The 57,671-nt window shown below is 40.2% G+C and carries 47 protein-coding genes (2 of these 47 cut by a window edge); 28 read left to right on the top strand and 19 right to left on the bottom strand.

Features of this window, described 5'->3' with window-relative positions:
* The 3 genes in view from LMH66_RS07115 to LMH66_RS07105 are tightly spaced (at most 10 nt apart) and all read right to left on the bottom strand, a layout consistent with a single transcriptional unit that may run on beyond the window.
* On the bottom strand, positions 1-684 hold the start of the coding sequence (locus LMH66_RS07115) for an efflux RND transporter permease subunit (RefSeq protein ID WP_229369065.1). It extends 2,427 nt beyond the left edge of the window; the window shows 684 of its 3,111 coding nt (coding positions 1-684); its start codon is at positions 682-684; its stop codon lies beyond the left edge, outside the window.
* Positions 681-3,956 carry an efflux RND transporter permease subunit gene (locus tag LMH66_RS07110; protein WP_229369064.1) on the bottom strand — a complete coding sequence of 1,092 codons (3,276 nt, stop codon included), beginning with the start codon at positions 3,954-3,956 and terminating at the stop codon, positions 681-683. The genes LMH66_RS07115 and LMH66_RS07110 overlap by 4 nt, the downstream gene beginning before the upstream one ends.
* Positions 3,957-3,966: 10 nt before the next feature.
* Positions 3,967-5,058 carry an efflux RND transporter periplasmic adaptor subunit gene (locus tag LMH66_RS07105; protein ID WP_420709407.1) on the bottom strand — a complete coding sequence of 364 codons (1,092 nt, stop codon included), beginning with the start codon at positions 5,056-5,058 and terminating at the stop codon, positions 3,967-3,969.
* Positions 5,059-5,518: 460 nt separating this feature from the next.
* Here LMH66_RS07105 and LMH66_RS07100 point away from each other — a divergent pair, with 460 nt between their 5' ends.
* Complete coding sequence (locus LMH66_RS07100; RefSeq protein WP_102528520.1) at positions 5,519-5,962, top strand: GNAT family N-acetyltransferase; 444 nt, start codon at positions 5,519-5,521, stop codon at positions 5,960-5,962.
* A gap of 1,766 nt (positions 5,963-7,728) precedes the next feature.
* Here the strand turns inward: LMH66_RS07100 and LMH66_RS07095 are convergent.
* The gene (locus LMH66_RS07095; protein ID WP_102528519.1) at positions 7,729-9,015 is read right to left on the bottom strand and encodes a citrate synthase; all 1,287 of its coding nucleotides are present in this window, start codon (positions 9,013-9,015) and stop codon (positions 7,729-7,731) included.
* Positions 9,016-9,431: 416 nt separating this feature from the next.
* On the opposite strand from LMH66_RS07095, the gene sdhC reads away from it, so the two are divergent.
* From sdhC to LMH66_RS07050, 9 genes are all read left to right on the top strand, one after another.
* A complete protein-coding gene (gene sdhC / locus LMH66_RS07090) occupies positions 9,432-9,827 on the top strand; it encodes a succinate dehydrogenase, cytochrome b556 subunit (protein WP_102528518.1) in 396 nt (131 codons plus the stop codon).
* The gene (gene sdhD / locus LMH66_RS07085) at positions 9,821-10,168 is read left to right on the top strand and encodes a succinate dehydrogenase, hydrophobic membrane anchor protein (RefSeq protein WP_229369063.1); all 348 of its coding nucleotides are present in this window, start codon (positions 9,821-9,823) and stop codon (positions 10,166-10,168) included. Before sdhC ends, sdhD begins: the two co-directional genes overlap by 7 nt.
* On the top strand, positions 10,169-11,935 hold the full coding sequence (gene sdhA, locus LMH66_RS07080; protein WP_229369062.1) for a succinate dehydrogenase flavoprotein subunit: 1,767 nt from the start codon (positions 10,169-10,171) through the stop codon (positions 11,933-11,935).
* Between the two features lie 11 nt (positions 11,936-11,946).
* Positions 11,947-12,654, top strand: a complete 708-nt coding sequence (locus LMH66_RS07075) for a succinate dehydrogenase iron-sulfur subunit (RefSeq protein ID WP_102528515.1) — start codon at positions 11,947-11,949, stop codon at positions 12,652-12,654.
* A gap of 208 nt (positions 12,655-12,862) precedes the next feature.
* The gene (sucA, locus tag LMH66_RS07070) at positions 12,863-15,685 is read left to right on the top strand and encodes a 2-oxoglutarate dehydrogenase E1 component (protein WP_102528514.1); all 2,823 of its coding nucleotides are present in this window, start codon (positions 12,863-12,865) and stop codon (positions 15,683-15,685) included.
* A gap of 27 nt (positions 15,686-15,712) precedes the next feature.
* Positions 15,713-16,900, top strand: coding sequence for a 2-oxoglutarate dehydrogenase complex dihydrolipoyllysine-residue succinyltransferase (gene odhB, locus LMH66_RS07065; protein ID WP_229369061.1), 1,188 nt, complete (start codon positions 15,713-15,715; stop codon positions 16,898-16,900).
* A gap of 78 nt (positions 16,901-16,978) precedes the next feature.
* On the top strand, positions 16,979-18,145 hold the full coding sequence (gene sucC / locus LMH66_RS07060; RefSeq protein ID WP_102528512.1) for an ADP-forming succinate--CoA ligase subunit beta: 1,167 nt from the start codon (positions 16,979-16,981) through the stop codon (positions 18,143-18,145).
* Entirely contained in the window at positions 18,145-19,017 is an 873-nt protein-coding gene (sucD, locus tag LMH66_RS07055) for a succinate--CoA ligase subunit alpha (protein ID WP_102528511.1), read from the top strand. Before sucC ends, sucD begins: the two co-directional genes overlap by 1 nt.
* A gap of 258 nt (positions 19,018-19,275) precedes the next feature.
* The gene (locus LMH66_RS07050) at positions 19,276-19,776 is read left to right on the top strand and encodes a GNAT family N-acetyltransferase (RefSeq protein WP_229369106.1); all 501 of its coding nucleotides are present in this window, start codon (positions 19,276-19,278) and stop codon (positions 19,774-19,776) included.
* A 79-nt stretch (positions 19,777-19,855) separates the two neighbouring features.
* Here LMH66_RS07050 and fur read toward each other — a convergent pair whose 3' ends face one another.
* Positions 19,856-20,287 carry a ferric iron uptake transcriptional regulator gene (gene fur, locus LMH66_RS07045; RefSeq protein WP_102528510.1) on the bottom strand — a complete coding sequence of 144 codons (432 nt, stop codon included), beginning with the start codon at positions 20,285-20,287 and terminating at the stop codon, positions 19,856-19,858.
* Positions 20,288-20,617: 330 nt separating this feature from the next.
* Here fur and cobB point away from each other — a divergent pair, with 330 nt between their 5' ends.
* Entirely contained in the window at positions 20,618-21,376 is a 759-nt protein-coding gene (gene cobB, locus LMH66_RS07040; protein ID WP_229369060.1) for a Sir2 family NAD+-dependent deacetylase, read from the top strand.
* Between the two features lie 74 nt (positions 21,377-21,450).
* Positions 21,451-21,912 (top strand): AAA family ATPase, encoded by a 462-nt coding sequence (locus LMH66_RS07035; RefSeq protein ID WP_229369059.1) that lies wholly within the window; start codon positions 21,451-21,453, stop codon positions 21,910-21,912.
* Between the two features lie 113 nt (positions 21,913-22,025).
* Here LMH66_RS07035 and LMH66_RS07030 read toward each other — a convergent pair whose 3' ends face one another.
* From LMH66_RS07030 to ggt, 6 genes are all read right to left on the bottom strand, one after another.
* Positions 22,026-24,074, bottom strand: coding sequence for a bifunctional 2',3'-cyclic-nucleotide 2'-phosphodiesterase/3'-nucleotidase (locus tag LMH66_RS07030; protein WP_229369058.1), 2,049 nt, complete (start codon positions 24,072-24,074; stop codon positions 22,026-22,028).
* A gap of 360 nt (positions 24,075-24,434) precedes the next feature.
* Complete coding sequence (locus tag LMH66_RS07025) at positions 24,435-26,618, bottom strand: M3 family metallopeptidase (protein WP_229369057.1); 2,184 nt, start codon at positions 26,616-26,618, stop codon at positions 24,435-24,437.
* A 263-nt stretch (positions 26,619-26,881) separates the two neighbouring features.
* Entirely contained in the window at positions 26,882-27,277 is a 396-nt protein-coding gene (locus LMH66_RS07020) for a phosphate ABC transporter substrate-binding protein (protein WP_229369056.1), read from the bottom strand.
* Positions 27,278-27,288: 11 nt separating this feature from the next.
* Positions 27,289-28,464, bottom strand: a complete 1,176-nt coding sequence (locus tag LMH66_RS07015) for a hypothetical protein (RefSeq protein WP_229369055.1) — start codon at positions 28,462-28,464, stop codon at positions 27,289-27,291.
* 70 nt (positions 28,465-28,534) lie between these two features.
* Positions 28,535-30,151 carry a methyl-accepting chemotaxis protein gene (locus LMH66_RS07010; RefSeq protein WP_229369054.1) on the bottom strand — a complete coding sequence of 539 codons (1,617 nt, stop codon included), beginning with the start codon at positions 30,149-30,151 and terminating at the stop codon, positions 28,535-28,537.
* 746 nt (positions 30,152-30,897) lie between these two features.
* A complete protein-coding gene (gene ggt, locus LMH66_RS07005) occupies positions 30,898-32,652 on the bottom strand; it encodes a gamma-glutamyltransferase (protein WP_229369053.1) in 1,755 nt (584 codons plus the stop codon).
* An 89-nt stretch (positions 32,653-32,741) separates the two neighbouring features.
* On the opposite strand from ggt, the gene LMH66_RS07000 reads away from it, so the two are divergent.
* Entirely contained in the window at positions 32,742-33,917 is a 1,176-nt protein-coding gene (locus LMH66_RS07000; RefSeq protein ID WP_229369052.1) for a GNAT family N-acetyltransferase, read from the top strand.
* A 331-nt stretch (positions 33,918-34,248) separates the two neighbouring features.
* Positions 34,249-35,337: a GGDEF domain-containing protein gene (locus LMH66_RS20470; protein ID WP_324295162.1), complete on the top strand. Its 1,089-nt coding sequence runs from the start codon at positions 34,249-34,251 to the stop codon at positions 35,335-35,337.
* A gap of 4 nt (positions 35,338-35,341) precedes the next feature.
* Here LMH66_RS20470 and LMH66_RS06990 read toward each other — a convergent pair whose 3' ends face one another.
* The 4 genes from LMH66_RS06990 to sbcB form a co-directional block, all read right to left on the bottom strand.
* The gene (locus LMH66_RS06990) at positions 35,342-35,632 is read right to left on the bottom strand and encodes a putative quinol monooxygenase (protein WP_229369050.1); all 291 of its coding nucleotides are present in this window, start codon (positions 35,630-35,632) and stop codon (positions 35,342-35,344) included.
* A gap of 76 nt (positions 35,633-35,708) precedes the next feature.
* Positions 35,709-36,332 carry a LysE family translocator gene (locus LMH66_RS06985; RefSeq protein WP_229369049.1) on the bottom strand — a complete coding sequence of 208 codons (624 nt, stop codon included), beginning with the start codon at positions 36,330-36,332 and terminating at the stop codon, positions 35,709-35,711.
* Between the two features lie 216 nt (positions 36,333-36,548).
* The gene (gene cdd / locus LMH66_RS06980; RefSeq protein ID WP_229369048.1) at positions 36,549-37,439 is read right to left on the bottom strand and encodes a cytidine deaminase; all 891 of its coding nucleotides are present in this window, start codon (positions 37,437-37,439) and stop codon (positions 36,549-36,551) included.
* Positions 37,440-37,493: 54 nt separating this feature from the next.
* The gene (gene sbcB / locus LMH66_RS06975) at positions 37,494-38,906 is read right to left on the bottom strand and encodes an exodeoxyribonuclease I (protein WP_229369047.1); all 1,413 of its coding nucleotides are present in this window, start codon (positions 38,904-38,906) and stop codon (positions 37,494-37,496) included.
* Between the two features lie 150 nt (positions 38,907-39,056).
* Here sbcB and LMH66_RS06970 point away from each other — a divergent pair, with 150 nt between their 5' ends.
* From LMH66_RS06970 to LMH66_RS06960, 3 genes are all read left to right on the top strand, one after another.
* On the top strand, positions 39,057-39,902 hold the full coding sequence (locus tag LMH66_RS06970; RefSeq protein WP_229369046.1) for a hypothetical protein: 846 nt from the start codon (positions 39,057-39,059) through the stop codon (positions 39,900-39,902).
* Between the two features lie 100 nt (positions 39,903-40,002).
* A complete protein-coding gene (rlmA, locus tag LMH66_RS06965; RefSeq protein WP_229369045.1) occupies positions 40,003-40,851 on the top strand; it encodes a 23S rRNA (guanine(745)-N(1))-methyltransferase in 849 nt (282 codons plus the stop codon).
* A gap of 278 nt (positions 40,852-41,129) precedes the next feature.
* The gene (locus LMH66_RS06960) at positions 41,130-41,336 is read left to right on the top strand and encodes a cold-shock protein (protein WP_012155714.1); all 207 of its coding nucleotides are present in this window, start codon (positions 41,130-41,132) and stop codon (positions 41,334-41,336) included.
* Between the two features lie 781 nt (positions 41,337-42,117).
* On the opposite strand, the gene LMH66_RS06955 is transcribed toward LMH66_RS06960, so the two are convergent.
* From LMH66_RS06955 to LMH66_RS06940, 4 genes are all read right to left on the bottom strand, one after another.
* Positions 42,118-43,020, bottom strand: coding sequence for an ABC transporter ATP-binding protein (locus tag LMH66_RS06955; protein WP_229369044.1), 903 nt, complete (start codon positions 43,018-43,020; stop codon positions 42,118-42,120).
* Positions 43,017-43,850: an ABC transporter permease gene (locus LMH66_RS06950; RefSeq protein WP_229369043.1), complete on the bottom strand. Its 834-nt coding sequence runs from the start codon at positions 43,848-43,850 to the stop codon at positions 43,017-43,019. Before LMH66_RS06950 ends, LMH66_RS06955 begins: the two co-directional genes overlap by 4 nt.
* Before the next feature lie 109 nt (positions 43,851-43,959).
* The gene (locus LMH66_RS06945; RefSeq protein ID WP_229369042.1) at positions 43,960-44,628 is read right to left on the bottom strand and encodes a YceH family protein; all 669 of its coding nucleotides are present in this window, start codon (positions 44,626-44,628) and stop codon (positions 43,960-43,962) included.
* Positions 44,629-44,706: 78 nt separating this feature from the next.
* Positions 44,707-45,540 carry a S1 RNA-binding domain-containing protein gene (locus LMH66_RS06940; RefSeq protein WP_229369041.1) on the bottom strand — a complete coding sequence of 278 codons (834 nt, stop codon included), beginning with the start codon at positions 45,538-45,540 and terminating at the stop codon, positions 44,707-44,709.
* A gap of 551 nt (positions 45,541-46,091) precedes the next feature.
* Between LMH66_RS06940 and speE the strand changes: the two genes are divergently transcribed.
* The 11 genes from speE to LMH66_RS06885 all read left to right on the top strand — a co-directional run.
* Entirely contained in the window at positions 46,092-46,970 is an 879-nt protein-coding gene (speE, locus tag LMH66_RS06935) for a polyamine aminopropyltransferase (protein ID WP_229369040.1), read from the top strand.
* Positions 46,971-46,996: 26 nt separating this feature from the next.
* Entirely contained in the window at positions 46,997-48,910 is a 1,914-nt protein-coding gene (gene speA / locus LMH66_RS06930) for a biosynthetic arginine decarboxylase (RefSeq protein WP_102527965.1), read from the top strand.
* A 52-nt stretch (positions 48,911-48,962) separates the two neighbouring features.
* Positions 48,963-49,892 carry an S-adenosylmethionine decarboxylase proenzyme gene (locus LMH66_RS06925; RefSeq protein WP_229369039.1) on the top strand — a complete coding sequence of 310 codons (930 nt, stop codon included), beginning with the start codon at positions 48,963-48,965 and terminating at the stop codon, positions 49,890-49,892.
* Positions 49,893-49,923: 31 nt separating this feature from the next.
* Positions 49,924-50,856 carry an agmatinase gene (gene speB / locus LMH66_RS06920; protein ID WP_102527963.1) on the top strand — a complete coding sequence of 311 codons (933 nt, stop codon included), beginning with the start codon at positions 49,924-49,926 and terminating at the stop codon, positions 50,854-50,856.
* 155 nt (positions 50,857-51,011) lie between these two features.
* Positions 51,012-51,650, top strand: a complete 639-nt coding sequence (gene pdxH / locus LMH66_RS06915) for a pyridoxamine 5'-phosphate oxidase (protein ID WP_102527962.1) — start codon at positions 51,012-51,014, stop codon at positions 51,648-51,650.
* Positions 51,651-51,694: 44 nt separating this feature from the next.
* Positions 51,695-52,144 (top strand): YaiI/YqxD family protein, encoded by a 450-nt coding sequence (locus LMH66_RS06910; protein WP_102527961.1) that lies wholly within the window; start codon positions 51,695-51,697, stop codon positions 52,142-52,144.
* A 135-nt stretch (positions 52,145-52,279) separates the two neighbouring features.
* Positions 52,280-52,870, top strand: a complete 591-nt coding sequence (locus LMH66_RS06905) for a YceI family protein (RefSeq protein WP_198589560.1) — start codon at positions 52,280-52,282, stop codon at positions 52,868-52,870.
* Positions 52,871-52,943: 73 nt separating this feature from the next.
* Complete coding sequence (locus LMH66_RS06900; protein ID WP_229369038.1) at positions 52,944-53,294, top strand: DUF3802 family protein; 351 nt, start codon at positions 52,944-52,946, stop codon at positions 53,292-53,294.
* A 44-nt stretch (positions 53,295-53,338) separates the two neighbouring features.
* Positions 53,339-54,217 (top strand): RimK/LysX family protein, encoded by an 879-nt coding sequence (locus tag LMH66_RS06895; protein WP_102527958.1) that lies wholly within the window; start codon positions 53,339-53,341, stop codon positions 54,215-54,217.
* Between the two features lie 232 nt (positions 54,218-54,449).
* Positions 54,450-57,356, top strand: a complete 2,907-nt coding sequence (locus tag LMH66_RS06890; RefSeq protein ID WP_229369037.1) for an ExeM/NucH family extracellular endonuclease — start codon at positions 54,450-54,452, stop codon at positions 57,354-57,356.
* Between the two features lie 139 nt (positions 57,357-57,495).
* Positions 57,496-57,671, top strand: partial view of an RluA family pseudouridine synthase gene (locus tag LMH66_RS06885; RefSeq protein ID WP_229369036.1) — the start only. It continues 577 nt past the right edge of the window; only the first 176 of its 753 coding nucleotides appear in the window; its start codon is at positions 57,496-57,498; its stop codon lies beyond the right edge, outside the window.

Genomic DNA, 57,671 nt, shown 5'->3' with positions numbered 1-57,671 from the left:
CGTTCCCGCACTAATAACAAAGTTTTCAAGTTGCAGACGTTGTCTCAGTTCTGATGGGTTAATCCCAGATGCGGCTAACTTATCAGCATCAAGACGAATTTCAATCTGCTTTTGGTCAACGCCATATAAGGTGACCTTCGACACGCCTTCGATTCGCTCAAGAGGTTTACGTAATTGTTTATCCAGCAAATCAAATGCATTGGATAATTCACGCTCACTTGAAATACGAATGGTAAGCACTGGCATATCAGCAGTTGAAAACTGCTGAATAAAGACGCGCTCGACATCTTTAGGCAGTAAATGCCTTACTGAATCAATTTTCTCACGGGCTTCAAGGCTTTTTGTCGCGACATCTTCACCCCATTTCATATTCAGCTGAATGTTGGCGCCATCTTGAGAAGAGTTTGAGCGGACTTCTTCAATACCGCTCATGGTGGCTAAAGACTCTTCGAGCACGCGAGTGATATCACGCTCCACCTCAGCAGGTGTTGAGCCTTTATATGGCACATTGACTTGTATTTGTGGAATGTCGATACCAGGGAACATTTCCAGTGGCAGCAAGCGACTTGATGCCATTCCAAATAATAAAATAGCAAGAAAGAACATGCTGGTGGTCACAGGTCTTTTAATCGCGAGCCTTGTGATACTGAAACCTTGTTGCTCTGTGTTAGTCTCTTGACTCATGACTGACCCTCCGTAGTAAGTGTAGAGGTCGCATCAGAGTTCGACTGTTCCGAAGCCTTTTGTTGATAATCTTTTTTATCAAAAATGCCATACAGGGCAGGGATAACAAGCAAGGTCAGCATGGTTGACATACTTAAGCCAAATATCACAGTAATTGCCATTGGCGCTCGAATTTCACTACCATCACCGACACCAATTGCCATCGGTAATAAACCGAGTGTGGTGGTTAAGGTCGTCATCATGATTGGACGAAGACGTGATTTGGCAGCTGTGCTAATGGCTTGATCTTTCTCGATGCCTTCTTTACGTAACTGGTTAATTCTATCGACTAATACAATGGCGTTATTGACCACAATACCGGCTAACATAATTAATCCGATAAACACCACCACGCTAATATGGGTGCCAGTGATAAACAAACCAATCACACTTCCGCCAACTGCCATAGGCACTGCCACTAGGATTAATAGTGGATGCAACAAGGATTCAAATTGACTCGCCATCACCAAGTACACGAGGAACACCGCTAAAATAAGGGCGATTTTTAATGACTCAAAAGAGTGTTCCATTTCTTCGTTTTGGCCACCAAAGCGCGCTTGGATAGAAGAGGGGAACTGCTGTTGATTAAGGATTTGCTGCGCTTCCTTTACCGCTTCACTTAAATCACCATAACTTAAGTTTGCCGACACAATAGCCACACGTTGTTGGCTGACACGGTTAATCGCCGATGGACCAACTTGTAGCGATACGTCAGCAACGGCGCTCAGTGGTATAGCATGTTCACTATTGGGGTTGATAATTAATGCATTAACATCCTCAATGTTGTTACGTTCTGCTAATTCGCTGCGCACTAAAATATCCACTTTGCGATCGCGCACAGTATATTGACTGGCAATCGTGCCGCCAACGCGGTGGGCGATACGGCTCGCAACTGTTGGCGCATCTAAATCAAGTGCAGCTAGCCGTGCGTGATCAAAACGAATACTGATCTCAGGTTGACCATCACGAAGTGAAGTATTGATATCGCTAAATCGGTTTGATTGCGACAACGCTGAGACGAGTTGATCGCCACTGTGTTTTAGCTGAGCTAAATCATAACCAGACAGCTCGATTTCTAATGGCGTTTTAAAGCTAAATAACTCAGGATGCTCAATTTTTGCATCCAATGCCGGAATACGTCTTGCTGTTTCACGTAAAGTGGCCGCGACGCTGTCAAAAGCGTGCGTGTTTTCTAGTACCACTTGAAGACGTCCCCAGTTTTCACCACCGCGGGCAGTATCTGAAGTCATCAAGCCACCACTCCCCGCTTGGCTAAAGGTGTGCTTAACATCTTCGTTGTCACTGATTGAATAGGCGAGTTGCTCTAGTACTGCATCAGTTTTTTGTACTGCTGTGCCTGGTGGTAATAGGATTTCGACGTAAAACTCACCTTGATTCATCGGTGGGATAAGCTCTACGCCTAATCTCGGGAATAAACTTCCTGCGCCAAGAGTTAACATAACTGCGATGATGACTGTGACGACTTTATGAGACATGGCATGCTTTAAAACACCATGATAAATTCTTTCAATAAAGCGATAGAAAAAATTAAACCCTGCACTTAATGGACGCATTACCAGACTGAATAACCACGAGAAGAATCGCGTGAAGATAATGACCAAGTTCAGTAGGGCATTGGGTAAATAGCTCAGTAGTACTTTAAATGGAAAGCCAAGTATCATCGCTGCGTAATAGGCAATCTTACCTTTTGTTGTCGTGGGTTTTGCTTTTGGCGCTTCAGTGACTTCTTCAGGTAATTGAGTAAAGCCTTGGCGTGATGCCAGCATTGGAATGGCGGTTAACGCTACAAACAGTGAAGCTAAAAGAGCAAAAGTTACAGTTAAGGCTTGGTCTGAGAAAAGTGCCCCTGCAATACCGTCGACAAACACAAGGGGAACAAACACGGCCAGCGTGGTTAACGTTGAAGCAAAAATCGCTCCTGCCACTTCTTTACTGCCTTTTACAGCTGCATCTAGCCTTGCTAAGCCTTGGGCTTTGTAACGGTCAATGTTTTCTAATACCACAATCGCATTGTCGACTAATAAGCCAATAGCTAAGGCAATACCACCCAGTGACATAATGTTTAAACTGATTTCAGCAAAATACATCATGTTAAATGTGGCGATGACAGAGAAGGGGATCGAGATTGAAATGATTAAGGTGGCAATAATGTCACGCAAGAATAAATAAATTACCAACATGGCAAGCAAACTACCAAATAATGCTGCTGCGGTAACTTCACTCACCGCACTTTGAATGAACTCAGATTGGTCATAAATGACTTTTAACTGGTTTTCTTCAGATTCAGCATTGATGTTATTCAGCTCTGCTTGTATTTTCTGCGCCACAGAAACCGTATTGGCATCGCCTTCTTTATAGATAGCCAATTCGATAGATTCTACATCACCAATACGAGTGACATCACTGCGCTCTTTATAGCCATCGACAATGTCTGCCACTTCTCGTAAACGGATCAAGGTTTGGCCGTTACGATAAACTATGACATCTCGTAGTTCTTCAAGAGAGTTAAACTGGTTTAAGGTTCTAACTAGGTATTCTTTATCACCTTGAATCACTTTGCCAGCTGATAAATTAATGTTTTCTTCATTAATACGACGTTTGATGTCATCGGCATTAAGATTTAATTGCTGCAGTTTTTGTTGGTTTAACAAAATATGCACTTCTTGTTCTAACCCGCCCGATAACCTGACCGCAGCGACGCCAGAAAGCGCTTCAAGACGACGTTTAAGTTCCTCTTCTGCGAAGGTCCTCATGCTTTTTAACTGGGTTTCGCTTGCATCAGGTACAGACAAAGCTAAACGCATTATCGGATCTAAATTAGGGTTAAAGCGAAGTAGTAATGGTTTATTGATGTCTAATGGCAGCTCAATAGTGTCGATTTTTTCGCGCACTTCAAGGCTTGCCATATCCATATTGGTGCCCCATTCAAACTCAAGCACAACATCTGACATGCCTGAGCGTGAAATAGAACTGATTTTACGTAAGCCTTTAACCACACCGACTGCTTCTTCAATCGGTTTCGAGATGAGTTGCTCTACTTCTACAGGCGCAGCGCCATCATAAGCGGTGCGCACTGTGACGCTTGGGTAGCTTAAATCAGGTAATAATTTCACTGCTAAGCGTGTAAACCCGACCATGCCAAATAGCATTATGGCGAGCATAAACATCCACACGGTAACTGGACGTTTAACCGAGGTATTAATCAATGACATAATGGCTTCCTTACTTAGCGTTTAGACTGTTTTTGGCATAAGAAAGCGGGGTAATAATTTCAACTAATGATTGATCTTTGAGGTTCTGTTGGCCATGGATAACAATCTGTTCTCCTTGGTTAACCCCTGATATTATTTCGACCTTATCTTTTTCACGATACCCTAGGCGTACTTCGCGGCGGGTTGCTGTGTTATCTTCAATAACATACAAGGCTTGGGTATCATCTTGATTAATAATGGCATTGAAAGGCACTGTTACCACATCTTCATGAGTGTCGTATTTTAGCTCTACGCGAGTGAACATGCCTGCTTTAAGGTTTGCTTTAGTATTATCAATGGCGATAGTGACTTTAAATGTGCCACTTTGTGCATCGACAATCGGGCTAATACGCAGCACATTTGCAATAATTTCATTGGCTGTTGATTGCTTGCCACTGTTTGAATATTGATTGCTGATTTTAGCTTGTTGACCTAAACGCAGGCAGGTTAATTGCTGCTCTGGTAAGTGAACAATGCCGTGAAGTTCGTCTTGATTGACGATATAAAATAGTTCTTCAAACTCTTTAGCCATATTGCCTTTCTTCACATGTCGCATGGCTACGATGCCATCAATGGGTGACACGATTTGGCTTTCTATGACATGTAGCTCTGCTAAATCACGCTGCGCGATAGCCGCTTGTAGGTTGAACTCTAATTTGGCCATTACATCTTGGCTGACAAATTCTTTGTTTTTCATTTGCTTTAAACGATTCAATTCTTGTTCAATGATCTGAACTTCTGCTTGCGAACGTTTGTAATCGTAGTGCTGACGTTTAGCATCTATGGTTGCTAAAGCCTGTCCTTTAGTGACGCGATCACCTTCTTCAACGTTAATTTCTTCAATTAAGCCCGCAATTCGAGTAACGACATGGGCTTCTTCTGGCGCTTCCAGTGTTGCAGTTGTGCTATAAAATGAAGACACATTTCCCTGGGTGACTTGTGAAACTTCTACCGGGACGGCGTATTTTTCTTCTTCTTTGGTTTCTTCTTCTTGACCGGTGCAACCACTTAAACCTGAAGTCAGTGCTGCAATACAAAGTAGTGGGATTGTCATTTTTTTCATGCTGATTAACCTATCCATGGGGTACCTGCCAGTTCAATATTTTTGAATTAATGACGCTTGAGAAAGTTAAGTCTGAAAGGTTAACTTGTAAACGTCACGTTATCATTTGTAACTAATGTTTAATTTCAACTAACAAAGCACTAACTATGCCAGTTTTTAAAGTTGTTTAAAATCAGATGCTTAGCGTGCGCAGGTTACTTATTTAGGTATGGTTAATATTATTATGTAGTGAAAATGTTTAATTTTTGGTGTGAATGACAAATTTAACTCTGATCGAAATTTATTCAGTTTGGGCTGACGTTGTGTAACTTTTCAGGTAAGTTAACTATCTAAAGGAAATCAAACAGATGTTAAGACTTACTGTCATTTGTTTGGCAAAGCTTGAGTCATAGCTTGTGTTAAATCATTAGTGGCAATATAAAGCCAACATTAATATGGCTGTAGATATAAGGAGACTGTTTTGAAGATCATTCAAGCAACGATTGAGCAATTAAATTTGGTTACAACCTTATTCGATGAGTATCGTCAATTTTATGGGCAAGCTGCAAACATAGAGCAATGTAAAAAGTTTATTAAAGAACGTTTAATCGAGAGTGACTCAGTGATTTTTATTGCAACCAATGAAGAAGGTGAAGGTTTAGGGTTTGTTCAGCTTTACCCAACGTTTTCGTCAGTTGCGATGAAGAGAATGTGGATTTTAAACGACATGTTTGTTGCGACAGCCGCAAGACAACAAGGTGTGGCTAATAAATTACTCAAGCAAGTGGATTTATTTGCGCAATATACTGATGCTAGTACCGTTAAATTGGCTACTGCTGTAGATAATGATGTGGCTAAGGCTTTATATGAGTCACTTGGCTACACCAAAACCACCGCTTTTGATCACTATACAAAAGCATTTTAATTGGCGTTATCAGGCTAACGTATATAAATTAGAACTTACGTGCTGAAAATCTTTATTCCGGTTAAGGCAGGCATTAGCTTTGCAATGCTTGGCTTAACGAAATGCTTTATGGGAAGTTAGTTAAATAATCAATGCGATAATAGTTAAGCTATGCCTGTAACATCTGCTGTTTATATCAAAGCTATTAAGTAAACTTGAGTTTCGCTTAAAATGTAATCCGCTTTTAATCTAATTGTACTTACCAATACTTAATCAGTAATAGTGAATATAACCTGGTCTGCTGATTAATCATTTAAACTAAAACTAATCCGATTTTAAGTAGAAGCCAAGCTGAGTTAAAGACACTCTAATGAGACTTCCGTATTTGGGAGTCTTTGCTTTTTTGAGCTGGGTTTATAGATAAAATCGCGATAGACGGCTAATTCGGTCAGTTATTTTGTCAGTTTGTTGATGATTAAATTCACCATCTTACTGGTTAGCTATGGAACTAGTGCTATTACGTATAGAGTTTATGGCTCATTTTTAAAGCAAAATACCAATTTAAAGGCTGTTACAGAGACTATTTTCACTTTTTTAAAAAATAATTGAATTTTTAATCATTTATTTTTGTGCGCTAATACTGAGCGTTCTGCACTTAAATTGCACAAAAGCCGTTAAAATCTCAACTTAAATTTTTAATCGCTTATTTCAATGACGACATTTTTCTATTTCTAATTGGGTATAAAAAATGCAGACTTTTAATTTACTGCCATGACTAAGAGCATTTTTATAATTATGATTACATTCTTATAACCAAATAGAATAAACATTACGTTTATAACGTCGTTTTTATGGTCGAATTACCAAGATGGTGCAGTTATGGCTACGTTTTTTTATCTTTTTGGTGAATATTCATTCATTATTTAATTTGTTGTTTGTTATAAAGGTTGTGAATTGGTCAGTTAGGTTTGTTGGTTTGGTATGTCCTTTATTAGTATTGGTAATATGGCTATTGGCGTTTGGTGATGCATGATTTTATTATTGGTAATGTGAGTTTTGCTGTCTTTACTTAGCGTATTCATACCGCTCTTAACTAGAGACTCATGATGTGTAGTTATGGGAGTGACCTTAAGAACAAACCAAGTATTTATCACTTTAGCTATTCGTTAACTCTTTTTTCTAGCTCTTGTTCTAGCTCTTGTTCTAGCTATTTTAATGGCTTTTTAATAGACAGGGCTCACGCACTTAACGTTTTGTATTGAGGCGATATGCGGCGTTATAACTACATCGGAAAAGGTTAACGGGTTGTTTTAAGCTTTTAAACTGCAATTGAAAACTAATTAATCCAAGGCTAAGCACTATTAATCTCATAGATATATTTGGGTGTAAGTAGTTAATAAGTAGAGGGTTAGGCTTTTTAAGGTTTTGTGGGTTTTGTGGGTTTTGTTGGTTTGATTGCAGTGGAGCTGTATTAGCTGTGCTGAAATAGATCTACAAAAATAGAGCTGTTGAAATAGATAAACTAATTTAGTGGTGTGATTCTTATAAGTGTGATGGTTATAAGTGTGATGGTTATAAGTGAGAGTAAGTTAAAAACGAGTAACCTTTTTTAAGAATATAGAGGCTTGCCTTTGATCAATTCATTGTACGGCCTAGTTTTACTATAAATGATGTTGGTTCGAACTGCTGTATGCAACAGCTTCATGCAGATGTTTATAATAAATGTTCGCAAAAAATATGCATAAAAAAAGCGCCCATTAAGGCGCTTTTTATTAAACGATAAAGATTTATCGTTTATCTAAGCTGACAAAATCACGGTCTTCAGAACCAGTGTATAACTGGCGTGGACGGCTAATTTTGTGACCTGGTTGGTCTAACATTTCTTTCCAATGTGCAATCCAACCAACAGTACGTGAAAGTGCGAATAACACTGTAAACATACTCGTAGGAATACCGATTGCTTTCATGATGATCCCTGAGTAGAAATCAACATTTGGATAGAGTTTCTTAGATACGAAATATTCGTCTTCTAATGCAATACGTTCAAGTTCCATTGCTACGTCTAGTAGAGGATCTTGAACATTAAGTTCAGCTAAAACTTCATGACAAGTTTCACGCATTACTTTTGCACGAGGGTCGAAATTCTTGTAAACACGATGTCCGAAGCCCATTAGGCGGAACGGATCAGCTTTGTCTTTCGCACGAGCAATAAACTCAGGAATGCGGTCAACACTGCCAATTTCTTCAAGCATGTTCAAACAAGCTTCATTAGCACCACCATGAGCTGGACCCCATAGTGAAGCGATACCCGCTGCAATACATGCAAATGGGTTAGCACCTGATGAACCGGCTAAACGAACTGTTGAAGTTGATGCATTTTGTTCATGATCTGCGTGTAATACAAAGATTCTATCCATTGCTTTTTCAACAACTGGATTAACTTTGTACTCTTCACAAGGAACAGCAAACATCATCGACAAGAAGTTACCTGCGTAACTTAGTTCGTTGCGTGGATAGACGAAAGGTTGGCCAATTGAATACTTGTAGCACATTGCTGCAATCGTTGGCATTTTAGAAACGAGGCGGAAAGCCGCAATTTCACGATGTTTTTCATCATTTACATCAAGAGAATCTTGGTAGAACGCAGATAATGCACCAGTAACGCCACAAAGCATTGCCATTGGGTGTGCATCACGACGGAAGCCTCTAAAGAAAGAAGCTAATTGTTCATTAACCATTGTGTGGTTTTTTACCATTGATACAAACTCTTCGTACTGAGTTTTGCTTGGTAATTCACCGTATAGCAACAAGTAACAAACGTCTAAATAGTTAGATTCAGTAGCTAACTCATAAATTGGATAGCCACGGTGTGTAAGCACACCTTTTTCACCATCAATGAAAGTAATCGCAGACTCGCAAGAGGCTGTCGCAAGAAAACCAGGATCAAAAGTGAAATGACCTGTCTTTCCTAATTTACTGATATCGATTACGTCAAAACCAGCAGTTCCCTGCTTGATTGGCAATTCGATTGAATCGTTCCCCGGTAACTCTAATTTGGCTATATTGTCAGCCATACCCCGTTCTCCTTACTTCATTCTTTTCTGTGAGTGCGGCATGTTAAGCGGACATTACTTTACAGTGAATCGTGATCACATTTCAATTTAAATAAGCGTTTAAATTTATTAGACCATGGTATAAACCTTGCTAGACGCCTTGCCAGCGTTGGCCTAGAAAGAAAAAAAATGCAAAAAAACAAATTTTGCATAGTGTGACGTTTGTATTTGACAATGGGCTTGAGTATACTTGGCCTCGCCCACAAAGGGCGACAAACATCACATTTTTGAAATCCTTTTGTACCTAGCTAAATTAGTGATTTCTCAAATAGTTAAGTGTTTGATAGTAGTCTGTTAACTTTCAACAATTTGTTTACATAAGTAGTTTCATGTATCAAATGGAAGCAAAGCAAGATGAATAATAAAAATAATGCTCAATGGAGCTGAGTGAGCAGAACGTGAAAAAGCAAAGACCTGTCCATATAGACCTACAGACCATTCGCTTTCCTGCAACAGCGATTGCGTCAATTCTTCACCGCGTATCCGGTGTCATTATGCTGTTTGCTGTCGGTATTCTTATTTGGATGCTAAATGAATCTTTAGCATCGCCTGAGAGTTTCGCTGGCCTACAATCTCTTTTTGATAACTTGCTGGTTAAGTTTGTTATCTGGGGAATTCTTACTGCGTTGGGTTATCACTTAATCGTTGGCTTACGTCATCTGATTATGGATACCGGCCGTTGGGAAGAATTAGCCTCAGGCTTAGCATCAGCAAAAATCGCCTTTGTTCTATCAGCGGCGTTTTCAATCATTGTGGGGATTTGGGTATGGTAACCAATGCAGCAAGCCTTGGACGCAGCGGTGTTCATGACTTTATTTTAATCCGTGCGAGTGCCGTGATTTTAACCTGTTATTCCATTTTTATGGTTGGTTTTATTGCATGTAGCGCCCCTTTAACTTACGAAATTTGGCATGGTCTTTTTAGTACCTTACCAATGAAAGTATTCACTTTATTGGCACTTGTTGCTGTATTAATTCACTCGTGGATTGGTATTTGGCAAGTTCTGACTGATTACGTGAAAAACGTTTCAGTACGTGGACTACTTCAGTTCGTATTTGTCGTAGCAGCTTTTTGTTATCTTGCTGCAGGCATCATCATAGTGTGGGGTGTTTAAGTGGCTATTCCAGTACGCGAATTTGACGCAGTAGTGATCGGCGCTGGTGGCGCTGGCATGCGAGCGGCTTTACAAATTTCAAAAGAAGGTAAGAGCTGTGCGCTTTTATCTAAAGTGTTCCCAACACGTTCTCATACCGTATCTGCGCAGGGTGGTATCACCGTTGCACTAGGTAATGCGCATGAAGATCACTGGGAACAGCACATGTACGATACTGTTAAAGGTTCTGATTTTATCGGTGACCAAGAAGCTATCGAATTCATGTGTAAGACAGGTCCAGAAGCGGTTATCGAACTAGAGCAAATGGGTTTACCTTTCTCTCGCTTTGAAAACGGCACTATCTATCAACGTCCGTTTGGTGGCCAATCAAAGAACTTTGGTGGCGAACAAGCGGCACGTACTGCAGCTGCAGCTGACCGTACAGGTCATGCTTTGCTTCATTGCTTATACCAACAAAATGTAAAACACAAAACTGAAGTGTTTTCTGAGTGGTATGCATTAGATTTAGTTAAAAACGATGACGGCGCAATTGTGGGTTGTACTGCAATTGAAATCGAAACTGGTGAAATTGTTTACTTCAAATCGAAGGCAACAATTTTAGCAACAGGTGGTGCAGGGCGTATTTACGCTTCTACTACTAATGCTCACATTAACACTGGTGACGGTGTTGGTATGGCAATGCGCGCTGGTGTTCAGATGCAAGACATGGAAATGTGGCAGTTCCACCCTACGGGTATTGCTGGTGCTGGTGTACTTGTAACTGAAGGTTGTCGTGGTGAAGGTGGTTATCTTTTAAATAAAGATGGCGAACGTTTCATGGAACGTTATGCACCTAACGCAAAAGATTTAGCCTCTCGTGACGTTGTTGCGCGTTCAATGATGACAGAAATTCGTGAAGGTCGTGGATTAGATGGTCCACTAGGCCCGCATTGTTTACTTAAGCTTGATCACTTAGGTAAAGAAACATTAGAAGCACGTCTTCCTGGTGTTTGTGAACTTTCTCGTACGTTTGCGCATATTGATCCAGCAGATGGTCCAATCCCTGTATTGCCAACATGTCATTACATGATGGGTGGTCTACCCGCTAAAGTTAGTGGTCAAGTTGTTCGTCAAAACAACGATGGCACTGAACAAGATATCGTGGGTTTATTCGCTGTAGGTGAAATTGCTTGTGTATCAGTACACGGTGCAAACCGCCTTGGTGGTAACTCGTTACTTGATTTAGTGGTATTTGGTCGTGCAGCAGGTCAACATTTAGGTAAAGCCCTAGATGAGACAGCTGACCCTAAAGAGCCTTCTGACGCGCAAATTTCTGCATCTCTTGATCGTCTTAATCGCTGGGAAAGCAATAAAGATGGTGAAGATCCTGCCGTTATTCGCAAAGACTTACAGTTATGTATGCAACTTAACTTCTCTGTATTTAGAAGTGGCGATGCAATGGCTGAAGGCCTTAAAGAGCTTAAGAAGATCCGTGAACGTTTAGCGAATGCTAAGTTGTCAGATAACTCTTCAGAATTTAATACTCAACGTATTGAATGTTTAGAGCTAGATAACTTAATGGCAACCGCAATTGCGACAGCTTACGCTGCTAACTTCCGTACAGAAAGCCGTGGTGCGCATTCACGTGAAGATTTCTTAGACCGTGATGATGAAAATTGGTTATGTCACAGTGTCTTTGACCCTGAAACTGAACAAATGACTAAGCGAGAAGTGAACATGGAGCCTAAGCTTCGTGCCGCATTCCCGCCTATCAAGCGTACCTACTAGGAGTCGTTGAGATGAAATTGGAATTTGCAGTTTATCGCTACAATCCTGATGTAGATGCTAAGCCTTATATGAAGGATTACAGCTTAGAAGTGGAAGAAGGTACCGATATGATGGTACTGGATGCACTGATGAAGCTGAAAGAGTTAGACACGTCGTTATCTTTTAGACGCTCATGCCGTGAAGGTGTTTGTGGTAGTGATGGCGTTAACATGAATGGTAAGAACGGTCTTGCGTGTATCACGCCTGTTTCTACCTTCAAAGGTAAGAAAATTGAAATTCGTCCTTTACCAGGCATGCCTGTGGTACGAGATTTAATCGTCGACCTAACTCAGTTCTATACTCAGTATGAAAAAATTAAGCCGTTTCTTATCAATGATGAGAAAACTCCGGCTCGTGAACATTTACAGTCACCAGAAGAGCGTGCTCATCTAGATGGTTTGTATGAATGTATCATGTGTGCTTGTTGTTCTACTGCTTGTCCATCATTCTGGTGGAACCCTGATAAATTTATCGGGCCAAGTGGTTTACTCCATGCATATCGCTTCTTAATCGATAGCCGCGACACTGCGACTGAAGAACGTTTATCTGGTCTAGACGATGCTTACAGTGTATTCCGTTGTCACGGTATTATGAACTGTGTTGATGTTTGTCCTAAAGGGCTAAACCCAACTAAAGCTATTGGCCATATTAAGTCAATGCTTCTGAAGCGAGCAGTATAAATGCACAGTGTAGAGCTTAGATTATCGCTTAAATAGCTCTTGATGAGAGCCATCTTCATCATTGAGGATGGCTTTTTGTGTGTATTAGGAAGACCTTTGTATTTAACTCTATAAAATTATATAGTTAGATACGATTCGATTGCGGTGCACTAGGTATCGTAATTATGATTATGGCGAAGCACGTGTATCAAGTTTGTAAGGAAAAGTAATGCACCAAGGCATCATGAAAGCTTGGCTCGAATCGTCACATTTGAGTGGCTCAAATTCGACTTACGTAGAAGAGATGTACGAAGCCTATCAAGAAGATCCAAGTTCAGTTTCTGCTGATTGGCAAGTCGTTTTTGATAATCTCCCTGCGGTAAACGGTACTTCTCAAGATATACCTGAAGCTGCACACTCTAAAGTACGTGATTATTTCCGCAGTTTAGCATTAGAAAGTCGTGCCAAAGGCGCCAGCCGTGTAACCGACCCTGAATTAGATGCTAAGCAAGTTAAAGTTCTCCAACTTATTAATGCTCACCGTTTCCGTGGACATCAAAATGCTAACCTAGATCCATTAGGTTTATGGCAGCGTGAAGCAGTACAGGAATTAAACCCTGCATTTCACGGTCTTGATGCTGAAGACATGCTACGTGAATTCAATACGGGTTCATTTGCATACGGCAGTGACACATTAAAATTAGCAGACATTGTTCATGCCCTTAAGAGCACATATTGTGGTTCTATCGGTGCTGAATACATGCACATTACCGATACGGATGAAAAGCGTTGGATTCAACAACGTCTTGAACCATCTTTAGGTAAAGCAAATTATGACAACTCCACTAAGAAACGTATCTTAGAAGGCCTAAACGCTGCTGAAGGTATGGAAAAATACCTTGGCGCGAAATTCCCAGGCGCAAAACGTTTCTCACTTGAAGGTGGTGATGCTTTAGTCCCAATGATGCGTGAGATTTTATATCGCGCAGGTGAAGCGGGCACCAAAGAAATCGTCGTAGGTATGGCTCACCGTGGTCGTCTAAACGTGTTAGTAAACGTTTTAGGTAAGCGTCCTGCTGAGTTATTTGACGAATTCGCAGGTAAGCATGATGAAATTCAAGGTTCAGGTGATGTTAAATATCACCAAGGTTTCTCATCAGATTTTGAAACGCCAGGTGGCAATGTTCATTTAGCGTTAGCATTTAACCCTTCACATCTTGAAATCGTTAACCCAGTGGTTATTGGTTCAGTTCGTGCTCGACAAGATCGTCGCGGCTGTACAGACGGTTTACAAGTGATGCCAATCACCATTCATGGTGACTCGGCAATTACAGGTCAAGGTATCGTTCAAGAGACATTCAACATGTCTCAAGCTCGTGGTTTTAAAGTTGGCGGTAGTATTCGTATCGTTATCAACAACCAAGTTGGTTTCACAACTTCAAACCATGAAGATGTACGTTCAACTGAATACTGTACCGACATTGCGAAGATGGTTCAGGCACCTATTTTCCACGTAAATGCTGACGACCCAGAGGCTGTCGCCTTTATTTCGCAGTTAGCTGTGGATTACCGTAACGAATTCAAACGTGATGTGGTGATTGATTTAGTTTGTTATCGCCGTCATGGCCATAACGAAGCTGATGAGCCGAGTGCTACACAGCCGTTGATGTACGCAAAAATCAAAAAACATCCAACGCCACGTAAGATTTATGCGGATCGCTTAATCGAAGAAAGCAGTATTTCTGCTGATGACGTGACAGGTTTAGTCAACACTTACCGTGACTCGTTAGATGCGGGTGATTGTGTGGTTAAAGAATGGCGCCCAATGACACTGCATACAGTGGACTGGACGCCTTATTTAAACCGTGAGTGGGATGAAAGCTATCAAGCATCGATGAAACTTGAGCGTTTAAATAATTTAGCGCAGAAAATTGTCGATATCCCTGAAAGCCATAAGCTTCAGTCGCGTGTTGCCAAGATATATAAAGACCGTGTCTCAATGGCGAATGGTGAAAAACCATTGGATTGGGGTTTTGCTGAAACCTTAGCTTATGCGTCTATCTTAGAAGATAACAAACGTGTTCGTATTACTGGTCAAGACTCAGGTCGCGGTACTTTCTTCCATCGTCATGCTGTATTGCATAATCAAAACGACGGTACCACTTATTTGCCATTACGTAATGTGGCTGATGAGCAAGGTGAGATTGATATTATTGACTCAGTATTATCAGAAGCATCAGTATTAGCATTCGAATACGGTTACGCAACTGCAGAACCTGGCGGATTGACCATCTGGGAAGCGCAGTTTGGTGACTTCGTTAACTGTGCTCAAGTGGTAATCGACCAATTCTTATCATCAGGTGAACAGAAGTGGGGCCGTTTATGTGGTCTAACTATGCTGCTACCTCATGGTTATGAAGGCCAAGGCCCAGAGCATTCATCTGCTCGTCTAGAACGTTTCCTACAACTATGTGCTAACCATAATATGCAGGTGTGTGTTCCTTCAACACCGGCTCAGGTTTATCACATGTTGCGTCGTCAAGTTGTACGTCCTATGCGTCGTCCTCTTGTGGTGATGTCACCTAAATCATTACTGCGTCATCCGTTAGCTGTGTCATCACTTGATGAACTTGCAAATGGTGGTTTCCAGAGTGTAATTGGTGAACTTGATGCATTAGACGCGAGCAAGGTTGATCGCGTTGTCTTCTGTAGCGGTAAAGTTTATTTCGAGTTGCTCGACAAACGTCGCAAACAAGAAATCGAAAATGTTGCTATTTTACGTGTGGAACAACTGTACCCGTTCCCACAAGAAGAAATGCAAGCAGCACTTGCTGAATATCAGCATGTTAAAGATTTTGTATGGTGTCAGGAAGAACCGCAAAACCAGGGTGCTTGGTATTGTAGCCAACATCATTTCTGGGCAGCGATTCCTGCAGGCGCACAATTAACTTACGCTGGTCGTGAAGCATCTGCTGCACCAGCTTGTGGTTATCCGGCTCTGCATGCTCGCCAGCAAGAAGAATTAATCAATAGCGCATTAAAACTGTCGTAATAAAATTTATAAAAAGGAAAGCTTTCCATGAGTATCGAAATTAAGGTACCCGTTTTGCCAGAATCAGTTGCTGATGCGACTATCGCGACATGGCATGTGCAACCTGGAGAACAGGTTTCTCGTGACCAGAATCTAGTTGATATTGAAACTGATAAAGTGGTTCTAGAAGTTGTTGCGCCAGAAGATGGTTCTCTAAGTGAAATACTATTCCCAGACGGTGAAACCGTTCTTGGTGAACAAGTTATTGCTAACTTTGTTGCTGGTGCAGTTTCAGGCCAAGAAGTAACGAAAGCTGAAGCTGAAGCTGCTGCTCCTGCTGCAGAATCTGATGAGTCAAATGATGCACTAAGCCCTTCAGTACGCCGTCTAATTGCAGAGCATAATATTGATGCAAGCAAGGTAAAAGGCAGCGGTGTTGGTGGGCGTATCACTAAAGAAGATGTTGAAGCATTCGTTAAGTCAGCTCCAGCAGCGAAACCTGCAGCAGCGCCTGCGCCTGTAGCACCTTTAGAAGGTCGCAGCCAAAAACGTGTTCCTATGACGCGTTTACGTAAGACGATTGCTAATCGCTTACTTGAAGCTAAAAACTCAACGGCAATGTTAACGACGTTCAACGAAGTCAACATGCAACCAATCATGGACATCCGTAAGCAGTATCAAGAAATCTTTGAAAAGCGTCACGGTATCCGTTTAGGTTTCATGTCTTTCTACGTGAAAGCGGTAACTGAAGCGCTTAAGCGTTTCCCTGAAGTTAACGCGTCAATTGACGGTGATGAAATTGTTTATCACAACTACTTCGACGTCAGTATTGCGGTATCAACACCACGTGGTCTGGTTACCCCAGTATTACGTGATACAGATACAATGAGTCTTGCTGAAATCGAAAAGAATGTTCGCGAATTAGCCCTTAAAGGCCGTGATGGTAAATTATCAGTTGAAGATATGACTGGTGGTAACTTCACAGTGACTAACGGTGGCGTATTCGGTTCATTGATGTCGACTCCGATTTTAAACCTTCCACAAAGCGCAATCTTAGGCATGCATGCTATCAAAGATCGCCCAATGGCTGTGAATGGTGAGGTTGTTATTCAACCTATGATGTACCTAGCATTATCTTACGACCATCGTATTGTTGATGGCCGTGAGTCAGTTGGATTCTTGGTTGCTATTAAAGACTTCCTTGAAGACCCAACACGTCTATTGCTTGACCTGTAAGAGTCAACTAGACAGTACCCTCGTAGCTGGCTCATAAGAGCCAGTAGGATTTTTTAAGAAGTATATGGATAGATCATCATGAATTTGCATGAGTATCAGGCAAAATCCTTATTTGCCGAATATGGTTTACCAGTTTCAGAAGGCTTCGCTTGCGATACAGCCCAAGAAGCGGTAGAAGCTGCTGGTCACATTGGCGGTAATATGTGGGTTGTTAAGTGTCAAGTACACGCAGGCGGCCGTGGTAAAGCAGGTGGCGTTAAAGTTACCGGCGATAAAGAAGAAATCAGAGCATTTGCTGAAAACTGGTTAGGTAAGAACTTAGTGACTTACCAAACTGACGAAAAAGGCCAGCCGGTTGCTAAAATTTTAGTTGAAAGCTGTACTGATATCGCAAACGAATTATACCTTGGTGCAGTTGTTGACCGTGCAACACGTCGTGTTGTATTTATGGCATCAACTGAAGGTGGCGTTGAGATTGAAACTGTTGCTGAAGAAACTCCTGAGTTGATTCACAAAGCAATCATCGATCCATTAGCAGGTCCACAGCCTTACCAAGCACGTGATCTTGGCTTCAAGTTAGGTTTAAACCCAACTCAAATGAAGCAGTTCACTAAAGTGTTCATGGGTCTTGCTAAGATGTTCGAAGACCATGATTTCGCTTTACTTGAAATCAATCCGCTTGTTATCACTGACGAAGGCAACATTCACTGTCTTGATGGCAAAATTGGTATCGATGGTAATGCTTTATTCCGTCAACCTAAAATCCGTGAATTCCACGATCCATCACAAGATGATGCTCGTGAAGCACATGCAGCTAAGTTTGAACTTAACTACGTTGCACTAGACGGAAATGTTGGTTGTATGGTTAACGGTGCAGGCCTAGCAATGGGTACTATGGACATCGTAAACTTACACGGTGGCAAGCCAGCTAACTTCCTAGACGTAGGCGGTGGAGCAACTAAAGAACGTGTTGCTGAAGCATTCAAAATCATTCTTTCTGATTCAAATGTTAAAGCCGTTCTTGTTAACATCTTTGGCGGTATAGTTCGTTGTGACATGATCGCAGAAGGTATTATCGGCGCTGTGAAAGAAGTTGGCGTTGAAGTACCCGTTGTTGTTCGTCTTGAAGGTACTAACGCTGAATTAGGTCGTGAAGTTCTTGCAGGTTCTGATCTTGATATCATCGCAGCTGTATCATTAACTGATGCTGCTGAGAAAGTTGTTGCTGCTGCGGAGGGCAAATAATGTCCGTATTAATTAACAAAGATACTAAAGTTATCTGTCAAGGTTTCACTGGCGGCCAAGGTACTTTCCACTCTGAGCAAGCAATTGCTTACGGTACTAAAATGGTTGGCGGTGTTTCTCCAGGTAAAGGCGGTCAAGTTCATTTAGGCCTTCCTGTCTTTAACACTGTTAAAGATGCTGTTGCTGAAACAGGCGCTACTGCTTCTGTTATCTATGTACCAGCCCCTTTCTGTAAAGATGCTATCTTTGAAGCAATCGACGGTGGCATTGAGCTAATCGTTTGTATTACTGAAGGCATCCCTACGTTAGATATGCTTCAAGTTAAAGTTAAGCTTGAAGAAACTGGCGTTCGCATGATCGGTCCTAACTGTCCAGGTGTTATCACTCCGGGTGAATGTAAGATTGGTATTATGCCTGGTCACATCCACAAGCCTGGTAAAGTGGGTATTGTTTCTCGTTCTGGTACATTAACGTACGAAGCGGTTAAGCAAACTACTGATGAAGGTTTCGGCCAATCTACTTGTGTAGGTATCGGTGGTGACCCAATTCCTGGTACTAACTTCATCGACGTATTGGAAATGTTCCAAAACGATCCACAAACTGAAGCAATCGTAATGATTGGTGAAATTGGTGGTACTGCTGAAGAAGAAGCTGCTGAATACATCAAAGCTAACGTAACTAAGCCTGTTGTATCTTACATTGCTGGTGTTACTGCACCAGAAGGTAAGCGTATGGGCCATGCTGGCGCAATTATCGCTGGCGGTAAAGGTACTGCTGAAGATAAGTTTGCTGCATTAGAAGCTGCTGGCGTAAGCACCGTTCGCTCTTTAGCTGACATTGGTAAAGCTTTACGTACTAAAACTGGCTGGTAATTCAAGCTGGAAATAACTGTTTGCTAATAACAGTTAATTGATTAAAAGGCGCCTTGGGGCGCCTTTTTTGTTGCCTATAGATTAGCATTAAACAATATTCGTTTGATCCAATCTAGCCTAGGTATTCTCGATATGTTTTAATCAAAGTAATGTAAACATTATCACTTGTAAGTCTCTATTTATATATCGATTTTTATTGGCTAACCTCATTGATTAAGGATTATCATGATACAAATTACACCGCCAAAATTAGCTGAGATTATTACTGAAACCGACCGATTAATATTACGTCCGTTCAATGAAGGCGATTTTGAATCAATTTATTTAATGAATAGTATTCCTGAAGTACTGACTTACATTCCACAAGATCCGTTAACTGATATCAGTCAGGCAGAAGAGGTATACCACAATATCATTATGTCGGCATATCAAGAACATGGCTTTGGGCGCTGGGCTGTACACCACAAACAAGATGATAAAGTGATAGGTTTTTGTGGGCCTAAATATATTCCTGAGTATGACAAGGTTGAGCTTGGCTATCGATATTTCCCTGAGTATTGGGGTAAAGGGATTGGCTTTGAAGCCGCAGAAGCGACGGTTAAGACTTTAAAACCGCAATATAATATCGATCTTGTTATAGCGTTGATTTTACATGGCAATATAGGCTCTGAAGCGATAGCTAAAAAGTTAGGCATGCATATTCATGAAGAAAATGAATATCAAGGCGCCAAAGTGCATCTGTATCAAATGGATTTATAATTTAATTTTAAAGCCTTATACAAAAAAACCAGCAAATTTGCTGGTTTTTTAATGACTAAATAATCAGTTCTACGAAAGGTTATTCGTCTGCGTGATCACATTCATCATTAGTGCAGTGGCCGTATAAATATAAGCTATGGTGAGTCAGCTTAATATTATGACGCATTGCTATTTCATCTTGACGGCGCTCGATAACATCGTCTGAAAATTCAATTACCTTATCACAGGTTAAACACACTAAGTGGTCATGATGTTTTTGAGTCGACATTTCAAATACTGCTTTACCACTTTCAAAGTGGTGACGGTTTAGAATGCCAGCGTCGTCAAATTGGTTTAATACACGGTAGACAGTGGCTAAGCCAATTTCTTCGCCAATATCGAGTAACTTTTTGTATAAATCTTCAGCACTGATATGTTGGTTTTCAGGGGCTTGCATCAATTCTAGAATTTTGACTCGTGGCAGGGTAATTTTTAATCCTGCTTTTTTGAGTGCTTGATTTCCATCTGTCATTGCTAATCTCTTGATTGCAGAACCTTAGCGGTTCTTCCGTGGATAGTTGAGATCATTATATGTGGTGTAATACCAAACTGGAACCTTTCATCGAAGTTAATCGGTATATAACTATGAATTTTCTTCCATCTTTTGCTCAAATCGAACAGTTAAGTTAATAAATGGACAATAGTCTTACTTATACTAAGGGATTATTGAGTGTATTGCGTATTTATATCAGTATAAGCGTTAACGTCATTCAGATCGTATTTCAAAGCTAAAGACGAAACCTGTTGCTTGATGATATGGTATTAGCATCTGGCTTCATATAATAAAAATAAGGAAATCAATATGTATCAGCAGATTGTGGTCTTAACTGGCGCAGGTATTTCAGCTGAGTCTGGTATTAAGACCTTTCGTGACCAAGATGGTCTGTGGGAACAACACCATATTGAAGATGTAGCAACACCAGAAGGGTATGCTCGTGATATTGACCTTGTCGAAAGGTTTTACAATAGCCGCTGGGAGAATCTTCATAGTGGTGAAGTTAAACCTAATCCTGCACACGATGCTTTAGCCAAATTAGAAGCGGAATTCCCAGGTAAGTTACTGGTGATAACTCAAAATGTCGATGACTTGCATGAGCGTTCTGGCTCGAAACGTTTATTGCATATGCATGGGGAATTGTCTAAAGGACGCTGTCCTCAATCACTGCAGACTTTTGTGTTACGTGAGCCTTTTAGTGAAGATAACTGCTGTACCTGTTGTATTCCAGCTAAACGCTTACGACCGCATATTGTCTGGTTTGGTGAAATGCCTTTTGGCATGGATAGGATCCACGATGCTTTAGATACCTGTGATTTGTTTATTGCTATTGGTACCTCTGGCACGGTTTATCCTGCTGCTGGGTTTGTTGATAGTGCTAATCATCATGGTGCGCAAACAGTTGAAGTCAATTTAGTCGAAGCAGACAGACATAGCCAGTTTCAATATCATTTAACCGGTAAAGCGGGTGATATTGTGCCGCAGTTAGTTGATACTATTTTAGAGGGCGAGACAGTCGGTAATCAGTCTTTTAATCAGCAACTAGCCAGTGCTCTATCTGCTTGATGATAGTACTAGCTGAGCCTTGTTTTTAACCAACTAGCCCTTAATACTGCTAACAATTTACAACGAGAAACGATATGAGTGACCAACAAGGCAACCTGGCAATTATCATGCGTGGCTTGCCAGGAAGCGGTAAGTCTTATTGGGTGAATACTTATCTTAAAGGATTGGGTCTTGAGCAAGCTAATCATATTAAGCAGTACGGTTATTTCTCAACCGATAGTTTTTTTGTAAAAGAGGGGCATTACAAATTTAACCCTAAGCTTCTAAGTCAGTATCATCAAGCAAATTTAACCGCATTTATAAATGCGATGGCGAATAATGAACCCACAGTGATCTGTGACAATACCAATGTGGCTAAATGGGAGTTCATGGCTTACGAAGCTGCTGCAAAGTCGTTAGGCTATCAGGTAAGGGTGATGTTGATTGGGAGCCCAAAGGATCCTCAACATCAACAATTATGTGCCCAAAGGAATAGTCACAAAGTGCCACTAAATCATATAAAAACCATGGCTAGATTGTTTGAGTTGGATGATTAACTGTTCTAACTGACTAGAATGTTAATTAAAAAAGGCGCCTAAGGCGCCTCTTTACTGTTTTTCATCAACAACTCAATGCATTGCGCATTATTAGACCTGATGTAAAAATTGAATTACTGCTGTAAGTCAATATTGTAGATTGCAAAACCAAACTCATCGATTAAGTCTGTTCGTTTTGTCATTGGTCGAACTTGATAATCTTCAACAAACTTATCTGCCGTAGCACTATTTTGAGTTTCAAAACGAATATCAAGTTTTGTCTGTGTATCAATAGTAACGAACTCCCAGTTATTATCTGCACTTGGGTCGACTTTTCCATTGGCTTCTGACTCATCAGCGATGTATCTAGCTAATGCTTCACGGTTAGTATCAGGTAGCTCCATGACGACAAAATCAGCGCCTGTTCCTGCAAATTTACTGCCAAACGCACGGAAATTGTTAGTAGCAATAATAAACTCTTTAGCAGCTAACTCATCACGAGTGAAAACAACCCCGTCAGCATCGGTATAACTTAAGTCAACAATACGGTTTGCATCTGCATTAACAACAGCACAATCTCCATCAAACTTGGTCGGTTGAGTCACATCAATTTTGTACTTAACACCGTCGATGACATCAAAGTTATAGGTTCTGTGCGTGTCCCAGTTAATTAAGCTTTGAGCAGCAGTCGAAGTAGGATCAATTTGGTTAAATTGATTAGCGCTACACTCAAGCCAGTCTTTCACTTGTGCGCCAGTTACTTTTACTGCAACCATGGTATTTGGATAAAGGTAGAGATCTGCAGCGTTTTTATACATTAATTTACCTTCTGGCACTTCTACATAACTAAAGGTATCTGCAGGAGTACTGTGACGCCCTCCAGATTTAAAAGGCGCAGCAGCAGATAAGACGGGTAGATTTTTAAGATAGTCAATATTCGCAGCAGCTGTTTTGAGTGCTGCAATTTGTGCGTTTGATACAATCTGCACGGTTGGATCGTCTTGGACTAAAGATAAAAAGCTATACATGTCGGTAGATGAATGGCCGATTGGCGCACTAACGTAATCGAGGGTGCCCAGATGTTCGCTTTTAACCGCCTGATGGATATGAGCGTCAGCTTTAACCGCTTGCGCAGGTCCTTCGCTGCCGCGAGTAGTGATAGGTCTAGCTTGCGATTGACTATCGACAACTTTCCACATATCTGATTGGTAACTCAGTGTTAAATCAATAACTCCTAAGTTATCGCCCCAGCGGCCTGGCATGACTGCCGCAACGCCGTTGATGGTGCCTTTATCTATATCTACATTGGCAACACCGGCAAATTGTGCGCTTGGGAATACTGAATGGCTGTGGCCGAACATAATGGCGTCAATGCCCTCTACAGTCGTTAATGCCCATGTCGCATTCTCTGCACTCATATCACTTGGGTTTTCTGATGAACCGATACCAGAGTGCGGGATGGCAATAATGATATCTGCGCCAGCTGCTTTCATTTCAGGTACGTAGCGATTAGCTGATTCAACAATGCCACGGGCAATCACTTTACCTTCAAGGTTTTGTTTATCCCAAATTTTAATTTGTGGTGGAACAAAGCCGATGTAACCAATCTTGATCGTGTGCTGTTGGCCATTTTTATCGAGCACATTTTGTTGTTTTATAATATATGGATCAAATAATGGCTGATTGGCTTTCACATTTCTAAAGCAATCATCGACTTCACAGTAAACATTGGCGCTAATATAAGGAAAGTTGGCTTTTTGAGTCGCTAAATCTAAAAAATGTAATCCATAGTTAAATTCATGATTACCGATATTTCCGACATCATAATTTAGGGTATTCATCGCTTTATAAGCGGGGTGAGTATCGGCTAGTTGATTGGTTGCATAGTAATTATCGGCAATATAATCTCCCATTGGGCTGCCTTGAAGCAAATCACCATTATCGACGAGTACGCTATTTTTAACCTCAGCTCTGGCTTCATGGATTAAGGTTGCAGTTCGGGCTAGCCCAATCGTATCGTCAGTTTGGCCACGGTAATAGTTGTAATCCATGATATTAGCGTGAAGGTCGCTAGTCTCAAGCACCCGAAGTTCTACTTCAACTGCAGTTTGATTATTGTTTGGTGTATTACAGCCTATGATGAAGCCTGCAGATATCAAGATTAATAAAGCATGTTTGTTCATAAAGTCTCTCTTTGTTGACCCCAGAGCTTGGTTTTTATCTGCTCTATATTTTGAGAAGCCATTATTGATGTAATTGAATATGTTGCGGTGGATTATATATAAACTCTATTGCTGTGTTGCTGTTATGTTCAGCTAAAGCTAAAAAAAGTCCGTTATTTTGTAAAAATAATGAGATGCAGCAATAAATGCTATTAATGTAAACAATGGATGCGATTTGTCGAAGCATCAGAATTAGATAGCTCCTCATAAATGAATGTATATCAAGGAACGGATTTCATTTCTTAATCATCAAACTTATCGCTATTCTATTTTTAACCAATAAAAAAGGCGCCGAAGCGCCTTTAAATTAATGAAGGTAAATTACTTATCTTCTAGTAAACCACGGCTTCTTAGCAGTGGCTCGATACCCGCATCTTTACCACGGAATTGGCGATAAAGATCCATAGGGTCGGCGCTACCACCTTGAGATAAAATATTGTCTCTAAATGCTTGCGCAGTGGCTGGGTCAAATATGCCATTTTCTTTGAATGCTTCAAATGCATCAGCACCTAAGATATCAGACCACAAGTAGCTGTAATAACCCGCAGAATAACCACCCGCAAAAATATGCGAGAAATAAGTACTGCGATAACGAGGGGCGATTTCTTTAATTAAGCCCATGTTAGCAAGTGACTCAGCTTCAAATTTAGCGGCATCATGCACTGTGTTGTCATTGAGCGTATGCCAGTCTAAATCTAATTTGGTTGCCGCCATGTACTCAACCGTGGCAAAGCCTTGGTTGAACTTACTTGCTGCTTGAATCTTTTCTACCAACTCTTGTGGAATCACTTCGCCAGTTTTGTAGTGCTTAGCGAACTGAGCTAATACTTCAGGCTGCGTCATCCAGTTTTCCATCACTTGTGATGGGAACTCAACATAATCGCGTGGTACAGCCGTACCGGCTTGCGATGCATATTCTACGTCAGACAAAATGCCGTGAAGGGCATGACCAAACTCATGGAATAGGGTACTAGCTTCGTCGAATGTAAGTAATGAAGGCTCATCACCAGTTGGTTGAGGGTAGTTTAAAACGTTAACAATAATAGGCTTAGAATCAATGCCATTCATATTGTATTGCTTACGATATGAATTCATCCATGCGCCGCCACGTTTACTGTCACGAACGTAATAATCACCCATAAATACAGCTAAGAAAGAACCATCTTTGTCGTAAACTTCCCATGTTCTAACATCTGGGTGATATTTAGGTAAATCAGTACGTTCTTTTACTGTGATACCGAATAAACGGTTAGCAGTATAGAATACGCCATCTAAGGTCGCTTCTAATGAAAAGTAAGGTCGTGTTTGTTGTTCATTAAAGCTGTATTTAGCGACACGAATTTGGTCAGAGTAATACCACCAATCCCATGCTTCAAGCTTAAAGTCACCACCTTGACTATCAATTAATGCTTGCATGTCTTTCACTTCAGCATTGGCTTGCGCCAGTGCAGCTGGCCATACTTTATCAAGCAGACCATACACGTTTTCAGGTGTTTTTGCTGTGCGCTCTTCAAGCACAAAGTGAGCATGGGTTTTGTAACCCATTAATGCTGCTTTTTCAGCGCGAAGCGCCGCAATTTTAGCTAAGCCTTTTTTGTTATCATTAGCGTTATCATTATTAGCTCTTTCAATGTAACCCTTAAAAATAGCTTCACGTAAATCACGGTTTTCAGCGTAAGTTAAAAATGGCGTAATAGAAGGGCGCTGTGTGGTAAATACCCACTTGCCATCATGGCCACGTTTTGTCGCTGTGGCCGCTGCAGTATCAATCACATCTTGTGGCAAGCCTGCCAAACCAGCTTCATTGTCGATAACTAATTCAAAGGCATTAGTTTCAGCTAATAAATTATCGCCAAACTCAAGGTTTAGTTTTCCAATTTGTTCATTAAGCGCACGTAAGGTGTCTTTATCTTCTGCTGATAAGTTTGCACCGCCGCGAGTAAAGCGCTTGTAAGTATCTTCTAATAATTTAGCTTTAGCAGTGTTGAGGTTTAATGCATCTTTTTGTAGATAAACCGCCTTTACACGCTTGAACAAGTCGTCATTAAGTGAAATGTCATCTCTTGCAGATGACAACATCGGTGACACTTGTTTTGAAATTTCTTGGATCGCAGGATTAGTGTGCGCACCTGTTAGGTTGTAGAACACACTGGCAACTTTAGTTAGCAACGCTCCTGAAAATTCCATCGCTTCGATAGTGTTTTCAAAAGTTGGAGCTTCTGGGTTGGCAACAATAGCGGCTATTTCAGCTTGTTGGGCTGCAATACCCGCCTTGAATCCTGGTAAATAGTGTTCATCTTTAATTTTATCGAAATCAGGGATTTCCATAAACGTGCCATAAGGCTTAAAGAAAGGGTTATTGGCATTTTGCTCAATAATATTGTTTGCAATAACGTTAGGTGCTTGAGTTGTTGTGGTCGTTTGAGCGTTATCGTTCGCACATGCACTTAACATTAACGTCAGTGCCATGGCTGAAACAAGCGGCTTGAGGGTTAATCCCTTCATATTTTATTCCCTGTTTGCATAAGAATGGTTTAAAAATGAGCTTTTGAGCGATTTTTTGGCTTTAAGCTTCTATATTTTCATTTTGAGCTTTTTATATATCATTTTTAGAGGGGTATTTGTGATTATTTTACTGATTTAAAGTCAAAAACTTGTTTTAGTTTGTAACAAAAAATAAAGGGACCTGATTTGTCATCAGATCCCTTTAAGCTATTTCAATGGAAGGGGGGAGAACTGAAATAGCTTATAAAGCTATAGCCTTAACATTAAGGCTTTAAAATCACTTTAACACTTGCATCTACATCAGCTTCATCGATATAACCAATTGCATTTGGATTCGAAGCAACAGCTGATTTCATCGCCGCAGCGTTTGAAACTGTAGCTGGTGGATTACCTTTACCAGTAAATACCTGTTTTGACCAAAACGCTTTAAGTTGAGAGTCTGACTTACCGGTAACGCTGCTATGAAACTCAGAGCGAGTTGCGTTACCTTCATCAAGTTCGTAAACAACAGCAGATTTTGAACCTTTACCAAGGAACAATTTTTTAGCATCAGAAGCAGAAATATCAGCAGCACCTGGCGCACCAATAACAACAACCGCAGCTTGCGCAGACATAATTGAACATACGCTAAGCGCTAAAATTGAGATTAACTTTTTCATTTTATCGCTCCTTAAAATACTGCGTCGAATTTAACTGTGTATACCATACTGTCATCGTACATAAACTTGCCCGTAAGCGGGTTGAAGTTGTTGTTTGATAAGCCGCCATGGGTATCACCGAAATCAGTAGCGTAAGTAACATCAAATTTCACTGCTACATTTTCAATAGCATCCCAACGTAGACCTAAGCTATATGCCATACGCTCTTCATTTAGTGCATAAGCTAATGGAGGTGTGCTGCTGCGCTCACTTTCGTCAGTTGTTTTAACATAAGCAACTGTTGCGTAAGGGGTAAACTCGTTAATTCTGTAACCAAGAGTTAGATATGCAGATTCTGAATCAGGTAAAACACCATCAATTTCAACGGTTGTCCATTCAGCTACAGCAATCCAGTTACCATTGTCATAACTACCACCTAAACCGACAAATGCTGCATGCTCATTATCGACAGTAATTAGCCCCGCACCTGCAAGACCATCAAGCTCTGCTTGTCCATATACAGCGCGGAAAGTCCAAGTTAAGTCAGTCCATGAAGCATTTAACCCCATTAAATTAGACAGGTCCATATCAAGACCTTCATCCTGCTCATCAATGACAGATTCACCACCAAATGCTTGTATTGTTAGCGTCGAGTCTTCTAATTCGTAATCATATGCAATATCACCACCTGTGTAAGATGAAAACGGCACTTGTGAATAAACTTCTGAAGGCGGACGAGCGAATGGTTGTGCGTAACCCACATCTAAGTAATCTGAGTACATAAATAGTGGAACACGTAATTTACCACCACGGATTTTTACGCCGTTATCAAAACTGTGTGCAAGATAAGCCCATTCAGCTTCCACTTCCCAGTCATTGCTGCCACGCATCATAAGTTGCATAACTGCAGTTGTTTGGTTTGAAATATTAAATGTACCTTGCAAACCCATTTTTGAATCTTCAGTGAAGTCTGCGCTAGTCGTCGCACCATTGTATCCAGCACTGTTATCAGAACTAACATACGCAGCACTGATAAAGCCGTTAAAGCTAAAGCGTTCAGCTAAACTTTCTGTTTGACTTTTTTGAAGCGATTGAACTTGCTGCTCTAATTTAGCGATTTTTTCATCACTTGTTTCTTCAGCTGCGACGTATGCAGGTAGCATAGCGACTGAAATAGCTAAAGGTAGCGCTTTCAAGTTGAATTTCATGGTGTAACTCCTGTTCATCTCATCATTGTTTAAGTTGATATTCGTTGTATCGACTTAATATTTTTAATTTTTAGACTTTAAATTGACCGGTTATTTTTTGAAGTTGTTGACTCACTCCTTCGATGTCATAACTGATCCCGCCCATTTCATCCGTGGTCATTTTTACTTTAGCGGCATTGGTTTCAATATCGGCAATGTACTGCTGAATAAGCTCTGAAGTGTTGTGTTGCTCTTCAGTTGCAGCGGCAATCTGATCATTAACGACCGTAATTGCACTGACCTTGCTGGTGATATTGATTAATGCATCCCCTGCTAATGAAGTGGTTTTAACACCTTCTTCAGCGGTTTCTATTCCACGTTGCATTGCATCAACCGCTTGGGTAGACGTAGAGCGAAGCTCTTGCAATACTTGCTGAATTTCTTGCGTTGAGGCTTGTGTACGAGAAGCAAGTGTTCTTACTTCGTCGGCCACAACCGCAAAGCCTCGTCCTTGTTCACCTGCACGAGCCGCCTCAATAGCTGCGTTCAATGCGAGTAAATTGGTTTGATCTGCAATACCACGAATGGTATCGAGTATGTCGTTTACGTTACTGGTAAAGGCTTCAAGTTGATTGACAACTACGGCCGTTCTTTGCACTTCTTCTGCTAGCTTTTTGATGGTCGTAATGGCTTGAGCAACGGTTTCTTGGCCTTGCTGTGCTTCATTGTTAGCATTATCAGCTTCTGATGCCGCATTTGCGGCATATTCAGCAATGTGTGCCACACTGACAAACATTTCACGCATGGCGTGCGAAATCTGTTCAACTGACTCATTTTGTTGTTGAACAGTGACTTCACTGTTTTTACAGCTATCCAGTAGGGTATGTGATACTGAACTTAAGCTATCAGTGGTATTTTTTGTATCAGCAATCGAAACCTGAAGTTTTGATACGAATTGATTAAACCAATGTACTAAGGTGGCAATTTCGTCTTTACCTTGATAATCGATACGAGATCGTAAATCGCCTTCGCCTTCAGAAATGTTTTGTAAAGAGTCAGTGACATTTTGAATGGTGACAATGATTGAACGGTTAACCAGAAAGCCGACCACAATGAGAAATGCCGCAGCTGCAATCCCAATAGTGAGCATAAAGTTAGCTGCACTATCTGAGCTTTCAAGAGTTGTTTGGATACTTGATTCGAATTCTTGTGAGTATTGCACTTGTTTTTCATCAAAAATTTCAATGAGTTGCTCATAACGTTTTGCGTTATCAGCCGCTTGGCGCTTTATGTTGTTAAAGTCGACATCATCTTTTAGAAATTCAGCAACCAATAATTTTGCATTGTCATAATAAACATTCAAATCACGTTGCATTTTATTTGCATCATTGGCTTCAGATGCTAATAAAGATTTAACAGAGTTTAAGTTGTTATTTATTTGGATAACCATATTTTCAGCGGTAACCAAATTTTCTTCTTCACCCGTTGTCACAGCTGACTGGATATTTTGATCAAGTTGTAAAAGTAAGCCTTTATTAATAGTGGCCAAATTTAACACTGGATATAGTTGAGATTGAAGTCCATTTAGTCTTTCAGCATTTTGTTGCACACTTTGATTGTTAATAACTAAAGATATAACAAACGAAGAAATAGCAACGACTGTTAATAAAGCGATCCGATGCTTTATTTTTAAGCTGTTTAACTTCATCAAAAATTGATCCTACTGGTTAAAAGTTTACGCGAATGTTGATTTTTTGTGTACTTGTATGCATATGATAGTATGTTTTTTCGCTAAAAAAATTGCTACTTTTAGTATCTTATAAATTTTTTATGCTGTTTTATAGTTAATAATTCTATTATCAATAGCTTACGCTGTTCGTTAACTCAAAGGGTTTTATTAATTAAATAAAAAATATAAATGTATTTTTACTTTAATTATTACTTGCTACCAATCGGTGTCAAATTAACGTCATCGTCAATTAATTGTCTGCAGTTATTTGCTCTTCAAGAGTAATCTTATTGCTAATGTTAATCGATGTTATTGGTGTGTATTTTAATTGATGTTCATGTATATCGTATGTTCCTGTAATAACAGTATCGGCAATTAGTTTGTAAACTTTAAATGGAATATCCGACTTAATATTTATTGAATGTAACTAAATGGTAAATATTTACACTTGTAAATGAAAATGATTTCTATTTATTGCGGCAGGTGCGGTTTATTTATTCAAAGGAGGGAAGTTTGAGTGATTGTGTTAAACGCTAGTGTTTAACATTGTCAAAGCAATTGAGGGAAACAAGAGTGTTTGAAATAGTGTGATGGTGGTAAAATTGAAGGGTAGATAAATTTAACGATTAATCAATTTAACGATTAACCATTACTCATTACTCAATTTATCTACCGCAACATATCTAATCAGAAAGTGTGTTTAACCCCTTCAGATTAATAACACTTTAATGCCCATGAGTCTCTGAACCTGCGCGCCTTGGATCTGAAGCGCCATAAATACCATGTTCATTAATTAATATTGACTGAGTGCTTCCCATGGCACTGGATCTTTTCACTTTGTGTCCTTTAGATTCAAGTAAGGTAATGGTGTCATCATTAAGGCTGGTTTCAACGCCTATATAATCTGGTAGCCATTGATGATGAATTCTCGGCGCTGCAGTCGCTTCTGCCACATTCAATTGGTGATCGATGACATTCATGATGACTTGCAGCGTGGTGGTGATAATTCTAGAACCACCAGGGCTGCCAGTGATAAGAAATGGTTTTCCATCCTTCATCACAATGGTAGGACTCATAGAGCTTAAAGGTCGTTTATTCCCTTGAACTGAATTTGCTTCACCGCCAATCAGCCCATAACCGTTAGGCGAGCCAGGCTTTGCTGAAAAGTCATCCATTTCGTTATTAAGTAAGATACCTGTGCCAGCAGCCACTAGGCCTGAGCCATAGCTGAAGTTTAGGGTGTAAGTATTTGAAACCGCATTTCCCCATTGATCGACAACAGAATAATGGGTGGTTTGATCGCTTTCATAAGGCGCAATATCGCCAGCTTTTATTTCAGCACTCGGAGTGGCTTTATTAAAAGCGATTTGTTTTGCAATGGTGTCTGCGTATTTTTGACTAGTTAATGCAGCAATTGGCACAGGATTAAAATCTGGATCACCCAAATATTCACTTCTGTCTGCATAGGCATGTTTCATCGTTTCTGTCATTAAATGCAAAGTTTGTGCAGTGTTATGACCAAGCTTTTGAATTGGGTAGTTTTCTAGCACATTGAGCATTTCAATGATGTGAATACCGCCTGATGAAGGAGGTGGCATAGAAACGACTTCATAACCTCGATAGCTGCCGCGAACGGGCTCTCGTTCAACGACGGTATAATTTTTTAGGTCATCTAGGCTCATAATCCCGCCCGCTAGATTAATCGCGCTCACAATTTTCTCAGCTGTTTCGCCCTGATAAAACCCTTTACTGCCGTGCTTTGCAATCAGTGATAAAGAATGCCCTAAGTCAGTTTGCACCAGCTTGTCGTTAACCGAAAAGCTGTCACCATTTTTTTTGTAAAATATTTCAGCGGAACTTGGCCATTGAGAGATGCGGCGCTTTAAGCCATCTAATGAATCTGCCAAATCTGAATTAATGACAATACCGTCATTAGCTAACCCGATGGCGGGTTTAATGACATCTTTAAGACTCATAGTGCCATATTTTGTTAGCGCGAGTTCTAAGCCCATTACCGTACCAGGCACCCCCACAGCGAGGCCATGTTCACGGCTTAATTTAGGGTTTGCATTGCCTTTTTCGTCTAAAAAAATATCTTTATGTGCCTTTGCTGGCGCCGTTTCACGATAATCGATAGCAATGGTTTTATTGGTTTCAGCTAAATGTACCATCATGAAACCACCACCACCGATATTACCGGCTCGAGGAAGGGTGACCGACAGTGCAAAACCTACAGCAACGGCAGCATCAACAGCATTACCACCTTGTTTGAGAATATCGACACCAATGCGGGTTGCAAGTGATTCTTGACTGGCAACCATGCCATTTTTAGCCCAAATGGGTTGAGCTGTGGCAGCGCGACTGAAAATAGATTGCTCGTTAGCAGCACTGACGCTGGTTGTAGATGCAGCAGTTAAACTGAGTGCAATGGCAATGCTGGTGGAAATAGCGATAGGTTTAAACTGAGAAAAAATACCCACTTTCAGTCCTTTGTAAATTCATTGATAGGTTGCAATGTGCCATAAGTATGATCTAATACACAATATCTAATGCCGCTTTTTGAGGAAATATGTCAGAGTTTTTGAGTGAAGATATCCAACTTAATTTTTATGATTCAGTTGCAAGTATCGGTAAATCAAAATGGAGTCGTGTGTTTACTGACGATAATCCGTTTACTCAATTCGAGTATTTATTGGCATTAGAACAAAGTTTGAGTGTGTGTAGTGACTCTGGTTGGCGCCCACAACATCTTGTGATTACCTCTAATAGTGATGTTATTGCTATTTTACCTTGTTATGAAAAATCCCATTCATGGGGGGAGTATGTGTTTGATTGGGCATGGGCTGAAGCTTATGAGCGCAACGGGCTTGAGTACTATCCTAAGCTCGTAGCTGCAATTCCTTTTACGCCAGTTTCGGGTCAACGTATAGGTATGATTTCGTCGATATCAGAGGTGAGTCGTGAAGTCGTACTGAATAGAATCACTCATTTTTTAAATCAAACAATAAAAAGTGAGCAGTTCTCATCCTGGCATTGTTTATTTTTACCTCAAAATGATTTCAAGCATTTAAGCCATTCAACAATTTCGAGATTAGGTACGCAGTTTCATTGGCAAAACAAACAGTACCCGCACTTTGACGGCTTTTTAGCGCAGTTAGTCTCTAGAAAAAGAAAAGCCATTAAAAAAGAACGTAAAGCTGTGGCGTATTTTAACTATGACTTTATTGATGGCGACAAGGCAAGCAAAGAACAATGGCAAGGTTTTGTGCATTGCTACCAGCAAACTTACCTAAAACGCTCAGGTCATACAGGCTATTTAAATGCTGACTTTTTTAGTCAAATCGCCAGTTCAATGGGCAGGCAAGTTAGGTTGTTATTAGTGACCAACGATCAAAATAACCTTATAGCATCAGCATTATACTTTGTGTCCAATACCCACCTTTATGGTAGATATTGGGGCTGTTTAGAGGAAGTCGATGGCTTGCATTTTGAAACCTGTTATTACCAAGGCATTGAGTATGCTATTCATCATGGATTAACCGTCTTCGATGCCGGCGCTCAAGGTGAACACAAAGTAGCACGGGGTTTTGAGCCTGTTGAAACCTATTCAAACCACGAAGTTGCACATGACGAGTTCAGAAAAGCGATTTATCATTACTGCCAGCAAGAACAGCAACATATAAAGCAATATATGCAGGATTTAGCTTGCAAGCTGCCCTACAAAGAAAAGGACAATTTACAATAAAGTGTCTTATCCCTAGGCACTAAATCAATTCTTACCCTAGACACTAAATTAAAAAAGCGATGAATGAATAAAACCCTAATCTTCGCGATTAAAGTTAATGACTTGGCATCACCACTAATTTCAAAACTTTTAACTTTCAAGATTCCTAACTATTAAGATTCCTTACTTTCAAGAGTTTTAACTTTCAAGAATTCTAATTTTAAAGAAGTGGCTAGCCAACAGTTCCACATAGATTTTATAATAAGCTGTTTATTTTCAGAACCAGTCTTTTTAGAATAGACAGAATAAACGTGCTAAAGTTTACAAGTCGTTAACTTACTTAGTTACCCGTATGAATCTAAAAAAAATTATAAACCTGGGCACCAGTAAACAGTCTTTTTCATCTGCTAATCGCACGAGAACAATGAATATAATCGGCTTAATCACGGTCGTTATTTCTTTGCTTTATTCATTAAATTATATTTTATTACTTCAAAACACCCTTGTAGGCTTTATCAATCTTGGTTTTACCATTGCATATCTGTGCACAATTGCATTTACGGCTGCGCATCATTCTAGACTGGCTAAAATATGGTTTTTTAGTGTGCTAATGCTTCACCTGTTGGTGTGTACTAATGTCTACGTGACGAATGCTAGCGGATTTCATTTGTATTATTTCCTGGTTCCGACCGGGGCATTTCTTTTATTTGAGTTGCGTGAAAGACTAGAGCAGGTGAGCTTAAGTTTGACGGCGTTAGTCTTGTTTTTCTATTGTGAAAACACGCCCAATGATGCGCCTTTAATACAGCTATCAGATCAAATGAATCACATGTTGTATCAATCAGTGGTATTTTTCACCATGTTAGAAGTCATTTTTGTGTTGTACATTTTTGCTAAACAAATCGATAAGAATGAAAAGCAATTGATATTACAAGCCTCCACAGATTCGTTAACCCAACTCGCTAACCGACACCACTTTTTTACAGAAGGTAAAAGTTTGTTTGATGATGCCGTAGAGAAAAAACTCCCTTTTACATTAGTCTTGTTAGACTTGGATTTTTTCAAGAAAATTAATGATCAACATGGCCATTTAGTTGGAGATAAATGTTTAATTGAAGTGACCAGCACGATTAAAAAGTTGTGCCGTGAAAATGATCTATGTGCCCGAATTGGTGGTGAAGAGTTTATTGTGGCGATGCCAAATACGTCGATACAAGATGCTGAAAAAGTGGCTGAGCGGATGAGAGAACACATTGAAGCGTGTAAAATTAACCTATCAGAATCAAGCAAGTTAACCTGTACAGCCAGTTTTGGCCTTGCTGATAAGACTCAAAGCACCACCGAATTAAAAGACTTACTTATTCGAGCAGACAAAGCTTTATATGTTGCTAAAGAGAGCGGTAGAAACTGCGTCAAGCCGTATTATCAACAGGCCGCATAAAAGATTAACTGTCTATAATCGTATAATGACGAGTCGCAGTTTGACTTACTGTGAACCAGTTTGATTGCTGGACTCGTTGTTGATGAAATTCGAATGCGGCTTTATTGACAAACTCCTCATTAACATCAAATCTTAAGTCATTTACGGTACTTTGAGTGACACTAAAACTGATACAACCTTCTTCATTCAAGGTGAGTTGGGTGTGATTTACTAACTCAAAACGGACATCTGCTAATTCGTTTGCAGTGGTGTTGTGCGGAAATTGTATATAGCCAGTAAGCTTCACTCTAGACATTGATTTCTCTATTTCTCTTTTTATCACTTTTGTAGTCTAAATTTAAAACCAGTAATTGTCGTGATTATTTACAACGTTATCCCAGCGCAAGCCAAAAGCCCACACCAATCATCAAGCTGCCTGCAATACGGTTCATTAACTTAATGTTGTCACCGCGTGATAAGAACATGCGCAGGCTTTTACCGCCACTTGCATAGGCAAGCATTGATACACTTTCAGTGAGCATAATGATTGATAGCAGCCAAAATAATTGTGGGGCAACGGCTTTATCGACGCTGATAAAAGGTGGCAGTAATGAAATCATGAAAGCCCAGCCTTTAGGATTGGCAATCGCGGTCACAAAGCCTTGTGAGATAAGTGCATAATTACTGATTGATGAGTCGGTTTGTTGGCCTTCAACAATGGCCATTTTACCTTTTGAACGCCACATGTTGATGCCGATGTAAGCGAGATATGCGCCACCAATCCATTTTAAAATAGCGAAAGCGTCTGGGTAATTTAACATGACACTGGCAACACCCATGACTGCAGCAATGGCCACTAATGCGACACCAACGAGTTCTCCTAACATCATCCATAGAGTGCGCCTAACACCAATACTCATCCCGAGTGTCATGGCTAAAGTCATGCACATACCAGGTGTAATTGAGACAAAAAAGAAGGTCGGTATAAATACCGCTAATATGGCTAAATCAGGCATGTATGGATTATCTTAAAAGGAAAACGAAGAGTGTAAGGAATTACAGCGTTTGTGCAATTAAATTCGTAATCAATATGGCCATATTGGCTAATTTAATTAATGTACAAATCAGTAGTTACGATTTTGAATGAAAAAAGCGCATTGCTATAAACCAATGCGCTTTTAGCTTTTAACCTTAAACTAGCTTTAGTTTAATTTATGTGTAAAAAGTGTTGCCTAACTTGGGTCTACGACGATGTGCTCAAGCTCTACTGCTGCAACAGCTTGTAAAGTGTCCATTGTCGCATTCACCAAGCTTACTTTCCCTGCCGATGACTCAATTAACACTACACGGTTAATATCGCTGTAGTCACGATCGTGACGAATTAAATTCGACAGTGCCATTTGCATTGGCATCATTGAAGGGTTGAATGCCGCATTTTCTGCATAGCGTCCGCAATAGGTTCTACCGTCTTTGGTTTCAATAACCACAGCGGCAAAGTTTTTAGTGTAGGGCGCATAACTTAGCCCAGCTTGGTCAACCGCCTCAATGATCATTGGGTCGTCTGAATTCAAGCTAAATTCAATATTGCTTTTAGACAATAAAGGTTTAGTCACTTGTAAATCTTTTGGCCCAAAGGCATAAGGCAGATAATGAGCAAGCAATTGTGGCTGCTGGCCTGGTAAGTGAATCTTAATATCAATGCCGCTAACTAATTCATTAATAAATTGACGGCAATGGCCACAAGGGCTGAAGTTAACCACGATATCAACAATCTTTTGTTCGCCATTTAACCATGCATGGCTAATGGCACTTTGCTCTGCGTGAACGGTATGAAATAGCGCTTCAGAGGCTAGTTCAAAATTTGCCCCCATATAAATATCACCGCTTTCCCCTTTGGCGATCGCGCCCACATAGAATTCACTGATGCTAGGTTTAGCTAGCGCTGCAGCGATGGGTAACAAGCTTAATAGTAAAGCTTCTTCTGTCATGTCACTGGCTTTTACCAGTGTTGCCAGTTGACTGGCATCGATATGACCGCAAAAATCTTCATTGAGTAATGGGATTAAGGCTGTGGCTACCGGCTTAGGTAGTTGGGTGATGCTATCAATGAAACGGTTTTGCATGAGCAATTCCTTTTATTTAACGATAAGTGCAATGTAAGTTACTTATTGCAACACTTAAAGTGATTGCAAGTATAAACAAAGCGCTTTTAATAACTTCTGCTTGTGCTCATTCTCGCTGGTTTCTTCCAATAAGTTTTCGAGATTAATCACATAATCAGCATCAGACAAGCGTTGTTGACAGAATTCTCGCCAAATAAGTGATTCGTCATGATTCAAGGTTTCAGGGTAATTACGCGCACGATAGCGGAAAAACATTTGTCCTAAACGCTCATCTTCAAAATCAAGTTGCAGCGCGGCAAGGTTTTCTGGCTTGGTATTGCGGATCATTTCCATTTTGCCTTTATCGGCATGACTAAAAAAGCCGCCGCTATAAAGCATTAAATCAGGGTCTGTTGCTGCTGGGTGATCATTAACTTCAAACACCGCCTGTAATTTTTCACGTAACTCTGGGTGTTGCTTAAACAACTTATATTGTGAGCGTGCAAATTCCATATCAAACTGATGACGCTCAGCGACTTGTTCAGTGAGTAACTTAGGTGTACCAATAAATGGGCATTTGTTTAAATGGATTTGCTTAAGTGGAATAGGTAACTCATCCGGTGCGAGTTCACTGCGCGGAGTGTACATTCGCTGGACTATGTCCTCTACTGAAAGCGTGATTAATGGGGTTAAGTCCATTGCTAAGTTCACACATAACATTGAGTTTTTATTGGTTGGATGCGGCGCAACAGGGGCGATTAATGTGACACAGCCATTTGCCGCACTGATTTTCGAGCTAACGTGAACCAAGGGCTGCATAAAGTCACCTTGAATAAGCTCTGCGACCTTTTTCTTATTACGTAAACCAAAATAATACTCATATAATTTTGGCTGTTTTTCTTTAATTAACTTTGCCATCGAAATAGTGGCATACACGTCACTCATGGCATCATGAGCTTGTTCATGGCTTAAGCCATTAGCTTTGGTTAACTCTTCTAACCTGAAGCTTGGCGAGCCATCCTCTTTGAGAGGCCAGTTAATGCCTTCTGGTCTAAAGGCATAGCAAGCTCTGACTAAATCAATGATGTCCCAACGGCTATTACCGTTTTGCCATTCGCGGGCATAAGGGTCGATAAAATTACGATAAAAGCCATAACGACTTACTTCATCATCAAACCGTAAAGAGTTGTAGCCAACAACACAGGTGTTAGGTTGGGTAAAAATGCTATTGATACGGCCCATAAACTCAGTTTCAGCCATGCCTTTTTGATTGGCTAACTGAGGTGTAATACCTGTAACTAAAATAGCTTCAGGTGATGGCAAGTAATCTGTTGATTGTTTGCAATAAAAATTCTCAGGCTCGCCAATAATATTAAGATCTAAATCAGTACGAATACCTGCAAACTGTGAAGGGCGATCTTTTGCTGGGCTGACGCCAAAAGTTTCGTAATCGTGCCAGAAAAGAGTGGGTTGAAAAGCACTTGCCATAATATCGCGGTATCCTAATTTTGAATTATAAATATCTTAACACTGTTAATTAGTAATGTTTACAGGCTACAAAACTGATTGAATGCTTTTTAATAGGGTGACGTAATCGAATTAGCTGGTTACACTCTGAAAAGTATCACAGGAGTCAGTATGTATAATCATTTATTTAGTCAACCAGTTAAGTATCAAATTAATCAAGGACAAACCCTGTTAATTGCGCTTGCTGATGACGTTAGTGATTTTATTTTATTACCAGCATTAAGCCAGCCCTTAGCCGAGATTATCATTTGCGAGTCAGAAGATGAGCAGTGTTCTAGCTTTATTTTGACTTGTCAGCCATTTTTTAAAGTCGATGTCATTAATTCGCAGATTGATTCACAGGTTGACTCACAGATTGTTGAACAGCCCGAAAAAGCTGAATTTAAGCGTACATTTGGCCAAGGCTTTCGTTTATATGCCAGAGTGGGAGTTGCACCAAGAATATCAGCTGAGTTATTAAGAAAAGGCATTGGTTTATCTTTCACTGCTGAAGGCACACCTCAAAAGCAGATAAACATAGGCTATTTACAGTCTGTTTGTGAATCAATCAATCTAGAGAGCGATTTGCGCTTAAACCAAGAGCCGAAAGAGTTGATGATGGCAAAAGCCATTTTAGCGAGAAATTTCGACTATGAAGAGTCTCCTGAAAACTTAGCAATTAATATCAGTGAAATTGAGCAGGTGCGGGCAGATATTAATCTGTACCTTGCGGAAGAACGCAACAAAGTGCATGCGATTATTGCAGCTCAGCTACTTAAGCTAGATAATTTGTTAAATCATAAGCAGCAATGGTTATTAAGAACCTATAGCCAGTCTCAACAGAGAACCAATTATGCATCAGCAGCTAATGAGCTTTCAAAGGATGTGGAAGACTTACAACGAAAATTAGAATGTTTTAGCTTACTTGCACCAGCCGATGTCAGCTTAATGGTTGATAAGCTCACTGAAGATACCTGACATTTCCACGTTCATTGCGTAAAATCCTTTTATTTGGGTCTCATTAATCTTAAAACAATGAGACGCACACTTCTTTAATCATTCCTATTAGAGTTATTTGATGCAATATATTTGTCCAATATGCCGTTCTCGTTTAACACTTAACGCAAAATCTTGGCAGTGTGAGAACCGCCACCAGTTTGATTGTGCCAAAGAGGGCTATGTCAACTTGCTACCTGTTCAAAAGAAAAACTCTAAAGATCCCGGTGATAATAAAACCATGATGTTTGCCCGTCGTGAGTTTCTGAATAAAGGTTATTACCAAAAACTCAGTGACAGAGTTAATCAGCTGGCTGTTCAATTTAGCCCTGATGCTCAAAAAATCTTAGACATAGGTTGCGGAGAAGGCTATTACAGTCATCGTTTATTCAAAGCAATGCAGCAAAGCGCTAAAACAACTGAAAGTGCATATGAAGACGAAGGTGCTCAGTGTCACTTGCAAGGGTTAGACATTTCTAAATCAGCGATTAAATACGCTTCTAAACGATATTCTGAATTAGATTTTTGTGTCGCAAGTGCCTATGAAATGCCTTTTGCGGATGCAATATTCGATTTAGCGATGCGAATTTACGCGCCTTCAAAAATTGATGAACTGCAACGAGTGATAAAAAAAGACGGTGTATTAATCACGGTTTCTCCTGGTCCCATGCATCACTTTGCAATGAAAAAGATCATTTATAGTGAGCCAAAACCCCATGAAGAGGCTAAAGCTGAGCTTGATGGCTTTACTTGTCTTCATCAAGAAAGGTTGCAGTACCCACTAGTGTTATCAGACCCTATTGATATTGAACACTTTTTGAATATGACGCCTTATGCGTGGAAATTGACCCAAGAGCAAAAGGCTCAAATTGCAGAACAAGGACTTAGCTGCGAGTTAGACTTTAGTATTGAAATTCATCAACGTAATTGATTTGTCATCTAAATTTGCTATTTTACTTTTTGAATCTGATATTTAGTTTTAAACCGTTATCTTATTCGCGAATTTTAAGCGTGGTAATAACTAATTGAATTAAAATGTTGATGTTAGTTGACATCCCCGTAGAAAGGTTCATAATCTATCGGGCTTGAAGGTTGGGCTTAGTTTATGTGTTTCAATACGACCAGTTTCGTCCTGTGAACATAAGTAAAACCGGCATTTTCAGCTCTACCGCCGTTAAGGCTTTATTTTTTATATACAGGATTTATATCATGTCTCAAGTTACTGGTGTTGTTAAGTGGTTCAACTCTGACAAAGGTTTCGGATTTATCGAGCAAGAGTCTGGTCCAGACGTATTCGTTCACTTCCGTGCAATCAACTCAGACGGTTTCAAAACTCTTGACGAAGGTCAAAAAGTTCAGTTCACTGTTACTCAAGGTCAGAAAGGACCTCAAGCTGAGAACGTAACTGTAGTTTAATTATTCCTAGCTTCGGCTAGATAATTAAATAAAACTGTAGTCTTTGACTACAGTTTTTTTTTGCGTAAAATTAATTATTTATCTATCTATCTCCATTTTACCTCTATTCTTAACTTCTTCTTGCCAAAGCCTCAAAGCCTCAAAGCCTCAAAGCCTCAAAGCCTCAAAGCCTCAAAACCTCAAAACCTCAAAACCTCAAAACCTCAAAACCTCAAAGCCTCAAAGCCTCTCAGTCTCAAAGCTATCCACTATCATTTTTCGTCGTTCACGTGTATCTATCTCAGATTATTTTTGCTGAGTCGAAGGTCATTTAAACTTTTTCTAAGTACTTACTTTGCTCAAAGTTAGTTTTATTTTACTGGTGAGCTATGAGCTATGAGCTATGAGCTATGAGCTATGAGCTATGAGCTATGAGCTATGAGCGGTGATGTGCGCTATGAGATGTGCCAATGGCTGTTCAGAAATGACTAAGACTTATGCCTATGACTTGAGCGTTTAGATTAGCGATGGCGTTTTGGCTGCAGTTTTGCCTAAGTAGGGAATGTATACGATATGAATAATGAGTAGGTGACTTTTTACTTTTACTTTTACTTTTACTTTGTGGTTTGTGGTTTGTGGTTTAAGTTGGATGTTGGTTCAATAACTAGCCAGATGATAGCTAGTCTGATCAAAACCAATCTGAAAATAACCAGCTTGAAAATAATTAGCCTGAAAATAACTCGCCTGTAAACAAAAAGCCCAGTACTTAATACTGGGCTTAGTGACTTGATGCAGAGTTTATCTAGCTAGAAAAAAGAGTTTCTTCCAAGCTTCTCCCTTTCATGATGGCTTTATATTGCCAGCCATGTTCACTAAATAGTGTGAGTAATGCCGTTTCAAGGTTAAAGCTAGTATCAAAATGATGCTCGATAATGATTTGTTCGTCATCACTGACTTTGACATTGATGATGTTAGGCATGCTTCTTACTTTATCACTCAATAGTGCGATATCAGATTGCTGCATCGTCAGAGTCAAAAAGGCTGTTTCTGCATCAGCTTTCATTGAAACTGATTGCTGCAATTGCCCTTGTTCTAAATAAAGCACCTGATCACAGAGCTTTTCTAGTTCTTCTAAATTGTGTGAACTGATGACGAATGTGGTGGTTGCTGATAAATCCTTTACGATTTGACGGATTTTTTTGGCATTAGCAGGATCAAGTCCCGCTGTGGGTTCATCTAACAAGACTAATTTAGGCGATCCCATGAGCGCTTGAGCGATAGAAACACGTTTACTCATGCCATGGCTTAAGCTTTTAGGTAACATTAAAGCTGAGGCGGATAAATCCACTAATTCCAGCACTCGTAGGGCTTCTTGTTTTGCCTTTTTGCCGTTCATGCCCTGTAACTTTCCAAAAAATGTCAGTTGCGACACGATAGTAAAGTTAGGTTCTAGCGCCGCATCTTGCGGTAAAGCAGAGACTACGTTTTGTAATTTCTGGCTGCCAGGTTTTTCACCTAAAATAGAGATCTCACCAGAACTCGGGTGAATAAAGCCACATAGCAAGCTAAATAACGTGGTTTTACCTGCGCCATTAGGGCCGACAAGGGCGATAGGCGCGCCGGTATCTAATGACAGATTGATATTAGAAAGGGCCGCTTTAGTACCGTATTGCTTAGATACACCTTCACATGTAATTAGCTTCATAGTGCACTCCGTTGCATGTAAATGCGACCTGCTATTAATACAGCAAGTGTTTGAATGAGAGGAATGGGTGCATACATCAATGAGCTTAACCCTTGCGTATTTATCATTAATGATAATTGCGAACCAGGTAGTACCCAACTTAAAAATGACATAGCAGGTAATTGGCTATTGATGATCATGATTAAAATGCCACTCACCGCCCATAAGATCACGGCATAAATACTCGCTTGTCGTGCGCTATTTGCATACCAAGATAAAACAGCCATAACTGCGGTATAAGGTAGCAGTGCGATAAAGACATTGATAAATACTGAAAAACCACTTAATAAGGCATCGGTAAATAATCCAGCATCTCTAGTGAGTACCATCAAGATGGTGGCAATAATAGTTAATAACAGCAAACACCCTTGTATGAGCATTTGACCTAAGAAGCGACCGAAGAAAATACTATCACGACTGACTCTTAAGGTAAGAAATCTAAATGAGCCACGTTGTTTATCAGAACTGAATTGATCTGCAGTGATAAAAATGCTGAACATTGGGAACACATACAGTGCAATACACCAAAAAACGGCAAACTCAGCGACCTTCCAGCTAAAAAGTTGGCCGAGTGCATCAGGGCCATAGATACTTTGTACAAGCTCTTTAAAGCCAGGTTCTAACATATAGACTGAGGCACTTTGCACTGGGTATAACAAAATAATTGCCCAGAGTAATGAGAAGGCGATTAACGCCGCAATACCTTTGGTATTAGTGAATCGCTTACTCAGTTCATAACTGGCAATAAGCCAAGTTTGACGAAGTGAGGAAGACCGAGGAGATGCGTCCATAAGTAAAAAATATCCTTGAGAAAACGGTGATGTGTTCGCCATCATACTTGATAGCGAACCAGATGAAGATTAATTTTTGTTAAGTCAGTGTTAACTCTGACTTTAATGATTAATCTAGCAGTTGTTCAAGTTCGGCTAAACGCTGGGTTAAATCACTCACTTGAGATTCTAATGCATCAACTCTTTCAAGTAGGGCATGTGTTGCTTCATTACTCGCAGGTTTAACTACTGGAGCAGCAGTTAAGTCAAATGAAGTAATGCCTTGCTCAAAATACTGTTTATCAGAAAATAATTGAGCATAACGGCAATCTCGGCGATTGGCTTCACGCGGCAATTGTACGACTAGTGGCTCATCTCTTGATGCTAAAGATTGCAGTGCCGCTTCTACTTGCTGCGGCCCATCAAATTCATGTAATCGATTGCAGCGGGTTTTAAGCTCACCAGGAGTTTGAGGTCCGCGAAGCAGTAATACAATGATAATGGCAAGTTGTTCATTTGAAAATTGAAGGTCACTAAATTCGGTATTACAAAAGCGGTGCTTGTATTTAACCACGCGGCTGCCGAAGCCTGTTTGCTCGCTGATCAGTCTTTTCTTGGTGAGGTCATCTATGAGTGATTGTGTTTCTTGTTCAGACAAGCTCATCACAGGTTCACGGCTGCTTTTTTGATTACATGCCATGGTCAGGGAGTTAATGGAAAGGGGATACTGTTCGGGGGTAGTAATTTCTTTTTCTAATAAACAGCCGATGATGCGGGCTTCTTGATTGCTAAGTTCCATAAATTACTCCAAATAAAAAAGCATGGTTTGTTATAACAGAACCATGCTTTTTATCAAATAATTCAGTTTATCTGTAGCTTATTTAAGCAATCTAATGCCATCATCTTCGATACTGATTTGGCCACCTTTAAATAAACCACCAATACTGCGCTTAAACGCTTTTTTGCTCATGGCTAATTGGTCATAAATGATCGCTGAATCAGTCTTATCATTTAATGGTAAAAAGCCACCCGCACGGTGTAATTTATTAATGATTGTTTCAGCATTTTTATCTAAGTTTTGTTGACCAGCTTTTTGTAAAATCAAATCAACTTTGCCGTCTTCACGCACTTGTTTAATATAGCCTTTAATTGATTGGCCAAAACTTAAACGCTGGAATACTTCATTTTGGAACAAAACACCCCAATGGGCATTGTTGATAATGGCTTTAAAGCCTAAGTCTGTACTGCCGCCGATAATTAAATCGACTTCTTGTCCAGCTTCATACTCAGCAGGTGTTTTATCTAAAAACTTATCGACTTTAGATGAAGCCATAATACGCTCATCAACATGGTTAGGATGAACATAAACCAAGTAAGATTTACCTTCTTCAATGCTTCTGTGCTGTTCGCCGAAAGGTAATAGCAAGTCTTTGTCTAAGCCCCAATCTAAAAAGGCACCAAATGGACCAGTTGCGATGGCTTTTAGGTAAGCAAACTCACCCACTTGTACATAGGGCTTTTGAGTGGTGGCAATCACAATATCTTCAGAATCAAGATAAAGAAATACATCAACCATATCGCCAACTTGGCAGTTTTTAGGGACAAACTTATTAGGTAATAGTACTTGTCCTAACTCTTGCGCATTCACATAAACGCCAAAACTGACTTGTTTTACGACTTCTAGGGAGTGATTCTTTCCGATTTGTATCATTTGCGGCTCTATTTAACTAAAGATAAGGAGAAAACAGGATAATTATATACGTAATAGCTGTAGTTGTAACTTGCGTTCATAAACTAAACTCAATAAAACACAGATTAGAAATTTTAAGTTAATGATATGCACAAAATAGGCATAATTTCTTTGAGGGAACTATTTGGTTTTTAACAAAAAAAACATAACTTTTCTGTTGCACTAAAATAATGAATTAAATTTATACTAAAATTGCTTTTTCACCCTTGCATTATCATTGTTTGCAGGGTTTAATTGCGCCGCTTTTTTAATTGAACCAAGTGCTTTTTATAAAGGTTTGTTGAGGTTGAAAAAACAGCAGATTATCTTGACGTGCGATAAGCTTGAGACTTATCTTCATTTATCAAGGTAGTGCGAACAATAAATGCGTTAATTATAATCCTTTGAAATTGAATTTCACTCATTCATGAACCTAGGCTCATGATAAGGGTTAGCCATTATTTGTTCACCTTTTTAACTTATATCTACGCTGCGAAGGTCATCGAATTTTGTGGCAGTGTTGGACTTTTAACATGCTAAACAAATCAAATATTTATTACGAAACTTTACATGCTGGTTATGGTCAGTACTTTGAAGTTGAACAAGTTTTGTTTGAACAAAAAACAGAGCAATGGCATTTAAGTATTTTTGAAAATACTAATTTTGGCCGAGTAATGGCATTAAATGGTGCTATTCAAACAACAGAAAAAGATGAATTTGTTTATCATGAAATGATGACTCACGTTCCGATCCTTGCCCATGGCAGTGCTAAAAAGGTACTTATCATTGGAGGCGGTGATGGCGGAATGTTAAGACAGGTATTAAAACATCAATCTATAGAGCAGGTTACTATGGTTGAAATCGATGCTAATGTGGTCGAAATGTGTAAAACCTATTTCCCACAACATTCACAAGGCGCATTTGAAGATGCTCGTGTGAATTTGGTTATCGATGATGGAATGCACTTTATTGAACATTGCCAGCAGCAGTTTGATGTGATTATTTCTGACTGCACCGATCCAGTCGGACCTGGTGAGGTATTATTCAGTTCTGCATTTTATGAAAATTGCATTCGCTGCTTAACTGAAAAAGGCATTTTTGTTGCCCAAAATGGCGTGGCATTTATGCAGCCTGAAGAGTTACAAGATACAGTGCGTCGTATGACGCCATATGTGAAGGACTGTTGGTTTTATAATGCTGCAGTACCTACTTACATTGGTGGCACGATGGCGTTTGCATGGGCAACCAATGATGAAACAGCCCGTGAAATTGATATAACGACATTAAAGCAACGTTTTGAACAGGCTAATATCAGCACTCGTTACTATACGCCTGCTTTACACATGGCAAGCTTTGCATTGCCCGCATTTGTAGAAGTTGCAGTGAAAAACGCCCAAAGCGTGACTGCATAATCTGCTGAATAGACGGAATGAAGAATATGAAAGATTGGTCTATCGAAAACGCACGTTCAAGCTATAACGTAACCCATTGGAGTCAGCAATATTTTGGTATTGATGACACGGGTGAAGTCACAGTGACACCAGACCCAAGTAAACCTGACTGTACGATTGGTTTGAATGAACTTGCCAAAGATATGGTGAAAGCTGGTGTTGCATTACCAGTGCTTGTGCGTTTCCCGCAGATTTTACATCGCAGAGTCGAAAACTTATGTGATGCATTCAATGAAGCTATTCAAAAGTACGAATATCAGAATGATTATTTGTTGGTTTATCCTATTAAGGTTAACCAGCAGCAGACCGTTGTTGAAGAAATATTAGCCAGTCAAAAGTCTAAAGAAGTACCTCAGTTAGGTTTAGAAGCAGGCAGTAAACCTGAATTAATGGCAGTACTGGCTATGGCGCAAAAAGCCAGTTCAGTGATTGTATGTAACGGCTATAAAGATAAAGAATATGTTCGTTTAGCACTGATTGGTGAAAAACTGGGTCATAAAGTTTATATCGTTATCGAAAAAATTTCTGAACTTAAGCTAATTTTGCAAGAGTCTAAAGAGCTTGGCGTGACCCCAAGACTGGGTTTACGTACTCGTTTAGCCTTCCAGGGTAAAGGGAAATGGCAAGCCAGTGGCGGTGAAAAATCAAAATTTGGTTTATCAGCTGCGCAAGTCTTGAAAGTACTGAATGAATTAAAAGAGCTCGATATGATGAGTTCTTTGCAATTGATTCACTTCCATTTAGGCTCGCAAATCGCCAACATTCGCGATATCCGCCAAGGTGTGAGCGAAGCAGGGCGTTTTTACTGTGAATTACGAAAGTTAGGCGCGTTAATCGATACCTTTGATGTCGGTGGTGGACTCGCAGTTGATTATGACGGTACTCGAAGCCAAAGTAACAACTCGATGAACTACGGCTTAACTGAATATGCTAATAACATCGTCAGTGTGCTTGGTGATATTTGTAATGAATACGAACAGCCTATGCCACGTATTATTTCAGAGTCTGGCCGTCATTTAACAGCGCATCATGCGGTATTAATTACCGATGTGATTGGTACTGAGTCCTATTACCCAGAAGATATTCAGCCGCCAGAAGAAGACGCGCCACAGCTATTACACAATATGTGGATGTCGTGGACGGATATGAGTGAGCGCCCAGATAATCGCGCTATCATTGAAATCTATCATGATACTCAAAGCGATATTGCTGAAGCGCATTCATTGTTTTCTGTAGGCCAGCTGACTCTAATGCAGCGCGCATGGGCTGAGCAAACAAACTTGCGAGTTTGTCATGCATTAAAAAGCTTATTAAGTAATAACAATCGATTCCATCGACCGATTATTGATGAATTAAATGAGAAACTTGCGGATAAGTTTTTCGTTAACTTTTCATTATTCCAATCAATTCCTGATGCTTGGGGTATTGATCAAGTGTTCCCTGTATTGCCGTTAAGCGGCCTTGATAAGCCACCAGAAAGACGTGCGGTAATGTTAGATATCACCTGTGATTCAGATGGTATCGTCGATCAGTACGTTGATGGACAAGGCATCGAAACGACCTTGCCAGTACCTGCATGGACACCAGAAAGTCCTTATTTAATTGGCTTTTTCATGGTTGGTGCTTATCAAGAAATCTTAGGCGATATGCACAACTTATTTGGTGATACTAATTCGGCAGTGGTTCGTGTTGAAGAAAATGGTTTACCGAATATTGAATCAGTATTAGCGGGTGACACCGTTGCTGATGTGCTGCGATACGTTAACTTGGATGCCGTTGCGTTTATGCGCACCTACGAAGAGTTAGTCAACCAGCATATTGCAGAAGAAGAAAGAACCTCAATATTGGAAGAGTTACAGTTAGGTCTAAAGGGTTACACCTATTTAGAAGATTTTTCGTAAAAAGAGTGTCAGCAGAGTAATGCACATTACTCTGCGTTTTTAGGTTTAAAATATGTTTTTTGAAGGTTCTGAAAAAAAGATTGAAGTCATATTAGCTGACTCATCTCAAAAATTGCGCAGCTTTGGACAGCCATTTTGGGCTGACATTGTCGCCTGCGCTAATGCTGAAATATTATCCTCAGTCAGTAATGAGTTTTGTGATGCCTACTTATTAAGTGAGTCCAGCTTGTTCGTGTGGGATGACCGCTTTGTGATGCTGACTTGTGGCACAACGACACTTGCTGACGCTGTGATGTCATTTATTGAGAGTGTGGGTGAAGAGGCGATTGGTTTTGCCAGTTATCAACGTAAAAATGAATATTTGTCGCACTTGCAATCAAGTTCATTTCAAGATGATTTGAAAAAAATCCGTCAAACGATAACTGGTAATGCATACCGAATTGGCCACTTAGATTCACATCATCATTATATGTTTAGTACCAAAAAGCCGTTTATTGCGCCAGCTGCTGATACGACCAATGAATTGTTGATGTACCATATTAACGGCGATGCAGCTGATTATTTGCGTGGCATGAATCAATCAGCACAAGGCATTCGTGAATTATTGCAATTGGCGGAACTGTTTCCTGATTTCATCGTGGACGACTTTTTGTTTGAACCTTTTGGTTATTCAATTAATGGTATTAAAGGCCAAGAGTATTTCACGATTCATATTACCCCTCAGGAAAAAAGCTCCTATGTGAGTTTAGAAACCAATGTAAACCTATCGGAGCATCCGGTTGATATTTACGCAAGGCTATTGAGCAGTCTTAATCCTGGTAGCTGGGATGTGATTGGTTTTAATTCGGCTAAAAATACTGACGGGTTCCCTGCACATTTGTGTTTGGGGAGTTGCTCGCTTGCGACTGAGCAAGGGTACGAGGTTAACTTTAGTCACTATCAGCAACTTTGTCATGAAGTGCTGATACCAGAATATTTGTAGTTATTGGCGTTTCGCCTTTACGGAGAGTTGTATGAGCACTTTTGCTGAAAAAGCAGATTATTCATTGTATTCCAATGCGTTTGGTTACTTACGTCAGCCGCTTAACTTTAAGCCGACTGAAACGGATGCAGATGTCGTTGTTATTGGACTACCGTTTGATATGGCAACAACGGGACGCTCGGGCGGTCGTATGGGGCCTGATGCTATTCGTCGTGCATCAGTAAACCTTGCATGGGAAGAAACACGCTGGCCGTGGGATTTTTCAATCAGCGAGACTATCAATATCGTTGATGCGGGTGATTTAGTGTTTGATTGTGGTGATCAAGAAGATTTCACTACACGGCTTGAAGGGTTTGCAACCCGTATACTTGATAGTGACAAAGCATTATTAAGCTTTGGTGGAGATCATTTTGTTACTTTACCTTTATTACGCGCGCATTATAAAAAGTACGGCAAAATGGCTTTGTTGCACTTTGATGCGCACACAGATACTTATAGCCAAGGTAGCAAGTATGATCATGGTACGATGTTTTTTCATGCGCCGAATGAAGGCTTAATTGCACCTGAAAATTCAATTCAAGTTGGTATTCGAACTGAATACAATACCGCAGACCATGCTTTTAAAGTGATTGATGCAGCCACAGCCAACGATCTAACTGCGGCGCAAATTGTAGAACAAATTAAGCAGCGTGTTGGTGATATGCCACTATACGTGACCTTTGATATTGATTGTCTCGATCCTGCCTATGCACCAGGTACTGGTACGCCAGTTTGTGGTGGCTTAACCAGTGACAAAGCCATGAAAATCATCCGTGGTCTTCGTGGCATGAATATCGTGGGTATGGATGTTGTCGAAGTCGCCCCAGCTTATGATTCAGCGGATATTACGGCGCTTGCAGGTGCGACCTTAGGTCTTGAGTTGCTTCATGTGTGGGCAGAAGGCAAAGGTTTAGTTAAAAAGTAAGTTTACTTACTGACCTTATTTGAAAACCAACGGTTATCGTTGGTTTTTTTATGCCTACTTTTTGCAATTAATGCTTATAAGCATAATTATCAGCAATGTCATGATCATATATCAGCAACTGTGAGTATAATGACAGTAATTAAAGAGGTATCTAAATGAATGATTTAACTGATATCCGCCGAGAATATACTCAAGGTGGATTACGCCGTAACGATTTGCCTGAAAACCCAATGGATTTGTTTACCCAATGGATTGAGCAAGCGAAACAAGCAGAGTTGACCGACCCTACTGCAATGTGTGTTGCAACAGTAGATGAACATGGGCAACCTTTTCAGCGTATCGTGTTACTCAAAAAGTTTGATGATGATGGCTTTGTTTTCTTCACTAATTTAGAAAGCCGCAAAGCGATACACCTAGCGCAAAATGCCAAGACCAGCCTACTGTTTCCATGGCATCCGCTAGAAAGACAAGTGGCGGTAACGGGTGAAGCAGAACCATTATCTATGATGGAAGTGACTAAGTACTTTATGAGTCGCCCCAAAGACAGCCAAATAGCCGCGTGGGTGTCAAAACAATCGAGTAAAATCAGTGCTCGCCAAGCACTAGAAGGCAAATTTAATGAGATGAAAAATAAATTTGCCAAGGGCGAAGTACCACTGCCTAAATTCTGGGGTGGCTACCGCATCAAACCTGAAAGTATTGAGTTTTGGCAAGGCGGAGAGCGTAGGTTACATGACCGCTTTGTTTATCAAAAGAATCCCTCGGGCTGGAATATTGATCGATTAGCGCCGTAAGTGGCGTTAATGACGTAACAAATTTAATTTGCTGAGATAATGTAATGAGTAAAACAATCTGGGTCGATGCCGATGCATGTCCCAACCCCGTTAAAGAAATGCTTTTTCGTGCTGCCGATAGAAAATCGGTGCCGTTAATTTTGGTGGCTAATCAGCTTATTAGAGTGCCTGCTTCACCTAATATTTCCGTCGTCAGAGTAAGCTCAGGTTTTGATGAAGCTGACAATTATATTGTTGAGCAATTAAAAGACGGTGACTTAGTGATTACTGGGGATATTCCGCTGGCTTCAGATGCGATTGAAAAAGGTGCGATGGTGTTTAACCCTCGTGGCGATATCTATACGGTTGATAATATAAAGCAGCGCTTAACCATGCGTGATTTTATGGAAGAGCTAAGAAGTAGTGGTGTGCATACTGCTGGGCCAAATAGCTTTTCGCAAGCAGACAAACATGCTTTTGCACAGGCACTTGATAAATGGCTAAGTCGTTTATAGTCAGTGTTATCTATGTATTTATGACTTTTAGCTGCTAATGTAGCAAGATTGAATTAACTCAACGTTTGGATAGCCTACGAGTTAATTAATTTTAATCTATAATTTAACTGTTTTTATTCACAAAAGGGATTAATGATGAAAAAATGGCTCAAAGTGTTACCCATTGCGTTACTGTCTACTTCTTTGATGTCTGCGGCGAGCTTTGCAGCCGACTGGCAAGTTAAACAGGGACACTCGAAAGTCAGTTTTATCTCAATTAAGAAAGGCGATATTGCTGAAGTTCATGACTTTAAAAAAGTAAGTGGTAGTCTAACGCCAGAGGGTGCGTTTAATTTATCGATTGATTTGGTCAGCGTTGACACGGGTGTTGAAATTCGTGATGAACGAATGCAAACCATGTTATTTGAAGTGGCTAAATTTCCAGAACTTGGGTTATCAGCAGTCGTTAATCCTAAATTATTGGCTGATTTGAGCGTAGGTTCAACATTAGTTACACAAATTGATGGCACAATAGAGTTACACGGTAAAAGTCGTCAAATAACATTTGATGTTTTAGTCGCTAAGTTATCGGATAAAAAAATGGTGGTGAGCAGTATGGCTCCTGTCATTATTCAAGCAAATGATTTTGATCTTGTTGAAGGGGTCAATAAGCTCCGTGAAGTCGCAGGATTAAGCAGCATTAGTTTAGCTGTTCCAGTCTCTTTTGTTTTGACTCTATCCCAATAACTGACGATGTTGCTTATTTAGAAAATTAACGAGTGGCTTTTGCAGTTCAAAAGCCACGTATACAGGGGACATAATGGTCACTGATAAAGATGGTTACATTCATTTAATTCAATATTTAACTGAGCATTTAGGGCTGTTTGAAGCATCAGAAGATAACAGTATAAATAGCCAAACAATAATGGAATTATTCGAAGACCAACTATCAGCCCAAATCATTATGGTTTGTGGCCAGAATCCAAACCTATCATTTGCTCAGCGCAATAAAGTCATTCGTGAAATTGATGCTATTGTCTATGATCTTGAAGAGATTTTAGCTAGTGTTGCAAGCCATAATGCAACGCCAGATCAAAGTGTGTTTATCACAGAGTTTTCTGGTTTGATCAAAAACTTGTTTGATAAAGAAATCGAACAAATCCTTAGATAATTTCATTATAAAACTTTAACTCATCTTACTTTCAGGACTTTTGCATGTTCAAAACAATCATTAATGCTACCTTCATTTGTTGTATTTCATTTTCAAGTATGGCGGCTGAGAAAGAAGTACTAGGCCAAACTGAAATGATGTCAGTTAGTCAAAATGGAGTTGTATTTGAAGCACGAATGGATACAGGCGCAGTTAACTCGTCATTGCATGCTCTAGATATTAACGTCGAAGGTGGCAGTGCGAAAAAAATGAAAGACAACATAGGTAAAAATGTGTCTTTCACGACTTTCAATGAGAAAGGCGAGCAAGAAAAAATTACTGCTGAAATTGTCGGCGTGTCAACGGTGAGTAACTCTCAAGGCACTGAAACCCGTTACGCGGTTAAATTACCTATTACCTTTGGCGAAAGCACCCGTAAGGTCAAAGTAAATTTAAAAAATAGAACCACAATGGACTATAAATTACTGATTGGTCGCAATTGGTTAAAGAGCCGCTATGTGGTTGACGTATCAGAAAAGAAATTTATTGGACCAACTGCTGGGATCAGTATTGTCGAGTCTGGTTTGATATTTGATACTCGTATCGATACTGGTGCAGTAGAAAACTCACTGCATGCCGTAAATTTAAGAATTAAAGATGAAGATAAAACCAACATGGATAATAATGTTGGTAAAGATGTGACATTTACAACAATGAATGAAAAAAATGAAACGGTAGATGTCACAGCCCGTATTCATAGCACTTCTTTAATTCGTAATGCACAGGGGAGTGAGATCCGCTACATGGTGACATTAACAATCGGCGAACCCGGTGAAGAATTCAAAGTTGATGTTAACCTACGTGATCGCAGTAAGATGACGTACAAGCTACTGATTGGCCGTAACTGGCTGCAAGGCCACTATATTGTTGATGTTAATATGTAAGGCATTCCAACATTAAAAGCCGCTCATTTGAGCGGTTTTTTTGTGCCTTAATTTGACTTGTTTTCTTCATTAATACTAAAGACTTATTCGAGAGCACTGTATCGATATGTAATTGAATCTTAACAAATGTGCAACCCTTGCTGTTTATAGTCTTGGTTGGTTTTGGATTAAACCAAAATGATAAAAATACTATAAACACATAAAGATAGATTAATAAATCTAGGGGTTACACATGTTTTGCAAACTGAATAAGTTCAATTTTTCGTTATTAGCTTTATCCATATCTACTGTATCTATGGCGACTTTAGCAGCCAAAAGCTATGCGGATGATTTAATCATCTCTGAATACATTGAAGGAAGCAGCAACAATAAGGCGATTGAACTATACAATCCCACTAATGAAGCAGTCGATCTTTCAGGTTATCAACTACAGTTCTTCTTCAATGGTAATAGTAACAATGGCGGCACTATTAGTTTAACTGGTGAGGTTGATGCGGGTGCGACTTTTGTCGTCGCAGATGATGATGCGTCTTCTGAGATACTAGCAAAAGCTCAACAGTTATCTACAACGAGTTTTTTTAATGGTGATGATGCCATTGTACTCTTTAATCAAACAACGATTGTCGACTCACTGGGTCAAGTAGGAGTAGATCCTGGCTCTGAGTGGGGCTCAGGTGATTTGTCGACGAAAGATAATACTTTAAGACGCAATCACGATGGCATCATTGCTGACATAAATCCTGATGATGCAGTTTCTTTAGATAATTGGTTTGGATTTGCAAAAGATGACTTTAGTGATCTTGGCAGCTTCAATGGTTCCGTGACTGACCCAACTGACCCAACTGACCCAACTGACCCAACTGACCCAACTGACCCAACTGAGCCAGTTGAGCTGATTTGTGGTGATTCATTTACTGCAATTCATACCATTCAAGGTAGCAGTGATATCAGTCCATTAGTAAGCGAGACGGTTGTTGTTGAAGGTATAGTCACCAGTGATATGCAAGCGGGTCTAAAAGGTTTTTACTTACAAATGGCTGACAATGAGATTGATGCCGACCCGAACACTTCTGAAGGCATATTTGTTTATACAGATTCACAACCAATCGCTGTCAATATGGGCGATAGAGTCAGATTACAAGCGACAGTAAAAGAGTATAACAATCTCACAGAACTCGCTGATATTAGTGGCAGTATCGTGTGTGATACTCAGCAAGTATTACCTCAAGTATCTTTAATAAGTTTACCCGTACAAAGCACACTTTCACTTGAAGCTTACGAGGGAATGTTGATCGGTTTTGAGCAAGCTTTAGTGGTGAATACTGTCGCCAACTTAGGTAGATATGGTGAGGCAGAATTAGGTAGCGAACGTCATTATACAGGGACACAAGTTGCAAATCCTGGTGCTGATGCGTTAGCACTAGAAGCAAGATATGACTTAGATCGCATCATCCTAGATGATGGCGCAACCATTCAAAACCCAGATGTCGTGCCTTATCCTGCGCCGCAATTATCTGCTTATAACAGTCTTCGTGCAGGTGATTCTATCTCATCTATCACTGGGGTTTTGCATTACAGCTTTAATGAATATCGAGTGATGCCAACTCACACTGTCAATGTTATTGCTAGCAACTCTCGTACAACGACACCAGAGCTTGTGGGAACCGGCGATGTCATTGTGGCAAGTTTTAACGTGCTAAATTACTTTAACGGTGATGGACAGGGTAACGGGTTTCCAACATCACGGGGAGCAGATTCTTTCAGTGAGTTTGAACGTCAACAAGCTAAGATTGTAAATGCGTTAGCTGCCATGAATGCTGATGTCGTTGGTTTAATGGAAATCGAAAATGATGGCTATTCAGACCTGTCTGCTATTGCAAACTTAGTCAGTGCTTTAAATGATGCAACGGTTGCCAACCGTTATGATTATATTGCTGCAAGTGACACCACTGTGGGCACAGATGAAATAGCCGTAGGGTTAATCTACCAAGTTAATCGCGTTTCACCTGTAGGTGAAGCCAAAGTGCTAAACACGAGTAACTCACCTTTAGATGAACAAGACTTGCCATTATTTGATGACAGTAAAAACCGCCCAATGGTGACTCAGTTATTTGCTGATGTTGCTACTGGGGATGAGTTTGTTGTTGCAGTAAACCACCTTAAATCTAAAGGCAGTAACTGTAATAGCGTAGGGGATCCTGATGTCGGTGATGGTCAAGGTAACTGTAACCTCACTCGTACTAGGGCTGCTCAAGCTATGATGCCTTGGCTGGCAACGCAATATGATGTTGATGGTGAACAAGCCAAAGTACTGATTATTGGTGATTTAAATGCTTACGCCAAAGAAGACCCTGTTACAGCGTTAACAGATAACGGTTTTACTGAGTTGTTTAACCACTTTGGTATTTCGGATGCTTATTCTTATGTTTACTCAGGTAAAGCTGGTCAGTTAGACCATGCATTAGTGAATGATGCATTACTTGATAATGTGTTGAATGTGACTGATTGGCATATTAATGCTGATGAACCATCCATTTTGGATTATAACGAAGAATATAAATCAGATACCCAGCTTGTTAATTACTATGCTGCGGATGCTTATCGCTCTTCAGATCACGACCCTATGGTTGTCGAGTTACAATTCACTCCTGCAAATCAAGTTCCTGTCGCAAGCTTTACATGGGCAATAAATGGTGCGCAGTTAGAGGTTGTTTCTACTTCCACTGATGACACTCAAGATGCGTTAACACATCAATGGCAGTTCGGTGATGGAAGTGCTGCCACAGGGATGTCTGCAAGTCATGCGTTTGCAAATAATGGTGTTTACCAAGTCACCTTAACGGTAACAGATGCAGAAGGTGAGTCAGATAGTTTGACGCAAACAGTCGAGGTGACTGATATTCCTGAAAATGCCGCTCCAACAGCTGTGATTCAGTACATAAACTTGTGGTTTTTAGAGGTATTTGTTTCACGAAGTGTCGATGAGGATGGTCGAATTGCATCGCAATCATGGTTGTTTAATGATGGCCATCAGTCGAATCGCCGTATTGTACTTAAACGTGCAGGGCAAGCGAATGAGGTACAGTTAACCGTGACTGATAATGAAGATGCGACAGATACAGCGTCATTGCAGTTTTAAGTATCTGAAATCTATATCAGAGTTAAAGCAAAAGACTGCTTTGATTTAGAAAAAATTTATCATGAGTAAACACAACAAAGGTGGCTTAATTGCCACCTTTTTATTACCATTCTTGCCTTAATAAATACCTAAGGCTGTGATGACAGAATTTATTGCCCCACCATGCGCTGAACAGATTTCCATCCTATATCAAGATGAGCATTTATTGTTGATCAATAAACCCAGTGGTTTACTGAGTTTATCGGGTAAGAACCCGCTTAATAAGGACTCTGTTCATTATCGTTTAGTGCAAAATTTCCCGACGGCAACACTGGT

It is taken from the genome of Shewanella sp. 10N.7, from assembly GCF_020806285.1.
Classification (GTDB): domain Bacteria; phylum Pseudomonadota; class Gammaproteobacteria; order Enterobacterales; family Shewanellaceae; genus Shewanella; species Shewanella electrodiphila.
Note: the sequence above shows the minus strand (reverse complement) of the source record. Positions and strands in the feature narration are given on the sequence as shown.

Excerpts from the sequence above, each read along its gene's own strand:
- LMH66_RS07110 (WP_229369064.1), bottom strand. The coding sequence starts at position 3,956 with ATGTCATTGATTAATACCTCGGTTAAACGTCCAGTTACCGTGTGGATG.
- LMH66_RS07105 (WP_420709407.1), bottom strand. The coding sequence starts at position 5,058 with ATGAAAAAAATGACAATCCCACTACTTTGTATTGCAGCACTGACTTCA.
- LMH66_RS07095 (WP_102528519.1), bottom strand. The coding sequence starts at position 9,015 with ATGGCTGACAATATAGCCAAATTAGAGTTACCGGGGAACGATTCAATC.
- sdhC (WP_102528518.1), top strand. The coding sequence starts at position 9,432 with ATGGAGCTGAGTGAGCAGAACGTGAAAAAGCAAAGACCTGTCCATATA.
- sdhD (WP_229369063.1), top strand. The coding sequence starts at position 9,821 with ATGGTAACCAATGCAGCAAGCCTTGGACGCAGCGGTGTTCATGACTTT.
- LMH66_RS07075 (WP_102528515.1), top strand. The coding sequence starts at position 11,947 with ATGAAATTGGAATTTGCAGTTTATCGCTACAATCCTGATGTAGATGCT.
- sucA (WP_102528514.1), top strand. The coding sequence starts at position 12,863 with ATGCACCAAGGCATCATGAAAGCTTGGCTCGAATCGTCACATTTGAGT.
- odhB (WP_229369061.1), top strand. The coding sequence starts at position 15,713 with ATGAGTATCGAAATTAAGGTACCCGTTTTGCCAGAATCAGTTGCTGAT.
- sucC (WP_102528512.1), top strand. The coding sequence starts at position 16,979 with ATGAATTTGCATGAGTATCAGGCAAAATCCTTATTTGCCGAATATGGT.
- sucD (WP_102528511.1), top strand. The coding sequence starts at position 18,145 with ATGTCCGTATTAATTAACAAAGATACTAAAGTTATCTGTCAAGGTTTC.
- fur (WP_102528510.1), bottom strand. The coding sequence starts at position 20,287 with ATGACAGATGGAAATCAAGCACTCAAAAAAGCAGGATTAAAAATTACC.
- cobB (WP_229369060.1), top strand. The coding sequence starts at position 20,618 with ATGTATCAGCAGATTGTGGTCTTAACTGGCGCAGGTATTTCAGCTGAG.
- LMH66_RS07035 (WP_229369059.1), top strand. The coding sequence starts at position 21,451 with ATGAGTGACCAACAAGGCAACCTGGCAATTATCATGCGTGGCTTGCCA.
- LMH66_RS07030 (WP_229369058.1), bottom strand. The coding sequence starts at position 24,074 with ATGAACAAACATGCTTTATTAATCTTGATATCTGCAGGCTTCATCATA.
- LMH66_RS07025 (WP_229369057.1), bottom strand. The coding sequence starts at position 26,618 with ATGAAGGGATTAACCCTCAAGCCGCTTGTTTCAGCCATGGCACTGACG.
- LMH66_RS07020 (WP_229369056.1), bottom strand. The coding sequence starts at position 27,277 with ATGAAAAAGTTAATCTCAATTTTAGCGCTTAGCGTATGTTCAATTATG.
- LMH66_RS07015 (WP_229369055.1), bottom strand. The coding sequence starts at position 28,464 with ATGAAATTCAACTTGAAAGCGCTACCTTTAGCTATTTCAGTCGCTATG.
- LMH66_RS07010 (WP_229369054.1), bottom strand. The coding sequence starts at position 30,151 with ATGAAGTTAAACAGCTTAAAAATAAAGCATCGGATCGCTTTATTAACA.
- LMH66_RS07000 (WP_229369052.1), top strand. The coding sequence starts at position 32,742 with ATGTCAGAGTTTTTGAGTGAAGATATCCAACTTAATTTTTATGATTCA.
- LMH66_RS20470 (WP_324295162.1), top strand. The coding sequence starts at position 34,249 with ATGAATCTAAAAAAAATTATAAACCTGGGCACCAGTAAACAGTCTTTT.
- LMH66_RS06990 (WP_229369050.1), bottom strand. The coding sequence starts at position 35,632 with ATGTCTAGAGTGAAGCTTACTGGCTATATACAATTTCCGCACAACACC.
- LMH66_RS06985 (WP_229369049.1), bottom strand. The coding sequence starts at position 36,332 with ATGCCTGATTTAGCCATATTAGCGGTATTTATACCGACCTTCTTTTTT.
- cdd (WP_229369048.1), bottom strand. The coding sequence starts at position 37,439 with ATGCAAAACCGTTTCATTGATAGCATCACCCAACTACCTAAGCCGGTA.
- sbcB (WP_229369047.1), bottom strand. The coding sequence starts at position 38,906 with ATGGCAAGTGCTTTTCAACCCACTCTTTTCTGGCACGATTACGAAACT.
- LMH66_RS06970 (WP_229369046.1), top strand. The coding sequence starts at position 39,057 with ATGTATAATCATTTATTTAGTCAACCAGTTAAGTATCAAATTAATCAA.
- rlmA (WP_229369045.1), top strand. The coding sequence starts at position 40,003 with ATGCAATATATTTGTCCAATATGCCGTTCTCGTTTAACACTTAACGCA.
- LMH66_RS06960 (WP_012155714.1), top strand. The coding sequence starts at position 41,130 with ATGTCTCAAGTTACTGGTGTTGTTAAGTGGTTCAACTCTGACAAAGGT.
- LMH66_RS06955 (WP_229369044.1), bottom strand. The coding sequence starts at position 43,020 with ATGAAGCTAATTACATGTGAAGGTGTATCTAAGCAATACGGTACTAAA.
- LMH66_RS06950 (WP_229369043.1), bottom strand. The coding sequence starts at position 43,850 with ATGGACGCATCTCCTCGGTCTTCCTCACTTCGTCAAACTTGGCTTATT.
- LMH66_RS06945 (WP_229369042.1), bottom strand. The coding sequence starts at position 44,628 with ATGGAACTTAGCAATCAAGAAGCCCGCATCATCGGCTGTTTATTAGAA.
- LMH66_RS06940 (WP_229369041.1), bottom strand. The coding sequence starts at position 45,540 with ATGATACAAATCGGAAAGAATCACTCCCTAGAAGTCGTAAAACAAGTC.
- speE (WP_229369040.1), top strand. The coding sequence starts at position 46,092 with ATGCTAAACAAATCAAATATTTATTACGAAACTTTACATGCTGGTTAT.
- speA (WP_102527965.1), top strand. The coding sequence starts at position 46,997 with ATGAAAGATTGGTCTATCGAAAACGCACGTTCAAGCTATAACGTAACC.
- LMH66_RS06925 (WP_229369039.1), top strand. The coding sequence starts at position 48,963 with ATGTTTTTTGAAGGTTCTGAAAAAAAGATTGAAGTCATATTAGCTGAC.
- speB (WP_102527963.1), top strand. The coding sequence starts at position 49,924 with ATGAGCACTTTTGCTGAAAAAGCAGATTATTCATTGTATTCCAATGCG.
- pdxH (WP_102527962.1), top strand. The coding sequence starts at position 51,012 with ATGAATGATTTAACTGATATCCGCCGAGAATATACTCAAGGTGGATTA.
- LMH66_RS06910 (WP_102527961.1), top strand. The coding sequence starts at position 51,695 with ATGAGTAAAACAATCTGGGTCGATGCCGATGCATGTCCCAACCCCGTT.
- LMH66_RS06905 (WP_198589560.1), top strand. The coding sequence starts at position 52,280 with ATGAAAAAATGGCTCAAAGTGTTACCCATTGCGTTACTGTCTACTTCT.
- LMH66_RS06900 (WP_229369038.1), top strand. The coding sequence starts at position 52,944 with ATGGTCACTGATAAAGATGGTTACATTCATTTAATTCAATATTTAACT.
- LMH66_RS06895 (WP_102527958.1), top strand. The coding sequence starts at position 53,339 with ATGTTCAAAACAATCATTAATGCTACCTTCATTTGTTGTATTTCATTT.
- LMH66_RS06890 (WP_229369037.1), top strand. The coding sequence starts at position 54,450 with ATGTTTTGCAAACTGAATAAGTTCAATTTTTCGTTATTAGCTTTATCC.